General features: G+C 57.6%; 53 protein-coding genes and 1 pseudogene (1 of these 54 running past the window's edge). 23 read left to right on the top strand and 31 right to left on the bottom strand.

Annotated elements, in window-relative coordinates; all coding sequences use genetic code 11:
- A pseudogene (locus EM858_RS16975) lies at positions 1-196 on the top strand (IS66 family transposase) (it extends 1,390 nt beyond the left edge of the window).
- A gap of 203 nt (positions 197-399) precedes the next feature.
- Here EM858_RS16975 and EM858_RS16970 read toward each other — a convergent pair.
- The 7 genes from EM858_RS16970 to EM858_RS27410 form a co-directional block, all read right to left on the bottom strand.
- The gene (locus tag EM858_RS16970; protein ID WP_245483020.1) at positions 400-1,551 is read right to left on the bottom strand and encodes an ABC transporter substrate-binding protein; all 1,152 of its coding nucleotides are present in this window, start codon (positions 1,549-1,551) and stop codon (positions 400-402) included.
- A gap of 237 nt (positions 1,552-1,788) precedes the next feature.
- Positions 1,789-4,305 carry a HAMP domain-containing methyl-accepting chemotaxis protein gene (locus EM858_RS16965; RefSeq protein WP_127757355.1) on the bottom strand — a complete coding sequence of 839 codons (2,517 nt, stop codon included), beginning with the start codon at positions 4,303-4,305 and terminating at the stop codon, positions 1,789-1,791.
- Between the two features lie 183 nt (positions 4,306-4,488).
- The gene (locus tag EM858_RS16960) at positions 4,489-5,217 is read right to left on the bottom strand and encodes an SDR family oxidoreductase (protein ID WP_245483005.1); all 729 of its coding nucleotides are present in this window, start codon (positions 5,215-5,217) and stop codon (positions 4,489-4,491) included.
- Positions 5,218-5,985: 768 nt separating this feature from the next.
- Positions 5,986-6,207, bottom strand: a complete 222-nt coding sequence (locus EM858_RS27640; RefSeq protein WP_280960147.1) for a short-chain fatty acyl-CoA regulator family protein — start codon at positions 6,205-6,207, stop codon at positions 5,986-5,988.
- 116 nt (positions 6,208-6,323) lie between these two features.
- Positions 6,324-6,413, bottom strand: coding sequence for a short-chain fatty acyl-CoA regulator family protein (locus EM858_RS27635; protein WP_280960150.1), 90 nt, complete (start codon positions 6,411-6,413; stop codon positions 6,324-6,326).
- 80 nt (positions 6,414-6,493) lie between these two features.
- Positions 6,494-6,739, bottom strand: coding sequence for an ImmA/IrrE family metallo-endopeptidase (locus EM858_RS27415; protein WP_245483019.1), 246 nt, complete (start codon positions 6,737-6,739; stop codon positions 6,494-6,496).
- Positions 6,646-7,074 (bottom strand): hypothetical protein, encoded by a 429-nt coding sequence (locus tag EM858_RS27410; RefSeq protein WP_245483004.1) that lies wholly within the window; start codon positions 7,072-7,074, stop codon positions 6,646-6,648. Before EM858_RS27410 ends, EM858_RS27415 begins: the two co-directional genes overlap by 94 nt.
- A gap of 371 nt (positions 7,075-7,445) precedes the next feature.
- On the opposite strand from EM858_RS27410, the gene EM858_RS16950 reads away from it, so the two are divergent.
- Positions 7,446-8,102 carry a nucleotidyltransferase family protein gene (locus tag EM858_RS16950; protein ID WP_127757354.1) on the top strand — a complete coding sequence of 219 codons (657 nt, stop codon included), beginning with the start codon at positions 7,446-7,448 and terminating at the stop codon, positions 8,100-8,102.
- Positions 8,103-8,216: 114 nt separating this feature from the next.
- On the opposite strand, the gene EM858_RS16945 is transcribed toward EM858_RS16950, so the two are convergent.
- The 9 genes from EM858_RS16945 to EM858_RS16905 all read right to left on the bottom strand — a co-directional run bounded on the left by EM858_RS16945 (position 8,217) and on the right by EM858_RS16905 (position 17,352).
- Positions 8,217-9,173, bottom strand: coding sequence for an XdhC family protein (locus EM858_RS16945; protein ID WP_127757353.1), 957 nt, complete (start codon positions 9,171-9,173; stop codon positions 8,217-8,219).
- Between the two features lie 48 nt (positions 9,174-9,221).
- Positions 9,222-9,806 carry an adenylate kinase gene (locus tag EM858_RS16940; protein WP_127757352.1) on the bottom strand — a complete coding sequence of 195 codons (585 nt, stop codon included), beginning with the start codon at positions 9,804-9,806 and terminating at the stop codon, positions 9,222-9,224.
- Positions 9,803-11,266 (bottom strand): NAD-dependent succinate-semialdehyde dehydrogenase, encoded by a 1,464-nt coding sequence (locus EM858_RS16935; protein WP_127757456.1) that lies wholly within the window; start codon positions 11,264-11,266, stop codon positions 9,803-9,805. The genes EM858_RS16940 and EM858_RS16935 overlap by 4 nt, the downstream gene beginning before the upstream one ends.
- 19 nt (positions 11,267-11,285) lie before the next feature.
- Entirely contained in the window at positions 11,286-11,732 is a 447-nt protein-coding gene (locus EM858_RS16930; protein ID WP_127757351.1) for a thioesterase family protein, read from the bottom strand.
- Positions 11,732-12,892 carry an iron-containing alcohol dehydrogenase gene (locus tag EM858_RS16925; RefSeq protein ID WP_127757350.1) on the bottom strand — a complete coding sequence of 387 codons (1,161 nt, stop codon included), beginning with the start codon at positions 12,890-12,892 and terminating at the stop codon, positions 11,732-11,734. The genes EM858_RS16930 and EM858_RS16925 overlap by 1 nt, the downstream gene beginning before the upstream one ends.
- 24 nt (positions 12,893-12,916) lie before the next feature.
- On the bottom strand, positions 12,917-14,446 hold the full coding sequence (locus EM858_RS16920) for a class I adenylate-forming enzyme family protein (protein ID WP_127757349.1): 1,530 nt from the start codon (positions 14,444-14,446) through the stop codon (positions 12,917-12,919).
- Between the two features lie 23 nt (positions 14,447-14,469).
- Entirely contained in the window at positions 14,470-15,225 is a 756-nt protein-coding gene (locus EM858_RS16915; RefSeq protein ID WP_127757348.1) for an SDR family oxidoreductase, read from the bottom strand.
- 66 nt (positions 15,226-15,291) lie between these two features.
- Entirely contained in the window at positions 15,292-16,059 is a 768-nt protein-coding gene (locus EM858_RS16910; RefSeq protein WP_127757347.1) for an enoyl-CoA hydratase-related protein, read from the bottom strand.
- An 84-nt stretch (positions 16,060-16,143) separates the two neighbouring features.
- Complete coding sequence (locus EM858_RS16905; protein WP_127757455.1) at positions 16,144-17,352, bottom strand: ABC transporter substrate-binding protein; 1,209 nt, start codon at positions 17,350-17,352, stop codon at positions 16,144-16,146.
- A 268-nt stretch (positions 17,353-17,620) separates the two neighbouring features.
- Here EM858_RS16905 and EM858_RS16900 point away from each other — a divergent pair, with 268 nt between their 5' ends.
- Genes EM858_RS16900 through EM858_RS16885 form a run of 4 tightly spaced genes read left to right on the top strand, consistent with a single transcriptional unit; the run spans position 17,621 to position 20,974 of the window.
- On the top strand, positions 17,621-18,379 hold the full coding sequence (locus EM858_RS16900; protein ID WP_127757346.1) for an ABC transporter ATP-binding protein: 759 nt from the start codon (positions 17,621-17,623) through the stop codon (positions 18,377-18,379).
- Entirely contained in the window at positions 18,372-19,076 is a 705-nt protein-coding gene (locus EM858_RS16895) for an ABC transporter ATP-binding protein (RefSeq protein WP_164865461.1), read from the top strand. Before EM858_RS16900 ends, EM858_RS16895 begins: the two co-directional genes overlap by 8 nt.
- 34 nt (positions 19,077-19,110) lie before the next feature.
- Positions 19,111-19,998 carry a branched-chain amino acid ABC transporter permease gene (locus tag EM858_RS16890; RefSeq protein ID WP_127757344.1) on the top strand — a complete coding sequence of 296 codons (888 nt, stop codon included), beginning with the start codon at positions 19,111-19,113 and terminating at the stop codon, positions 19,996-19,998.
- Between the two features lies 1 nt (position 19,999).
- The gene (locus EM858_RS16885) at positions 20,000-20,974 is read left to right on the top strand and encodes a branched-chain amino acid ABC transporter permease (protein WP_127757343.1); all 975 of its coding nucleotides are present in this window, start codon (positions 20,000-20,002) and stop codon (positions 20,972-20,974) included.
- 73 nt (positions 20,975-21,047) lie between these two features.
- On the opposite strand, the gene EM858_RS27690 is transcribed toward EM858_RS16885, so the two are convergent.
- Positions 21,048-21,830, bottom strand: coding sequence for a carbon monoxide dehydrogenase subunit G (locus EM858_RS27690; protein ID WP_127757342.1), 783 nt, complete (start codon positions 21,828-21,830; stop codon positions 21,048-21,050).
- Positions 21,831-22,027: 197 nt separating this feature from the next.
- Here EM858_RS27690 and EM858_RS16875 point away from each other — a divergent pair, with 197 nt between their 5' ends.
- From EM858_RS16875 to EM858_RS16860, 4 genes are read left to right on the top strand one after another with little or no spacing between them, the layout of a single operon-like run.
- On the top strand, positions 22,028-22,915 hold the full coding sequence (locus EM858_RS16875) for a xanthine dehydrogenase family protein subunit M (RefSeq protein WP_127757341.1): 888 nt from the start codon (positions 22,028-22,030) through the stop codon (positions 22,913-22,915).
- A complete protein-coding gene (locus tag EM858_RS16870) occupies positions 22,908-23,387 on the top strand; it encodes a (2Fe-2S)-binding protein (RefSeq protein ID WP_127757340.1) in 480 nt (159 codons plus the stop codon). The genes EM858_RS16875 and EM858_RS16870 overlap by 8 nt, the downstream gene beginning before the upstream one ends.
- A complete protein-coding gene (locus EM858_RS16865) occupies positions 23,384-24,145 on the top strand; it encodes an N-acyl homoserine lactonase family protein (protein ID WP_127757339.1) in 762 nt (253 codons plus the stop codon). The genes EM858_RS16870 and EM858_RS16865 overlap by 4 nt, the downstream gene beginning before the upstream one ends.
- Positions 24,142-26,541, top strand: a complete 2,400-nt coding sequence (locus EM858_RS16860) for a xanthine dehydrogenase family protein molybdopterin-binding subunit (protein ID WP_127757338.1) — start codon at positions 24,142-24,144, stop codon at positions 26,539-26,541. The genes EM858_RS16865 and EM858_RS16860 overlap by 4 nt, the downstream gene beginning before the upstream one ends.
- A gap of 16 nt (positions 26,542-26,557) precedes the next feature.
- On the opposite strand, the gene EM858_RS16855 is transcribed toward EM858_RS16860, so the two are convergent.
- From EM858_RS16855 to tkt, 7 genes are all read right to left on the bottom strand, one after another.
- Positions 26,558-27,541, bottom strand: a complete 984-nt coding sequence (locus tag EM858_RS16855) for a helix-turn-helix domain-containing protein (protein WP_245483003.1) — start codon at positions 27,539-27,541, stop codon at positions 26,558-26,560.
- Positions 27,542-28,139: 598 nt separating this feature from the next.
- On the bottom strand, positions 28,140-28,610 hold the full coding sequence (locus EM858_RS16850; protein ID WP_127757337.1) for an RpiB/LacA/LacB family sugar-phosphate isomerase: 471 nt from the start codon (positions 28,608-28,610) through the stop codon (positions 28,140-28,142).
- Entirely contained in the window at positions 28,607-29,404 is a 798-nt protein-coding gene (locus EM858_RS16845; RefSeq protein ID WP_127757336.1) for a triose-phosphate isomerase, read from the bottom strand. The genes EM858_RS16850 and EM858_RS16845 overlap by 4 nt, the downstream gene beginning before the upstream one ends.
- Positions 29,401-30,174: a DeoR/GlpR family DNA-binding transcription regulator gene (locus tag EM858_RS16840; RefSeq protein ID WP_127757335.1), complete on the bottom strand. Its 774-nt coding sequence runs from the start codon at positions 30,172-30,174 to the stop codon at positions 29,401-29,403. The genes EM858_RS16845 and EM858_RS16840 overlap by 4 nt, the downstream gene beginning before the upstream one ends.
- 20 nt (positions 30,175-30,194) lie before the next feature.
- Positions 30,195-31,259: a class II fructose-bisphosphate aldolase gene (fba, locus tag EM858_RS16835; RefSeq protein ID WP_127757334.1), complete on the bottom strand. Its 1,065-nt coding sequence runs from the start codon at positions 31,257-31,259 to the stop codon at positions 30,195-30,197.
- A gap of 9 nt (positions 31,260-31,268) precedes the next feature.
- On the bottom strand, positions 31,269-32,288 hold the full coding sequence (locus EM858_RS16830) for a class 1 fructose-bisphosphatase (protein ID WP_127757333.1): 1,020 nt from the start codon (positions 32,286-32,288) through the stop codon (positions 31,269-31,271).
- A complete protein-coding gene (tkt, locus tag EM858_RS16825) occupies positions 32,285-34,276 on the bottom strand; it encodes a transketolase (RefSeq protein ID WP_127757332.1) in 1,992 nt (663 codons plus the stop codon). The genes EM858_RS16830 and tkt overlap by 4 nt, the downstream gene beginning before the upstream one ends.
- Before the next feature lie 188 nt (positions 34,277-34,464).
- Between tkt and EM858_RS16820 the strand changes: the two genes are divergently transcribed.
- On the top strand, positions 34,465-35,445 hold the full coding sequence (locus EM858_RS16820) for an aldo/keto reductase (RefSeq protein ID WP_127757331.1): 981 nt from the start codon (positions 34,465-34,467) through the stop codon (positions 35,443-35,445).
- Positions 35,446-35,963: 518 nt separating this feature from the next.
- On the opposite strand, the gene EM858_RS16815 is transcribed toward EM858_RS16820, so the two are convergent.
- Positions 35,964-36,923: an L-threonylcarbamoyladenylate synthase gene (locus EM858_RS16815; protein ID WP_127757330.1), complete on the bottom strand. Its 960-nt coding sequence runs from the start codon at positions 36,921-36,923 to the stop codon at positions 35,964-35,966.
- 118 nt (positions 36,924-37,041) lie between these two features.
- Between EM858_RS16815 and EM858_RS16810 the strand changes: the two genes are divergently transcribed.
- The 8 genes from EM858_RS16810 to oiaX all read left to right on the top strand — a co-directional run bounded on the left by EM858_RS16810 (position 37,042) and on the right by oiaX (position 45,488).
- Complete coding sequence (locus tag EM858_RS16810) at positions 37,042-38,571, top strand: sugar ABC transporter ATP-binding protein (RefSeq protein ID WP_127757329.1); 1,530 nt, start codon at positions 37,042-37,044, stop codon at positions 38,569-38,571.
- A 171-nt stretch (positions 38,572-38,742) separates the two neighbouring features.
- Complete coding sequence (locus EM858_RS16805) at positions 38,743-39,654, top strand: ABC transporter permease (RefSeq protein WP_245483018.1); 912 nt, start codon at positions 38,743-38,745, stop codon at positions 39,652-39,654.
- A 41-nt stretch (positions 39,655-39,695) separates the two neighbouring features.
- Entirely contained in the window at positions 39,696-40,676 is a 981-nt protein-coding gene (locus EM858_RS16800; RefSeq protein ID WP_127757327.1) for a substrate-binding domain-containing protein, read from the top strand.
- Positions 40,677-40,736: 60 nt separating this feature from the next.
- Positions 40,737-41,798, top strand: a complete 1,062-nt coding sequence (locus tag EM858_RS16795; protein ID WP_127757326.1) for an aldo/keto reductase — start codon at positions 40,737-40,739, stop codon at positions 41,796-41,798.
- Between the two features lie 14 nt (positions 41,799-41,812).
- Positions 41,813-42,850, top strand: coding sequence for an aldo/keto reductase (locus tag EM858_RS16790; protein ID WP_127757325.1), 1,038 nt, complete (start codon positions 41,813-41,815; stop codon positions 42,848-42,850).
- 2 nt (positions 42,851-42,852) lie between these two features.
- Positions 42,853-43,353, top strand: a complete 501-nt coding sequence (locus EM858_RS16785; protein WP_127757324.1) for a hypothetical protein — start codon at positions 42,853-42,855, stop codon at positions 43,351-43,353.
- Positions 43,325-44,194: an N-acyl homoserine lactonase family protein gene (locus EM858_RS16780; protein WP_127757323.1), complete on the top strand. Its 870-nt coding sequence runs from the start codon at positions 43,325-43,327 to the stop codon at positions 44,192-44,194. Before EM858_RS16785 ends, EM858_RS16780 begins: the two co-directional genes overlap by 29 nt.
- A 25-nt stretch (positions 44,195-44,219) precedes the next feature.
- Positions 44,220-45,488, top strand: a complete 1,269-nt coding sequence (gene oiaX / locus EM858_RS16775) for a 3-oxo-isoapionate-4-phosphate decarboxylase OiaX (RefSeq protein ID WP_280960146.1) — start codon at positions 44,220-44,222, stop codon at positions 45,486-45,488.
- A 43-nt stretch (positions 45,489-45,531) separates the two neighbouring features.
- Here the strand turns inward: oiaX and EM858_RS16770 are convergent, their stop codons facing one another.
- Both EM858_RS16770 and EM858_RS16765 read right to left on the bottom strand, forming a co-directional pair.
- On the bottom strand, positions 45,532-46,242 hold the full coding sequence (locus EM858_RS16770) for a FadR/GntR family transcriptional regulator (RefSeq protein WP_245483000.1): 711 nt from the start codon (positions 46,240-46,242) through the stop codon (positions 45,532-45,534).
- A 151-nt stretch (positions 46,243-46,393) separates the two neighbouring features.
- The gene (locus EM858_RS16765) at positions 46,394-47,185 is read right to left on the bottom strand and encodes an SDR family NAD(P)-dependent oxidoreductase (protein WP_127757320.1); all 792 of its coding nucleotides are present in this window, start codon (positions 47,183-47,185) and stop codon (positions 46,394-46,396) included.
- 142 nt (positions 47,186-47,327) lie between these two features.
- On the opposite strand from EM858_RS16765, the gene EM858_RS16760 reads away from it, so the two are divergent.
- The 3 genes from EM858_RS16760 (at position 47,328) to EM858_RS16750 (ending at position 50,992) form a co-directional block, all read left to right on the top strand.
- Positions 47,328-48,665 carry a four-carbon acid sugar kinase family protein gene (locus EM858_RS16760; RefSeq protein WP_127757319.1) on the top strand — a complete coding sequence of 446 codons (1,338 nt, stop codon included), beginning with the start codon at positions 47,328-47,330 and terminating at the stop codon, positions 48,663-48,665.
- A 12-nt stretch (positions 48,666-48,677) separates the two neighbouring features.
- Complete coding sequence (locus EM858_RS16755; RefSeq protein WP_127757318.1) at positions 48,678-49,556, top strand: 3-keto-5-aminohexanoate cleavage protein; 879 nt, start codon at positions 48,678-48,680, stop codon at positions 49,554-49,556.
- Between the two features lie 107 nt (positions 49,557-49,663).
- The gene (locus tag EM858_RS16750; protein WP_127757317.1) at positions 49,664-50,992 is read left to right on the top strand and encodes an MFS transporter; all 1,329 of its coding nucleotides are present in this window, start codon (positions 49,664-49,666) and stop codon (positions 50,990-50,992) included.
- A 940-nt stretch (positions 50,993-51,932) separates the two neighbouring features.
- Here the strand turns inward: EM858_RS16750 and EM858_RS16745 are convergent.
- The 3 genes from EM858_RS16745 to EM858_RS16735 form a co-directional block, all read right to left on the bottom strand.
- Positions 51,933-53,048, bottom strand: a complete 1,116-nt coding sequence (locus EM858_RS16745; RefSeq protein WP_127757316.1) for a metallophosphoesterase — start codon at positions 53,046-53,048, stop codon at positions 51,933-51,935.
- A 73-nt stretch (positions 53,049-53,121) separates the two neighbouring features.
- A complete protein-coding gene (locus EM858_RS16740; RefSeq protein ID WP_127757315.1) occupies positions 53,122-54,372 on the bottom strand; it encodes an NAD(P)-dependent alcohol dehydrogenase in 1,251 nt (416 codons plus the stop codon).
- A 157-nt stretch (positions 54,373-54,529) separates the two neighbouring features.
- Complete coding sequence (locus EM858_RS16735; RefSeq protein ID WP_205649552.1) at positions 54,530-55,435, bottom strand: LysR family transcriptional regulator; 906 nt, start codon at positions 55,433-55,435, stop codon at positions 54,530-54,532.
- A 165-nt stretch (positions 55,436-55,600) separates the two neighbouring features.
- Between EM858_RS16735 and EM858_RS16730 the strand changes: the two genes are divergently transcribed.
- On the top strand, positions 55,601-56,776 hold the full coding sequence (locus EM858_RS16730; RefSeq protein ID WP_205649551.1) for an MFS transporter: 1,176 nt from the start codon (positions 55,601-55,603) through the stop codon (positions 56,774-56,776).
- A 639-nt stretch (positions 56,777-57,415) separates the two neighbouring features.
- On the opposite strand, the gene EM858_RS16725 is transcribed toward EM858_RS16730, so the two are convergent.
- Positions 57,416-57,671, bottom strand: a 256-nt coding sequence (locus EM858_RS16725) for an integrase core domain-containing protein (protein WP_164865458.1), incomplete at its 5' end; no start/stop codon positions are given.

The following is a 57,671-nucleotide window of genomic DNA, read 5'->3' as shown; positions in this document are numbered from 1 at the left end:
GTGGCTGTTCAGCGATACCGCTGACGGAGCCAGGGCCAGCGCTGTGATCTACAGTCTGATGCTGACATGCCGCGCCTGTGGCGTTGACCCACTCACCTGGCTGCGCCACGTGCTTACTGAGTTGCCTCAGCGCGAGGAACCGGCCGACATTAGCGACCTGCTGCCGTCAAACTTCTCCAAAACCTCCGCCGACTGATAGAGCCGATATCGCTTCGCAAAAACAGACGGTTCGGGGATGCCGCCTCCGTCAACGTGCATGGAAAATCGCGCTTACGTTGCTCCGTTGGAACCGTATCGTTTCTGAAATCCCTTCCGACGCGACCAGCGGCATTCCCCACGTCGTCAACCCCGCCGTAGGTCGGGCGGGGTAGCGTTTCACCGACTATACAGCATGCAAGATCAGTTGGTTGGTTTCCAAGAAAGCGGATCTGCTGGATTGTCGAAATATTTAGCGGCAGCGTCAGCAGTCCACCAGGCTGCATCCTTCGGTTCGAGCCAGTCTTCACTATTAGGATCGCAATCAGCTGGTATATCCACTTTTACATCATCAATCGTGTAAGGAATCGCCGGTCGCAGTATGGACTGTATCTTCGGACCTTGGCCCTCCAGAGTGCGCATCATCACGTCCCATACGAAACGAGCCTCGGAGCGCGGCGGCCAGAAGTGGAAGCTCCTGCTCACGAATTCTGGATTCTTACGCCAGTAGCATGATGCCGAAGCCTCTCCGCCAAGCACGATCGGCACTATCTCGCGCCCAGATTGGCGGACGGCGTCGATCACGCCAGATTCGGCTCCCGACTGAACAATAATACCATCAATTCGGCCCGGGTTAGCGGCAAGGAATTTCTGCACTTCAGATTGTGCTACGCTGTCTGTCCATTTCCCGTCAACCTGTCCGACGACGTTGATCTCTGGATAGTACTCCAAAGCTTTTGTGGCGCCGACTTGGAAGCTGTCTGAGGAGGCGAAGCCACTGATTCCGGACACAAGCAGCACATTGCCGCTGCCTTCGATCTCTTCAGCCAACCACTTTGACGCCTCAAAACCGCCTTGCATGTTATTCTCTGTCGCATTGATTGCGAATGGCGACGTCACATAACCGGAGTATGAGATGACAGGCACGCCTTTCGAATAGGCGTATTCTATTGTCGGGTTGAGCGCTGTAAGGTTGGAGCAGCATATGATTATGGCGTCGACGCCATCATCTACCATCTGCCGCATTTGGCTCATCTGGGCGCTATCATCGAGATTGGACTGCGTAACGACGATCTCGGATACCAGCCCAGCCTTCTTGAAAGTCGGCAGAAGCTTGTTTGTAAATTCATCAAGGACGTTCGCACGCCATGTGTTATCAGCGTAGCTTGAGGCGTAACCAATTTTCCACGGTGGCGCTCGCTTTGCTCTGAAATTCCGAAACACAGACTCTCCCGCGGGCAACCGAGGGTCCAATAACTCGTAGGTCTTCCGCTCCTCCCGCGGCAGTTCGCTGAGCCCGCCAGCCTTCGCCGCTAGCGGGATGGTCAGGGTTGCGGCGAGAAAAAATCCAATAATTAACTCACGTACGCGCACGGATAGACACCTTTCAAAGTCTGAGCACTGGAAGATAGTTTCGTTGTCTTAAGGTTAGCCCGGGCCGTGCTGAATCCTGCGCGACGGAGAACGACAAAGAACTACCAGGAGGGGGACCGGCGCATCGAAGCGAAATCGTGCGCTGGGGCATGTGACTTTCATTCGATCGAGGGCGGCATGGCCCGCCATCGGAATGCTTCGAACTTGACTACGCCTGCCTTAAGCAGCGAGACCTACCCGATGAGCCGGCCTGTCATCTGATAGCTTGAACCCAGCAAGCCGTTCGCTGAGTTCGACAGTCTGATCAGAAAGCGTCTTTGTTGCAGCGTTTGTCTGCTCAGCCATGGCTGCATTCTGTTGCGTCCCCTGTTCAAGAACATTGACGTTGTTATTGATCTCGGCCAGCGAAGTCGCTTGTTCGCGGCTGGAACTCACGATTTGGTCGATGCGATCAGAAATCTGCAGGATGGATGCCGCTATACTGTGCAGAGCCTCCCCGGTCTTGCCGACGTAATCGGAGCCGACGGCCACCTCTGACGAAGATTCTGAAATCAACTGCCGAATCTCAAGCGCTGCGGCTGACGACCTTTGGGCAAGCTCGCGTACTTCTTGTGCAACGACCGCGAACCCTTTTCCAGCATCGCCGGCACGCGCTGCTTCAACCCCGGCATTCAGAGCAAGCAAGTTCGTCTGGAATGCAATCGTGTCGATCAATCCTATGATCTGACCGATCTTGTAAGATGCATCCTGAATTCGCCCCATGGCGCTTATAGCATCAGTCACAACAATGGCCGCGCCCGCTGCATGTTCCTTGACTGCGGAAACAAACGCTTGTGTCTCACAGGCATTCTCCGAGGAATTCCTCACCGTCGCAGTCACCTGCTCAACGGCTGCGGCGGTTTCTTCGAGAGAAGCGGCTTGTCGTTCAGTCCGGCGTGACAAATCATCGGAGGCTTTGAAAAGTTCGTTGGTTCCCCATTTGATTTGCTGTGTGTTTTCGTCGATATGGGACACGGTATCTCTGAGGACGGACAGTGAGTGGTTGAAGTCACGCCGCAGTTGCTCGAGATTGGGATGGAAGTGGCGGTCGATGGTCTGCGAGATGTCTCCCCTCGCCAATCGAGACAGTGCCTCCCCGAGTGTTTGCACAGCGCTGGACACTTCTTTCTCAAGCTGAGCGCGTTCATACTCACGATCCGTCCGCTCCTGATCAGCCGTTTTCCGGTCGTTTTGCGCACGTGCTTCAACTTCGAGCTTGGAGACCGCATTTCCGCGAAAAACTTCAAGCGCTCGAGCCATATCGCCGATTTCGTCTTTCCGCTGGCAGCCAACGATGTCTGACTGAAGATCGCCGGTTGCTAGCCCCTGCATGCGCCTTGCGATCCGTGCGATTGGCGTGCGCAATGTCGCCATCAGGCCGGCTCCAGCCAAGAGGGCGACCAAGACACCCGAGACGGTAGCAGCTGCGGACAACAGTCGGGCGAAATCGCTTTCCCGGTGAGCGTCATGTTCCTGTGTCGACGCGAACGACACGAGATTTTTCCATATCGACTGGACGGTTTTGTCCGCCTCTGCGTACTGCGCCTGCCGACCTTCCGCGATCTTGACCAACTTCTCGGTATTCTGTTCGATGGCATCCCCCTGTGAGTACAGGATCTTCTCCATTTTGAGGAAGTCTGCCAATGAACCAGCCACGCCACCAACCGCTACGGTGTCACGCGTCAGTTTCGTAAGTTGCTCAACGAGCCGCTGATGGTTTTCCGTGCTGGCCGCCCGCAAAAGGTTGTTTATCTCAATCTCAATCGAATCGGCATCCTGGCCTACCGATGCCACTGCCGCAACGAGCGTCTCCGATTCCGCCAATGGCTTATCCAAGGCTCTAACTGCATGGGTTCCCTCGATCATATGCTGTATGGCGTCATTTCGCAGTCGCGGCGCAAACGCACTAAGGTCCATCCCAAGGCTGTGAAGGAAAGCGCTATCCAGCCCGGAAGTAGCGACGACCCTGGAGATTGCCTGTTCCAGGTTTGCGACGGCTTGTCCGTCATTGCCCGTTGCAACGACGCGCTTGACAGTTTTCATCGCCTTCTTGATCATGAGCGCCTGTTGCAGTGCCTCGGGGGTTTGTATCGCGCTGGCCGGCAGGTTCACTAAATTTTCCGACAACCGCTGCATGATTGCCGCCGTGTCGATCGAGCGGGTAGCCTCTCTGAGCATCGTTTTGCCAGAGTTCTCCTGGTTGCGGACCTGCGCACGGACTTTAACCGCGGCCAGCTTCAGATCGGCCGCGACCTGCTTGATCTCTGTCAAGCTCGCGGCAACGTCACGACGAATGGACAGCTCATCGTTGTGCAGGGACCACATGCGGTCCATGCTGTCAGAAATAGCAGACATCGCGGACCCACTGCTTTCAAGAGCACGAGTGTCACTACCGACGTCAGCGGCGGCCTTCTGAAGCGACAGCATCTTGGCGCCCTGCCCGCTTAGACTTGCCAGGGCCTCATCACGGTTCTCCGTCGAACTCTGCGCCAGAAACCGGTTCATGCTCTCAGAGACTTCCCGAAATCCGCTCAAAGTCTCAAGAACTTCGCTCGATAGGCGTAGGCGAGATTGCAACAATCCGGTCGCCTGCAGGCTCACGACGCCGACGGCTGCCAGTATCATGACCAGCGGCACCAGTACTAATAGGACTTTCGCTCTGATGCTGAAAGCGGATAGCAAGCGATCGACGAACATAAAACCTCCAGATGACTAAAGCGGGCACTGCCACCCGTTTCTGGAGTTTTAGTTATTCGAACTAAACGAAGAGGAAGAATGTTCGAATGCGGAGATGCTAAATGCTTTACATCTTGTTAGGATTTCCACGTCGAATTGACGCACCAGCTATCAACCTTAGCGCAATGTTAATATAGTCGCGGATTATCCGCGGAAAGGACTATCGTCGGGATTCAGGTCGATGTCCAAGACGTTCCCCGTGAGCTTTCCAGACAGCTCCGGACTTGCGAGGAATTGGACAGCTTGAATAAGTGTCCTAAGCGTCTCACTTTGGACGCAGGGTGTAGAACGCGCATTTCTGGTATGAACGGCGTTTATTCGAAGCCCCGAGTCGAAATACTTCTTTGCCATCGCACTCGTCGTGGTTCGTAGGGCAGCTTGGAGCACGGCCCCGCGGTCTGCTTCTAGCAGCGACTTCTCGTCAAACCACGCGATGTTGACGACGGCGAGCTCTTCTCCCTGGAGACGGGAGCCGAAAGCGCTTGTCACCCTTACTAGATTGGAGACGGCTTCAAGCCCAAGATCCGTAGCGGAAAGCGGATCGGCGTATTCACGACGACGGAAGGCTATGTTGACAAGAATATCGACCCTGCTCCAGCGTAGGTAGACCTGATCGACCATTGAATTGACATACACGTCCCTATTCAAATTGACCTTAACCGGAAACAAATTCGTGCCCGAGACTGCGGTTAACGAACTGAAGTCTGAAGGATCGAGATCGCCTACCGCGACACGGTGGCCAGTTTCGAGAAAAGACTGCGCGAGACAGAAACCGACCGGGTTTGACGCGCCCACCAACACGCATACTTTGCCAGCATCAGAGCCGGCGGCGGTCTGCCCTCGTTCGATAAACCGGTCCGTTGGCGTCGACACGCGTGCATTGTGTGTCTGCGATACTGGTTTCACGCGGGAAACGGCCCATGTGGGAAATTGTGAGATCCAGAACCTCGATCATATTTCAACAGGCAATCCAAACACCTATCTCCAAATCACGTTGTCTCACCCCTCCCCTACCCCAGGCAGCCACGAAGACGTGAAAAGATGATCGACGGAACCCATCGGCTTTTTCGACGTCCGGCGTCACCCCGGTTTTTGGCGCCCGCGTCGGCTTGGTCTTGCAGCGCCACAGTTGGAACTTCCATCGAGGCGCCCATGGGCGTCCCTGAGGAACGGCACCTTCGGGACAGTTCTGCGCTTATACACGCGGCTCGCTGGTGCGTATGACATTCGGATGGCCCAGCGCGCGCTCAACCAGATAAATGCAACGCGCGTTTTGAAAGTCTGGCGATCTTCCCCACGTGGAACAGGCCGCGATAGGAATTAAACAGATTATCAGACAATCTGTCAAACTACTATTGTGTCAATAGGCCAAATTCTTTGTAGAAGTTGGCGCGCGACCTTGGCGTCATGTCGATGTGGGAACTTCCGGTTATGCGAATGAAGCATGCGCTCGGAGCCGAAGCGCCACGGAATATGACGTTCCACCGAGAGTGACTCGCTAGGACGTCCAGTCTAGTATAAGGATTTATGATTTAGAATCAATCTATTCGCGGAAATCAGAAATTCAATTATGGAACAGCTGTGGTAGAATGGTGGTCAACACCAGACCGACCTGACCAAGCCAAAGCCGTCGCAGCACGGCTAGTGGGAAAACCCGAATGGCGCATCCGTGCGACGATAGTAATCCGGCAGAATCCGTCGGCCGATCGGCGGCTCCGATCGGTGTCTGCAATCATCGCGCTGACAGAGGCGACAGGTAATTCCAATTGGTGTCGGCGTGACGGGCTGACGATAATAGACGGGGCGCTCGGCATGCTTTACTTCACAAACCAATGCCACGGCCCGATCTACCTTCGGGAGCACAAAGGTCCTCCTCCAGAGCTGACCGTTCTAGCGATTGAGAAAAACTGCTGGCCGTCTGGCAGCTAGAGCCACTGCTTCACTACTGTTCTCGGCGTTGAAAAGACCTGGTGCAAGCTTCACACCGGGCATCCGCCGCCGTGCCGGGCAAACGGGAAATTGGCGCTGTCGAGACGTTTGGAAACATTGCCTGCAGCAACTACCCGGATAAAGAAGAACGGGATGCGTCCTGGCCGGGCTTTTGCAGCGTTGTCAGCCGATGAGCAGTCTGTTCGAAACTGGTTCCGAATTAACGGGCGATCGCCTCAACGTCGTAGCGGCGCGCCTCGACCGCTTTGGCAAAAGGCTTGTAGGGCATGACCACCCCCGCGGCGAAATAACCAGCAAGCGCCCGGCGGGCCAAACGTCGCGCGCTTTCCGTTGCGAAACTGCCCTCCTGAACTAGTTTGCGAATCTCCTCATCGAATTCGACGTAGGCGAGTTGCTGCGCGAGCTGGAAATTCTGGCTTGCCGTGTCCAGGCAATCGTCGAGCAGTACTTCGCGCCGGTGCCGGTCGAGCCTGACATGATCTCCACTGGAATTCGTCGGACACGAAGCGTGTGCCGCTGCATGAAATAACTCGGAAGACCGCCTAAGGTGTCCACCGCGCCTGCCAGCTTTTCGGGGGCCGCGTCGAGGCCAGGGAAACAGTTTCGCCTTGCGGCCAGAAACCGCCGCACGTCCGCAACGAGATCTGACCCCTCGTCACTCCCTCGGCCGATCGCGACCTGCCGCTGATCGGTAAGGGCGAACTGCTCCTCCTTGTAGGCTGTGTAGAACCGGAGCATGGCTTCGGCGAAGCCTGGAAAGCTGCTCTCAGACAACTCCATCAGTTCTCATGTTTGGATGCTCCCTTTCGATGCTTTTTTTACCGCTGGAGCGAGCCGGAGGGCGCTTGCGAATATCGCCCTTGATACTCTGGAGCAGGCGCTTCATGATCTCGAAATTCTGCCTCGCCTCATTCGATATGGTCTCCGGTGCGCCGGTCGCAAGTTTTTCGGCAGACGCGCCAACCCTTTTTTCCATCAGGGCAGCAGAAACCAATGTTTTCCAGTCCCGCAACGATTTGACAGCGGCCTAGAACTGCGGCAATTGTTTGGTACTTAAGTGATTTTGGCGAGTTACCAACGTAGCCCGTTGTGTCAAACCGATGCCCTTGGCGCCATTGGGATGCACGGATGGGTTTCAGTAGGAAGGCCCAATGCCCGACGTAGGCGATCATAGTCAGCCGCCCAACGGACGTTCCTTCTCTCCCCTCATATTCGTTGTCTTGCTCGCGGCAGGACGATCCAATCGGATGGGAATGATCGGGGCATCCAAGTTACTCGCAGAATTCGACGGTATTGCTCTCGTACGACGTTCCGCCCAAGTCGCGCTCGGTTCGACCACCGACACCGTGGTCGTGATAACAGGCCATCGCCGACTTGAGATTGAAGCGGCCCTCGGCGGCCTTGAGGTTGAGTGTGTAGAAAACCCGCTATACGAGTCGGGAATGGCAACCTCGCTTGCTACCGGGGTCTCCCACTGCAGAGCTCAAGGAGCGGACGCCATCCTGGTTATGCTCGCCGATATGCCGGGATTGACAAGCGGCAATCTGGATCAACTTATTGCTGCCTTCCGCTCCACCGATGGTGACGTTGTGGTTCGCGCAATGGGGGACGGTAAGCAGGGAAATCCCGTAATACTCCCAAAAACGTTATTCGAAGCCGTGGAGCAGTTGGAGGGCGACGTGGGAGCTCGACAAGTTATCGAAGCGTCCGGCCTTCCGGTCGTTTATGTAGAAATCGGCCAAGCGGCGCTCCTGGACGTAGATACACCTGAAGCAGTACGCGCAGCAGGTGGAACACTGAACGCGTAACTTTATAGCTCTGTCAGGTGGTCGCGACGGCGACCAACCCGAAACCTATTCAATGACGCACGTTATTTCGAACACATACTCAAACCATGCATGGCCGGGGCCGGGCAACGAATGCTATCCGAAATCGGGCGCCTGTTGACCGCAAGACCTGGCCGCAGCGATATCGGCGACAACGGAAAGCGCTATAGACGAAGCATCCCTTGCTTTGTCGAAAATGCCGATCGGCGCCTTGATCCTCGCAATATCCGTATCTTCAAAGCCATGCTCGCGAAGCAAAGCGATCCGTTTCTCGTGGGTTCGTCTGCTCCCGAGAGCCCCGATGTAGAACGGGTTTGAGCGCAACGCGGCCTGAAGTAATGGCAATTCCCGGTCGAGGTCGTGGAATAACAGCGCGACAGCGGAAAACTGGTCAATCCTCGAAGCGAACGCGCTGCTATCAACGGCCAGATCGATCTGGTCGACTTCGTAACCAGCCGCCCTCGCCACCGCGGCGGTGATCGTCAACTCGACGGATCGGCCACACAGCAGAACACGAATGCGCGGTTGATAATGTGTAGTAAACGTTCCGTCGAACCACCCAGCTTGGCTCCGACTACCCTCTTCGCCGAACTCCATTGATTCCGATCCGGGCGTGTACCGAAGCGTGGCGGGGCGCCGGGAGGCCAGATTTGATAGCACCTCGCCCAACGGGTCTGCCTTCTTGAGGATGTGAATTGAAAGGGTGATCCCTCCCCCGCATGGGAGCACGATATCGAAGAAAGGCGAACCTTCTCCAAGCCGCAAAAAACGATCATGCCCCTTACGCAAAGCCTGGATAGCTTCCGCTGCCACCGCCGCCTCGGTACAGCCGCCGGAAACGAAGCCGCAGTAGCGGCCGTCTCCCCGCACTGCCATCTGCGCTCCGATCGCGCGCGCCGCGCCGCCACGAACCTCAACCAGAGTTACCAAGGCAACGGGAATGCCCGCACGAAAAGAGTCGTACGCGTAACGGAGGATTTCGACCGGTTCGTCCGTCGCGAGCGCAACCGTCGGCAAAACCACTTCGTCCTCACCAAAATCATGCAGGCTCATTCGTGACCTCCCGTTAACACAGGTCAGAAGTTCTGGACCTGACTTCGATCACCGTCTCAATAAACTGCTGATTTCAGCGGCGACCTCGTCAATGCCGGCTGCAGCGTCAATACGACGAAGCAACTGGCGATGATCATAGAACGGCGTCAGCGCCGCTGTTGCGCGAGCAAATTCTTCGACCCTTTTTTTCAACACGTTCACATTATCATCAGTCCGCGTTGAGGTCCCGGTGGCCCGCGACTGTTCGGCTCTCTTCGCAATTCGCTCCTCGAGAAAGCCGATCGGGATATCGAATATGATGACGTGATCGAGCGGGCTGTTCAAACTATAGAGTAGACGCTCGAGCGCCTCGGCCTGCCCGACCGTTCTCGGAAAACCGTCCAGGATAAAGCCCTGGTCCGGTCTTTTATCGGACAAACGTTCCTCAACGAGGCCGATTACAACTTCATCCGGGACGAGTGCCCCGCTGTCGACAGCCGCCCTGGCCTCGCGGCCGAGCAACGTCTCTGCCCTGATCGCCTCGCGCAGCAGGTCGCCAGTAGAGATATGAATGAGCCCATATTCCCGCACGAGACGCTCGGCCTGCGTTCCTTTCCCCGCTCCGGGTGGGCCAATGAGGACCAGATTGATCATCGCGAAACCCCCATGCACATATATTTGATCTCGAGGTAATCATCCATGCCGTACTTCGATCCCTCGCGACCATTGCCGCTTTCCTTTACGCCGCCGAAGGGAGCGACCTCGGTCGAGATAAGACCCTCGTTGATGCCGACGATGCCGTATTCGAGCGCCTCGGCAACACGCCAGACACGCGCGATGTCGTGGCCGTAAAAATAGGCCGCCAGCCCAAACTGCGTGTTGTTGGCGAGCCGGATGGCTTCGTCCTCTGTGTCGAAGCGGAAGACTGGCGCAACAGGCCCGAATATCTCTTCAGCGAAGATCTGAGCATCGGGAGACGCGTCGGCAACGACGGTCGGCTCGTAAAAGCTGTGGCCGAGGGCGTGCCGGTGACCTCCTGTCAGAATGCGTCCGCCGCGGCTGATGGCGTCCGATACCAGCTCCTCGACTTTCGCGACCGCCTTGTCGTCGATCAGAGGACCGATCTGGACGCCATCATCAAAACCGTTCCCGACCTTGAGAACGGAGACGACTTCGGCCAGCCGCTTCACGAAAGCGTCGTGGATCCCGGACTGGACAAGGAAACGGTTGGCGCAAACGCAGGTCTGTCCGGCATTCCTGTATTTTGAGGCGATCGCGCCTTTGACCGCCGCCTCGACATCGGCATCGTCAAAGACGATGAACGGCGCGTTGCCACCAAGCTCCATCGACGTCCGCTTCACTGTCTGCGCGCATTGCGCCATCAGGACCTTGCCAATTTCCGTCGAGCCGGTGAAGCTGAGCTTGCGCACGATCGGGTTGGATGTCAGTTCCTCGCCGATCTCGCTCGCCGACCCTGTCACGCAGGAGAGCACGCCCTTCGGCACGCCGGCGCGCTCGGCCAACACACAAAGAGCCAGCGCTGACAGCGGTGTCTGGCTGGCTGGTTTTATGACCGTGGTGCAGCCCGCGGCGAGCGCCGGCCCTACCTTTCGGGTGATCATAGCGGCCGGGAAATTCCACGGCGTGATTGCGGCGCACACGCCGATCGGTTGCTTGATGACGACGATCCGTTTGTCGGACGTGGGCGCAGGAATGGTGTCGCCATAGACCCGCTTCGCCTCTTCGCCGAACCATTCGATATACGACGCTGCGTAGGCGATCTCGCCTTTTGCTTCGGCAAGCGGCTTGCCCTGTTCCGCCGTCATGATGGCGGCCAGATCGTCCTGGTTATCGATCAGGAGATCAAACCATTTCCGCAGGATGGCCGCACGCTGCTTTCCAGAAAGCGCCTTCCATCCCGCCTGCGCCTCCTGGGCGCTTTCAATCGCCCGGCGCGTTTCACTGGCACCCATCCGCGGGACCGTCGCAACGACGGAGCCGTTGGCAGGGTTGGTGACGTCAATCACCCGGTTATCGTCCGCATCACGCCATTCGCCGCCGATGAAGCACTTGTCGCGCAGGAGCGACCGATCCTTGAGAGTGAGAACTGCCATGGGTGTTTCCTTGTCTTTTTTAATCAGGTTGAATGACAAGCGGCTCCAGCAGCCGTCTTGCCTTGGCGCCAAAGGGAATGGGCCGACGCGATAGCCGATCAACGTTTACGTGAATGAAGAAGCCTTCGGCAGCCGCCACGTCCTCGTCATTGCGGAACAGTCCGATCTCGTAACGCACAGAGGAACTGCCAAGCTTCGCAACACGGATGCCCGCCGTCACGCGATCCGGGAAGGACATTTCGGCATGGTAGCGGCAGCCCGTTTCAACCACCAGAAACACTTCTGCACCGCCCTTGATGTCGAGCACATCATGCTCGATCAGGTAGGCGTTCACCGCCGTATCGAACAGACTGTAATGCACGACGTTGTTCATATGACCGTAGGTGTCGTTGTCTGACCACCGCAGACCGATCTTCCGGAAAACCTTGTAGACAGCGCGGCTCGATGGGGTTGCACGTTCCGCCATTACCAGGCCGCCCTGTAGATCGATAGCGCGTCCGCTTCGTTCACTTCACGCGGATTGTTCACGAGGAGGCGCGTCTGCTTCATCGCGTCGCTCGCCATGCCTCCCAGATGCTCTTCACCGATGCCGACATCACGCAGACGTGACTGCAATCCAAGCTTCAAGGAAAGACCGGCAAGCTTCTTGATGAAAGCGGCGCAGCGTCCCTGTGCCCCCTGCTCCGCGGCAAGCTCCGGAAACGCATCCGCCGCGATTTCAGCGTACACGGAAGCCGCGTCCGGGGCATTAAACCGCAGGACATGGGGCAAAACGAGGGCGTTGGACAGGCCATGCGGGATATGGAACGTACCGCCGATCGGGTAGGCCAGCGCGTGGACGGCAGCAACCGGAGAGTTGGCAAAGGCCTGGCCAGCCAGCATCGATCCGAGAAGCATGGCGCCGCGGGCGTTGAGGTCCTTCCCGTCGAAAACAGCTTTCTCGATGTTTGCACCCAGAAGCTGGAGTGCCTGCTTCGCCAATATCTTCGAAAGTGGGTTGTTGTTCGCGCTTTTCGACGCATAGGCTTCGATCGCGTGCACCATGGCGTCGATGCCGGTGGCCGCGGTGATATGGGCGGGAAGGCCGACGGTCAGGCCCGCGTCAAGAATGGCGATATCGGGCAGGATAATCGGCGACGACACGCCGCGCTTCTCGTCGCCGCCGACGGTGATGATCGAGACGGAAGTGACTTCCGACCCGGTTCCGGCGGTAGTCGGCACGAGCACCAGCGGCAAGCGGGGGCCCTTGGCATTGCCGACGCCCCACGCTCCGTCGATATCTTCACCAGAGCCGCACAGTAGTGCCACGACCTTGGCGACATCGAGAGACGACCCGCCACCGAAGCCTATGATCCCGGTCGCGCCTGCCGTCTTGGCCGCACCCACCGCCGCCATCACGGTGGCAAGCGACGGATCGGCCTCGACGCTGTCGAATACGGTTGCCTCGATCCCCGAGGTGGCAAGCGAGGCGAGCGCCGGATCGCACAGTCCGAGTTTCCGCAACCCCGGATCGGTCACGAAGAGGATGCGCTGTCCGAGCTTCGCCTTGACGATATCGCCGATCTCAGCTGCAGCGCCTGGCCGGAAAACGATCTGCGCGGTCGTGTTGAAGATGAACGGGTTCATTGCAATTCTCCTTAGTCATGTCCTTCAGGCGACGGGCAGGCTCTCGCGCAGCTTCACGCGCAATATCTTGCCCGATCCCGTCCGGGGTATCTCCTGGACGACATAGATGCGGTCGGGTACCTTGTAGGCGGACAGCCGCTCCTTGCAGTGACTGAGAAGCGCCGCCTGGTCGAAGGCATCGGCGTCCCTGAGAACGATGCAGGCGACCGGAACCTCGCCCAGCATCGTGTGCGGCATGCCGATGACGGCGCAATCCAACACCGCGTGGTCGAGCAAGATCGTTTCCTCGACCTCGGCCGGTGCTATATTCTGTCCGCCGCGAATAATCAGTTCCTTCAGGCGGCCGGTGATCGTCAGGAAGCCGTTGGGATCGGACCTGGCGAGATCGCCAGTGCGGTACCAGCCATCGACAATCGCCTTCTGCGTCTCCTGGGGCTTGTTGTGATAACCCTGCATCAGGTTCGGCCCCTTGCAGATCAATTCGCCTTCCACACCGGCCGGAACGTCGAGGCCGGTCTTCGGATCGACAAGCCGGACCGCCAGCCCCGGAACAGGCAGACCGCAGGAACCGGGCAGACGCCAACGGCCGGGCCAATTCATGGTCACCATGGTCGACGTCTCGGTAATCCCGTAACCGTCGAGCAGGGAAACGCCGAAAAACTGCTCAAAGTCGTTGTTCAGCGTACCAGGCAGGATGGCGCCGGCCGACACGCAGAGCCGCACCGATGACAGCAGCTTCTCGCCGCTCGCCTGGCAGGCGGAGAGAAAATAGTGGAAGACGGTCGGAACGCCGGGCATGAACGTGAAGCGGCCTGTCCGGAGGAGTTCTGTCGCCTGCGTCGTGGAGAATTTCTCCATGATGTATTCGCTGGCGCCGGTCGCGATGATCGACAGCACTGCGATGTTCAGCGCGTAGGAATGGTATAGGGGCAGCGTATTGAGGACAACATCGTTCTCGTTCATGCCCGCAATCGGCGCCCAGCAGGCGGCGGTAACCCAGAGCATCGACCGTGTCGAAAGAAGTACGCCCTTCGGCTGGCCGGTCGTTCCCGACGTATAGACAATGTAGGCGGCACGATCGACATCCGCATCGTCTTCGAAACCGGCTGGTCGCATCTGCGTCACTGTTTCAAATCCTGAGGCGGGATCAGCCTCAACCAACGTGACAGGGCGATCGAGGCGCGACAGCACCGCGTCGACCATCGATCGCTTTTCGGCGAGGCTAACGATCACCGTGCATCCGGCATCAGTGATGCGATAGGCAAGCTCGGCTTCGGTGGATTCAATGCTGACCGGGACTGAGATACCGCCGGCGCGCACGACGGCAAGGCAGGCGACCACCCAGTTGACCGAGTTCGGCAGCAAGATCGCGACGGCCTCCCCCTTCTGGAATTCCGATGCAACAATCTGCGAGGCAAGAGCCTCCGTCTCCTTGTTGAGTTCAGGATAGGTAACCGCCCGTCTCCGATCTTCGAAGGCGATCTTTTCCGGGTACAGGCGGGCATTCCGTCGAAGGATCTCTCCGACGGGCGCGATCAGATCAAAGTGTATCATGTTGGCTCCTCCCAATCCTCCGGTTAGACCATGCAAAAGCCGCCGTTGACACTGATCACCTGACCCGTCACCCAAGACGATGCGCCAGCGGCAAGGAACGTTACCATGGGCGCCACGTCATCCGGCTTGCCGATGCGGCGCAGCGGATAGGCCTTGACGATCTTCTCCCGGTTCTTCTCGAGGAATTCCGGATCGGAGTGGGAGGTCTCGATAAGACCGAGCGAGACCGTGTTGACGGTAATGTTGTTGCGGCCGAATTCACGAGCGAGCGACTTGCCGAGCGCGATCGTGCCGCCACGCGCTGCCGCCGCCAGAGCAAGGTTGGCTTCGCCGATGCGGGAGCTATCACCGACGAGATTGATGATCCTGCCCGAGTTCTGGGCGATCATCAAAGGTGCCACCTCGTGGCAGCAATTGATCGCGCCATAGAGGCACACATCGATCTGCTTTTTCCATTCGTCCGGCGTCGAATCCACAAAGCGCTGGTATTTGACGTAGCCGGCATTGTTGACGAGAATGTCAACCGTTCCGAAGTCCGACTTGATCGCGGCGACCATCGTCTTGACCTGAGCATTATCGCTGATATCGGCCTGATACGCCTTCGCCTTGCCGCCGCCTGCCTCGATTAATTGCACGACCGCTTGGGCCTCGTCTTTCGACCGGGCGTAGTTTACCGCAACGATGGCGCCTTCGGCCGCAAGAGCACGCGCGATATCGCCGCCGACATCGCGGCCGCCGCCCGTGACGAGCGCTACCTTGCCCTTGAGATTGGTCTCCATTGAATGTCTCCTTGGGGTGGGATGCTGCCTGTGCAGCGGATTGAGGGGTTGGTTGAAACCTGGCCGTCAGCGGCCCATAAATCGTGGCGACCGCTTTTCGGCGAAGGCTTTGCGTCCTTCGGCGTAGTCCTCGCTGGAACTCGCCTGGTCGATCAGCCCTTCAGCTTCGGTGCGGTCGAGATCACCCCGGGCACAGCCATTGAGGATGAACTTCGCGCCCTTGATCGTCAGGGGCGCATTCGCGACCATCGCATTGGCGCGCTCCGAGGCTGCCGCCGTGGCATCATCCGCCAGCTCGTCGATGAAGCCGTTGCCAAGCGCCTGAGCGGCGGTAAAACGGTTAGCCGAATAGAGAATTCGCTTCGCCTCCGTGACACCAACGAGCGAGAACAGCTTGCGTGTCGCAGAGACGCCATAGATGATCGACAACCGGGCCGCCGGAATGCCGAACACAGCGCTTTCTTCCGCAATCCGGAAATCGCAAGACATGGCCAAATGTGCTGCACCACCGAGGCAATATCCACGCAACACCGCGATAGTGGGTTTCGAAACGTCGTAAATGGCATCGCCCGCAGCGTCGACGGCGACTTCGTAACGCGTACTTTCCTCAGCGCCGTCCCTTACCGCATCGAACTCGCTGATGTCGGCGCCGGCGGAGAAGTCCGCGCCCGCCCCGGTCAGCAGAATGGCGCGGACATCCGCATCCTTGTCGAATGCGCGGAACCGCTCGGCAAGCTCGCACCACATCGCATAGGTCACGGCATTGCGCTGGTTGGGCCTGTTCAGTGTAACGATGGCGACACCATCCGTTTTCTCGACCTTAATGTCAGTCATGCCTGCTCGTCTCTTCCTGCCGACCGCGACCGCGTTCAGCGTTTAGGGTGCGCCCGGCGCGGGAGAGCCGGGCGCTTCTCTGGATCACTTCTTAACCAGCGGGCACTGGCTTTCGGAGAGAGGACGGAAGGCCTGGTCGCCTGGAATGGTGGTGACAAGCTTCAGAAGGTCCCATTCGCCCTTCGATTCAGCGGGCGTCTTGACCTGGTAGACATACATGTCATGCACCATGCGACCGTCCTCGCGGATTTTGCCGTCCTTGGCGAAGAAGTCATTGACGGGTGTTTCCTTCATCTTCGCCATGACCTGCTTCGTGTCAGTCGTGCCGGCGGCCTTCACAGCCTGCAAGTAATGCATCGTCGAGGAGTAGTCGCCCGCGTCGCCCATATGCGGCGGACGCCCTACCCGCGCCTCGAACTTTTTGGCGAATGCCCGGGTCTCTTCGTCGCGATCCCAGTAGAAGGCGTTGGTCAGGATCATGCCCTGCGCGGTATCAAGTCCCAGCGAATGGACGTCAGTATCCCAGACGAGCAGGCCGGCAACGGTTTTGCCCGAGGACGCGAGACCGAACTCGGCGGCGGATTTGACCGCGTTGACAAAAGTCGTTCCGGACCCTGCCATCGCAACGACATCGGCGGGCGACGCCTGCGCCTGCAGCATGAAGGCGCTATGGTCGGAGGTCTCGATGGGGTAGCGGACAGCACCGGAAACAGTGCCCCCGTTCGTTTTGACAATCTGGCTCGCATCCGCTTCCAGCGCATGGCCGAAGGCATAGTCGGCAGTCAGGAAGTACCAGTTCTTCTTGCCTTCCCGGATCAGTTCGTTAGCCGTGCCATTTGCCAGCGCATAGGTATCGTACGAGTAATGGATGCTGTTTGGCGTGCAGCCGTCGTTCGTTAAACGTGACGAACCGGAGCCGTTGACGATCGCGATCTTGTCCTCGTCCTTGGCAACCTGTGTGACAGCCAGCGCGATTCCGGAATTGATCAGGTTGTTGATCATCGTCACGCCTTGCGACTCGTACCACTCGCGGGCGGTGGAGACGGCGACCTCCGGCTTGTTCTGGTGGTCTGCTACGACCACTTCCAGCGGACGGTCGAGGACCTTGCCGCCGAAATCCTCAACGGCCATCTTCACCGCAGCGATCGCCCCCTCGCCTGCCTCATGCGAGAACTGACCGCTGACATCGGTCAGGACGCCGATCCGGATCGGCCCCGAATCCTGGGCTTGGGCACTCATCCCCATAGCGGTGAAAGCGGCCGTACACGACAGCAAAATTCGCAGATGCTTCATCAATTCATCCTCCCAGATGCGGCACCGAAACTCCTCCTCAAGCGCCGACGTTAAACTTGCGCTATCATACTTATGGCCGATTGTGAGCCAACGTTATAATGCGCTGCACCAAGATGCCTAAATAAGATAAGCAGAGTTTTTACCGTCATGCAAGCTTGCATTATTAGACTTTGTGTGTTTTTCTAAAACTGCCTTTTGTGAGGAGAGGCACGTGGCGATCATCACCCGACGCCACCGGAGGAGAAAATCGAGCCGGTAGGGAGGACTCGTGCCGGAGAACGTACCCATCATCGAGGCGCGCAACTTGACGCGCTCGTTTGGCGGCTTCATCGCCGTCAACAATGTCGACATCCAGATTCGACCCGGAACGATCCACGCCCTGATCGGCCCTAACGGCGCCGGGAAGAGCACGCTGTTCAATCTGCTGACCAAGTTTCTTTCACCGAGTTCCGGCCAGATTTTCTTCAAGGGTCGCGACATCACGCAAATGGCGCCGGCCGACATCGCGCGGCTCGGCCTCGTGCGATCGTTTCAGATCTCGTCGGTCTTCCCGCACCTGAGCGCACAGGAAAACGTGCGAGTGGCGCTGCAGGCCCGCGAGCGAGAAACCTTTTCATTCTGGAAGTCCAACCAGTGTCTGAAACGCTTCGACGAGGAGGCGATGGCGCTCCTTGAAAGCGTCGGCCTTGCGGAAAAGGCGCAAACAAAAGCCAGCGAGCTTTCGTACGGACGCAAGCGTGCGCTGGAACTGGCGACCACACTGGCGCTCGAGCCGGACGTGCTTTTGCTCGACGAGCCTATGGCCGGGATGGGCACAGAAGACATCGGCAGGACGGCAGCACTGATCCGCCGCGTCGGCACGGGTCGCACTGTGCTGATGGTCGAGCACAATCTTGGCGTCGTCGCCGATCTTTCCGACACGATCACAGTGCTGCGCCGCGGGGAGGTCATTGCCGAGGGCGCCTATGCCGACGTCTCCACGAACAGCGAGGTTCGCAAGGCCTATATGGGAGGAGCCCATGTCTGAAACACTTCTAGACGTCACCAATCTTCAGGCCTGGTATGGCGAAAGCCACGTCCTTCACGGCGTGGAATTCAACGTCAGGAAGGGCGAGGTCGTCACCCTGATCGGCCGCAACGGCGCCGGCAAGACCACCACCCTGCGCAGCTTGATCGGCGTCGTCAGCAAACGGGCCGGCAGCAGCACCTATAAAGGCGTCGATCTCTTGCGAACGCCGGCGCACAGGGTCGCCCGGCTCGGCATCGGCTATGTTCCGGAGGAGCGCGGCATCTTCTCGACGCTGAACGTCCTTGAAAATCTGATGTTTCCACCCGCCTGGCAATCGGGCGGAATGAGCGTCGAGGAAATCTACAGCCTCTTCCCCAACCTTAAGGGCCGCGACACCACGCCCGGCACGCGGCTTTCCGGCGGCGAACAGCAGATGTTGGCGATTGGCCGTATCCTGCGCACCGGCGCCGATTTCATCCTGCTCGACGAGCCGACCGAAGGCATCGCACCCGTCATCGTTGAGGAGATCGGAGCGGCGCTCCGCATCCTCAAGGATCGCGGCATGACCATCATTCTCGTCGAACAGAACCTGCGCTTTGCAGCCTCCGTCGCCGACCGGCACTTCGTCCTCGACCAGGGAAAGGTCGTTGACGAGATTTCCAATGATGCGCTCGACGCCAACATGGACCGGCTGAACCGGTATCTGGGGGTATGATTGCCATGCGTACGCTTCAACAGGTCAAAATCAGATGACAGATTTTCTCGGGGTGCCGATACCCGTTCTCCTCGGCCAATTGCTGCTCGGACTAATCAACGGCTCATTCTATGCGCTCCTCAGCCTCGGGCTGGCGATCATCTTCGGCATGCTTAGCGTCATCAATTTCGCGCATGGCGCTTTTTACATGTTGGGCGGCTTCGTCGCCTGGTACCTGCTGTCGACACTTGGTCTTGGGTATTGGGGAACGCTCCTCGCGGCCCCCGTACTGGTCGGGTTCGCCGGCGCTGTGGTTGAAAAGCTGTTTCTGAAACGGCTTTATCGCATGGACCATCTCTATAGTCTCCTCTTGACATTCGGCATTGCACTGATGCTGGAAGGGCTGTTCCGACACGTCTTTGGCGCAGCAGGAAAGCCCTATCCGGTTCCCGCGGCGCTGACGGGCGGCATCAATCTCGGCTTCATGTTTCTGCCCATGTACCGCGCGTGGGTGATCGTGATCTCACTCATTATCTGCCTGCTCACCTGGATGGCGATCGAGAAGACCAAGCTGGGCGCGTATCTGCGGGCAGCGACCGAAAACCCCTCCCTGGTTCAGGCTTTCGGCATCAACGTGCCGCTCATGCTGACGCTGACTTATGCATTCTGCGTCGGGCTCGCTGGCTTTGCCGGCGCGCTTGCAGCACCTCTCTATCAGGTCAGTCCCGGCATGGGCTCGAGCATCATCATCACCGTCTTCGCGGTCGTCGTCATCGGCGGAATGGGGTCGATCGGCGGTGCGATCGTCACCGCGCTCGGTCTTGGTGTCATCGAAGGCCTCACCAAGACATTCTATCCGGCAGCCTCCTCGATTGCGGTCTTCGTCGTGATGGTGCTCGTGATCCTCATCCGGCCAGCCGGCCTGTTCAGCCGGGAGGCATGACATGAAAAGCGCAACCCTTTCCAACGCGGCTGCCACCTCCGGTCATAGCCAATTGATCGGACGCATCCTGCTGCTCGCCGTTGTGGCGATCATGCTGATCGCGCCGCTGGCAGTCTATCCGCTCTTCCTGATCAAGATCCTTTGCTTTGTGCTGTTCGCCGCGGCCTTCAACCTTGTGCTCGGCTACGCGGGTCTGCTGTCCTTCGGACACGCCGCCTTCTTCGGCGGCGGCGCCTATATCGCGGCCCAGGCCGCGAAGGTGTGGCAGTGGCCATTCGAACTGTCGGTATTGGCAGGGACGCTGTTTGCGACCTTGCTGGGGCTGGCCTTTGGAGCGCTCGCCATCCGCCGTCACGGCATCTACTTCGCCATGATTACGCTGGCACTTGCTCAGATGGTCTATTTCATGGCGGTCCAGATGCCCTTCACGGGCGGTGAGGACGGCATCCAGGCCGTGCCCCGCGGCTACCTTTTCGGCATGATCGACCTCAGGAATATCACTGCAATGTACTACACCGTGCTCGGCGGCACGGTCATCGGCCTCTTCATCATCTGGCGCGCGGTTAACTCCCCTTTCGGGCATACGCTGTCCGCCATTCGCGAGAACGAAACGCGCGTCACCTCACTCGGCCTGAAGCCGGAACGTTACAAGCTGATCGCATTCACGCTCTCAGCAGCACTCTCGGGCTTCGCCGGGTCGCTCAAGGCGATCTCCTTCCAGCTCGCCTCGTTGGTCGACGTTACATGGCACATGTCTGGGGAAGTCATTCTGATGACCCTTCTTGGGGGCATGGGAACACTGATCGGCCCAATCGTCGGCGCGACCATCGTCGTCGGGCTCGAACATTTTCTGTCGACCAGTGGGCTGCCGATCACGTTCATTATCGGCCTGTTCTTCGTGGTCTGCGTGATGATGTTTAGACGGGGGGTGTTCGGCGAACTGAAACTTCTCCTTGATCGACGCAAGAACAACTAGGGAGTCTTTCTGTGCAAGTTAAAATAAAAAGGCCGGAGCCCTCGCTCCGGCCTTTTTGCTGGAATGGGAAAGCCTAGTTCGAGATTCGCCCGAACAGGTAGCCGATGGCAGCCGCCATGATCAGTTGCGCGATGCTGGCAAGGTCGGGCGAGATGCGAGCGGGCGCATCCGCCGGTGCAAGGCTCGGCAACAGCCCACCATAGACCGCCCACAGGGCGACAAGGACGGAAGCAAAGACCACGAGCGCAAGCACCGGCCAAGAGACGCTGGAACCAGCAGCCACCCCGGCCTTCGCGGAAGGCTGGGCCACTGCCATTGTCGACGCCTCCCGCCGCGACGAAACGGCCCTTGCTTGTACCGGCGCGGGCCCCGCCCCCGCCGGCTGAACCGCCCCGGCTGCTTCCTGCGGGTTCTGGCGCGCCTGAATTTCCCCGGCAAATCGCTTGAAGAACTGGCCGGCCATTTGTTTCGCGGTCACGTCGATCAACCGGCCACCGAGTTGTGAAAGCTTGCCGCCGATCTGCGCGTCCACCGTATAGTCGAGCACGGTCCCGCCACCCGTCGCAGAAAGTTTGACGACAGCAATCCCCTTGGCAAAGCCTGCCACGCCACCCTGCCCTTCGCCGGTGATCTTGTAGCCATTCGGAGGATCCAGATCCGACAGTGTTACCGCCCCCTGGAACCGCGCCTTGACCGGCCCGACCTTCATGACCGCGACGGCCGCCATCTCTGTATCCGAAGATTTCGTCAGCTCCTGACAGCCGGGAATACAGACCTTGAGCACGTCAGGATCGTTGAGCGCGGCCCAGACTTCTTCCTTAGTCGCCGGGATCAATTGTTGGCCAGACATTTCCATGGATAATCCTCCTCACGTGTCATTAGAACGGAAACGCTCCGCTCCGCTCGATCTGCCTGCTTGACATTCTCCCTTTAAGTCTAATAATGCAAGTCAAATTTGGTATAGGCATCATCGATGGGAAATGATGTCGGAGGAGCAGTTATGGCACGATCTTCAGTCAGTGCGACGGCCGCACCGGCGGCACGGGCAAAACCATGAAGCCCGCACAGTTCGACTACAGCGCACCGGCAACGGTCGAAGAAGCGGCATCAATGCTCGCCGCATCGGCCGGTGACGGCAAGATCATCGCCGGCGGGCAGAGCCTGATGCCGATGATCAACTTCAGACTGGTGAAGCCCTCCATCCTTATCGATATTAACCGTATCGCTGGTTTGGATAAGATAGAGTTCGACGGCAGCCGGCTGAAGATCGGGGCGACCGTCCGTCATCGCATGACAGCCACCGATGCGCTCGTCGCCCGGCACCTGCCGGTCGTTCACGACGCTATGCATCACGTCGCACACATGACTGTGCGCAACCGTGGCACGTTTTGCGGCAGCGTCGCCCATGCGGACCCCGCAGCAGAAATGCCGATGATGACCCGCTTTCTCGACGGTACGATCATCGCCTTTTCCGAGCGTGGCGAGCGCCGCATCCCTGCCGCCGACTTCTTTGCCGGTTCGCTCGTAAATGCGCTTGACGAGGACGAACTCGTCACCGCGGTGGAAATCGACGCCATGCCAGAGGACGCCGGCTGGGGTTTCGAGGAATTTGCCCGCCGCCACGGCGACTTTGCGCTTGCCTGCTTCGCAACAACCTTTTGCGTCGAAAACGGTGCAGCAACCGGCGTTCGCGTTGGCATGATGGGCGTCGGTGAAACCCCGCTGCGCCTGCCGGAAATCGAAGAGATCGTCGAGGGCACCAACCTGTCGGAACCCGTTCTCGATACGGTGGCAGAGAGATTGGCAAACATCCTGACCCCCAATTCCGATATCCACGCGTCAGCGGATTATCGCAGGCATCTTTCCGGCGTATTGGCGAAGCGGGCATTACGCACAGCTTGGAACCGCGCCAATGGGAGGGAGATACGACGCCATGGCTGAAAAGCAGATCACTTTCAACGTCAACGGCCTATCCTACACGCGCGCAGTCGAACCCCGCATGCTCCTCAGCGATCTCCTGCGCCATGAGCTCGGCCTGACAGGAACCCATGTCGGCTGCGAGCACGGTGTCTGCGGCGCGTGCACCGTCCTCCTCGACGGGCGTAGCGCCCGCTCTTGCCTCACGCTCGCAGTGCAGGCCGAGGGCATGGTGATCGAGACCATTGAGGGGCAGGGCAGCATCGACCGGCTCGGTCGGGTTCAGGAGGCGTTTCGCCAGCATCATGGCCTGCAATGCGGCTTCTGCACGCCGGGCTTCATCATGGCGATCACCGATCTTCTCCGCCATCACCCGCTGGAAAGCGACGAGGAGATCCGGGAAGCGCTCTCCGGAAATATCTGTCGCTGCACGGGCTATGAGCACATCGTCAATGCCGTCCGCGAGCTCGCACGTGAAAGAGGACCCCTGACATGAAGATGCATTTTCTCGAAGGCGGCCGGCTGCGGATGCGCCGCTCGATCTTTGTAGCCGGAGCTGCAAAGGAAGAAACCATCGAACTGCCCGTCCACGCCACTCTGATGCGCCATACCCGGGGCAATGTGCTCTTCGACAGCGGATGCAATCCGGATGCGGCGATCGATGCCCAGGCACGTTGGGGCGGCCTGAGCAAGGTCATGACGCCAGTCTTTTCACCGGAGCAGACCGTCGTCCGCCAGCTCGAAGCCATCGGCCTGCAGCCCGACGACATCGACGTCGTCATTTGCTCCCATCTTCATCCCGACCATTGCGGATGCAATTCCTATTTCCGCAAGGCGACCATTCTGTGCCACGAAGCTGAGGCGGCGGCAGCCAGGGCCGAGGGTGCCGAAAACCTCGGCTACCTGCCCAGGGAATGGGATCAGCCCCAAGGCTTCCAGACGTTTGATACAGACCATGACGTGTTCGGCGACGGCCGTATCGTCGTCATGCCCATGCCTGGGCATACAACCGGCATGAGCGTGGCGCGCATAGAACTGGAAAAGGACGGCAACTTCATTCTCGCGTCGGATGCCGCCCCCCTCCAGGCCAATATAGACACCGGCATCGCGCCGAAGAACACTTGGAACATGGATCTGGCGGCTGCCTCGCTCGCGCGGCTCAAGGCCTTGCGCGACAGCGGCGACACGATCATCTCAGGCCATGACGACGTCCAGTGGCAGAGCCTGAGAAAAGGCCGGGAGTTCTATGAATGAAACACTCTGACCATTCCGTCGAGCTTCGTCCCAAGCTGGTTGGCAAGCGCGTCAAGCGCACGGAGGATCCTCGGCTTCTCACCGGAGTTGGGCAATATGTCGACGACATGGTGCTTCCCGGTATTCTTCATGTCGCGCTGCGCCGTTCCGACCAACCTCATGCGAAAATCCTCAACATCGATATCGGCGACGCCTTCTCGGTCCCGGGCGTCATCGCGATCTATGATGCAAGCGATCTCGAGGGAGAGATAAAGCCCGCCATTCCGACCTCACGCATGCCGGGCTATTACGCCACGCCGATCTGGCCGCTGGCACGGGGCAAGGTCCGCTACGTCGGCGAACCGGTCGTCGCTATAGTGGCGGAAAGCCGTTATGCCGCCGAGGACGCGCTGGAACACATTACTATCGAATACGAACCCCTCCCCTTCGCGATCCGGCAGGTCGATGCGGTCAAGGACGACGCGCCACTCCTGCATGAAGAGGCCGGCACGAATACGATCATCCGCCGCGAATTCAAACGCGGCGATGTCGACGAAGCCTTCAAGGAAGCGGCGGTGACCGTCAGGGGCCGGTTCCGGATGACCCGCAAGACCGCGGTCGCCATGGAAAACCGGTCCTATCTCGCCGAATGGGACAGCCGAAAACAATCGCTCACGCTCTACACCTCGTCCAATATACCTGGCGTTATCCGTGATGTGCTCTCCGGCTGTCTCGATCTTCCCGGAACCCGGATGCGCGTCGTCGCGCCAGATGTGGGCGGCAGCTTCGGCGGCAAGGGTTCTCTTTACGGAGAGGAAATTCTCGTCTGCGCACTGGCGCGGAAGCTGAAACGGCCCGTCAAATACATCAGCGACCGCCTCGAAGATCTTTCCGCCACCAGCCAGGCGTTCGACGAACTGATTGAGGCGGAATTGGCGGTTACAAAGGACGGCATGCTGATCGGCCTGCGTGCCGATGTCATCGGCGATGTCGGCGCCTACTCGATCTATCCGTGGACGGCAGCGCTCGAAACGGTGCAGGTCGTCAGCTTCCTGCCCGGCCCTTACCGGATGGAGCATTACCGCGGCCGTATTCGCGGCGTGCTCACCCCGAAGCCCCCCACCGGCCCCTATCGCGGCGTCGGCCGCCCCTCTTCAACGTTCGCCATGGAACGCCTGATCGAGATGGCGGCGCGCAAGCTCGGCATGGACTCGGTCGAATTTCGGCGAAAGAACCTTGTGAGGGATGACGAATTTCCCTATCGCACTGCCTCCGGTATCATCTGGGACAAGTCGGCCTTTCAGGAGTGTCTCGAAGGCGCCTGCAGGCATGTCGATTATCCATTGCTGGTTCGCGAGCGTGACGAGGCAAGAAAGACCGGCCGCTGGGTCGGCATCGGGCTTGCGAGCTATGCGGAACTCACCGGCATCGGATCGCGGATTTCGGTCGCTCCGGGCATGCCGATCAATACCGGGACCGAGACTTCCAAGATCGAGATCGACGCGACCGGCGCAATCACCGCCGCCTTCGGTATTTCGTCCCATGGCCAGGGGCTGGAAACGACGCTGGCGCAAGTCATCGTCGACGAACTCGGCTGCAAGTTGGAGGACATTGAGGTCAAGCACGGTGACAGCGCTCTTGTCCCAATGGCCAGCGGCACCTATGCCAGTCGCTCGGCCGTGCTCGGCGGTGGCGCGGCCACGCTTGCCGCCCGCGTCGTCAAGGCCAAGGTGCTGCGCGCCGCAGCCTATCTGATGGAGCAAAGCGTCGAGGAGCTAGACATTCACGATGGCATCATCAGCAGCCGAAACTCCAATTTGTCGATGACGTTGAAAGAGGTCGCCTCCGCCGTCTATACCCAGATGGGACGCATTCCACGCGACCAGCGCGAGGACCTGGCGGCATCGGAGACCTATGACCCCTATCTCGGAACTGCCTGCTCGTCGACGCATCTTGCCATGGTAGAGGTAGATTCAGAGACCTACGGTGTGAAGATCCTCCGCTATGTGGTGGCGGAGGATTGCGGCAAGATCATCAACCCGATGATTGTGGACGGACAGGTTCATGGCGCGGTGGCGCAGGGTATAGGCGCAGCTCTGCTCGAAGAGATCGTCCATGACGATCAGGGACAGGCGGTGGCGGCCAGCCTCGCCGATTACCTGGTCCCGGTGGCGAGCAGCGTGCCTGAAATCGGCATCGTCCATATCGAGGCCGATCTGCCCAATAATGTCGGTGGATTCCGCGGCATGGGAGAAGGCGGCACGATCGGCGCGCCGGCGGCAATCGCAAATGCTGTGTCCGACGCACTGGCTCATCTCGGTGTGTCGGTGGAGACACTCCCGGTCACGCCCGAACGGATCTTCCAGATGTTGCGCGAGAGACGCCAGGCATCCGCAGAAGCGACAGATGCCGCGTAATTCGATGATCGACCGGCTATAGGTCGAACTGATATCGGAGCAGATAGTCGGTATCCTTGGCCGCGATCGGCTTGCGGCATTCGGAACACACGACGATCGCCGAAAAATCCTGGCCACAGGTCTTGTGACGCAGTCGCATGGGCGGCTTTCCGTCTGCCAGCCAGCGATCTCCCCAGGCCATCATCACCAGCATCGGCTTGTAGAGATCAAGACCCATTTCGGTAAACCGATATTCGAACCGCTCGCCGGAATTGTATGGGACCTTTCGAAACACGCCAGCCTGCACGAGGCGAGCTAGACGATCGGACAGGATATTCGTCGCGATCCCGAGATTTTCCCGCATTTCTTCGAAGCGCCGCACACCGTTCCAACCTTCGCGGAGGATCAGAAAACTCCAGCGGTCGCCAATGATGCCCAGCGTGCGTGCCACCGAGCACGGTCGAACTCTCTCCAGAAGGGTTGGATCGGAGCTTCGTCTCGATGTAGGGCGATTTTCAACCGGAGCATAGCCTGCGCCAGGCCCGTCCCTCGGTGCCACCTCTTTGGCGGTGAATGGCTCAAGACATTCACCGCAGACGGTAACTGGATGGCAATTACATCCGCAGCTCTTGTGGATGAGTTGAAGCGGCGGCTCGCTGGAACCGGCCAGCCATTTATCGCCAAACTCCATTAGAGAAAGCATAGTTGGGAAAAGATCTTTGCCGCGCACCGTCAAAAAATACTGCTGACCCGGTTCATTTGGTCGTTTCCCGGTACTGAGAATCTCATTTGCAACGAGAGCAGATAATCTGGAAGAAAGGGTCTGCCGCGGAATTCCCAAACGCTGCTGAAACTTATCGAACCTGCGCACGCCAAAATAGGCTTCCCGAAGGATCAGGAAGTTCCAGGTGTCCAGAACGATCTCCATGGTGCGGCGCACAGATGATTGCTTCTGCATAGACAGAGGCTTATCCGAAAAAGCTGGGGGGATGTTTTCAATCTTCGTCGTCACGTCGTTCACGGATTGGAACCTGTCGCAAATAAGGTTACGTTGCGAACAAATATAGACAGCAAAGTCTGACAATGAAAGTTAATCCATGCTTCGGCTGTGGACAATACACCCTCGCCGGCGGCACAGACGATCCCGGTCTCCAAATAGAATGGGCAGACACCTGTTCCTCACGTATTGTCTTGCGAGAGCACCGCTGCGGCGATCGTCGCTTCGAACAGGGCGCCGGCAAAACGAGTGGGAGCCTGCCGAAGGCAGGGCCTACCGTTCCAAGGGGGCAGGTTTACGGCAACCGTGCGGTTATCACGAGGCGAGTTCACCCTCGCAGCCAAATGCGGGTCACAATCGTCCGGATTTTATGCATTCGTCGGAACATTTATATCCTGTCTATGTGAACTTGCCAGGCCGCTTCCCAGTCCATCGCAGAAACATCTGTGCGCATAAAAGAGTGCAGAAACTATATCTACACCGCAAAAATACCAGCACTCCCAGTTCGCTTTTAAACGTTCAAAGTTCGTTCCGCGAGCTCAATCAGCGGTCAACCACGGCTGGATACCTTAATACTTTGCTGCGTCCTGTTTCACCCTCATCTTGACGCCGGACTACCCGGTCAGATGTTTCCTGGCGCTGGTAGGTGATATTTGGCATCCAGCTGGTTGATCGCGTCGACATTGCCGACTGATCGCCCCCGCTGATCAAAATCCTGGCTCAGAAATGCTTCTGCGACTGCCTTGGCAAGTTCCGCACCGATAACTCGCGCACCCATAGTGATGATCTGAGCATTGTTGGACAAAGCGGCGCGTTCTGCGGAGTATGTATCATGGGTCAGTGCTGCGCGAATGCCAGGAACCTTGTTGGCGGATATGCACACGCCGATACCTGTTCCACAGATAAGAATTGCCTTGTTATAGGTGCCATCGATCACTGCGGAAGCGACCCGTTCGGAGAGATTGGCATAAAATGGATCGGGGCCAGAACCGGTCTGGGAAACCTCGTACACATCAAACCTGTTTTTAAGGTGTTCGGCGAGGATTTTGGCGAGACCTTCACCCGCGCTATCTCCTGCGATTGCGATCTTCATACCGTTTCTCCTTCGATTTTGCCGCTTATGATCGCGGTGCACTTGGTGATGATGTTGACGTATCCTTCGGCGTCCCACGCGGATCGCCCGATGAACAGCCCATCGATGTGCGGGCTGGCAATCAGCTCTTCGCAGTTGCCGGGATTAACCGAGCCACCGTACAGGCAAGGGATGCGAGCACCCAGTTCGGCCTCGGTGACAGCAATGATTTCCGCTTGTCGAGCGTCGGCGTAATCTGCTGTCGCTGGCGTTCCGCCTTCACCGATCGCCCAGACCGGCTCATAGGCAAACAGAATCCGCGACCGCCTCTGTTCGCCGGAAAGTTTGGAGAGCGCACCGGAAACTTGTTTTTTCAACACGTCCGATGCGCGGCCGCTGGAGCGTTCAACCAGGGTCTCACCGACGCAGATCAGGGGGACAAGGCCATGGCGGACCGCGGCTTCGACTTTCAAACCGACAGTCTCATCGGTCTCGCCAAAATGTTCCCGACGCTCCGAATGCCCGAGCTCGACAATATCAAGGTTGCAGTCGACAAGCATCGACGCTGAAATCTCGCCCGTCCAGGCGCCCTGCTCCGCCCAATGCATGTTCTGGGCGCCAACCATGATGTCCGTTCCGGACAGCAGCGCCTTGACCTGTCTCACCGCTGTGAAGGGCGGGATGACGAAGCGCTGGATGTGCTGGGGTGGCGTCCGAGAGAAATCTTTCAGTTTTGCTGCGAAGCTTAGAGCTTCATCCAGCGTCTTGTTCATTTTCCAACTTGTGCCAATCCAAAATCGAGGCTTACCGCTCAAGTTTGCTCCTCCGTTGCGATGGTGAGTTTGACGCGCGCATGCTCGAAGGTTTCGAGAACAGACCGCTCAGGTGTTTCATCCGTGATGACATTGTCGAAAGCGGCAAGCTCGGCCATGACGTGAAGTGCCGTGTGGCCGAACCGGTCGTGATTGACGAGCAGACATGATCTTTGCGATGACGCCATCATAGCCTTCTTTGCTCGGACAACGTTGTCATCCATGTGGTAGGCAAGGTTACCGCTTACAGCCGGCGTTGAAATAAAGGCGATGTCTGCGCGCAATTGAGAAAGTGCTGCCTCGGTGACCACGCCGAGATAAGCATTGAATTTTGCGGAATAGGCACCACCAAGGGAGATGAGTGTTATGCCGTTTTCGCCGCGCAGCCTGTCCAGGATCGCGACATTGTTGGTGATCAGCGTCAGCGGGCGTTTTTCCGGCAGCATTTCACCGAGAACGGCGGCCATCGACCCGTCATTGACCATGACCGTCATTCCGGGTTCAACGAGCTCCAGCGCGCGTCTCGCCATCGCGAGTTTTGCACGGTGTCCTTGGCGTTCGCGGATTCGAAAGTCGCTCTCGAACTGCGTCCCCGCGTCGACGGTTGCACCACCACGGACTTTGCGCAGCACGCCTTCCTTTTCGAGATCGTCGAGATCGCGATGAATGGTCATTTTCGACACGCCGAAGCGCTCTGCAAGACTGTCGAGGTCCACTTCGTGGTTCTCGACAAGGAGGTCGACGATCTGCTGCCTGCGCTCTTCCCGTTTCATGTTTACACGTCCTCTGTTGATCAGGTTAGCCTGGCAACGAGCTCTCCTGCTCGATACCGCTCCGCCATGTCCGCAAGAGAAATCGGTTTGATCCTGTCGGCATGACCTGCGCTACCAAACGCTTCGAAACGGTCGCGACACAACTTGGAAAGTGCGCCCATTGCGGGCTTCAACAATTTTCTGACGTCAAACTCAGAGGGGTTCTCCATCAGCACCCGCCTTATTTGGCCAGTCATCGCCATACGACAGTCTGTATCGATGTTGATCTTGCGGACGCCGTGGCGAATGCCGCGTTGTATCTCGGCAACCGGAACACCCCAGGTCGGTTTGATCTGCCCACCGAATCTGTTGATGATTTCCTGCAGGTCTTCCGTGACCGACGACGAGCCGTGCATCACCAGATGCGTGTTGGGGAGCCTTTGATGGATCGCCTCGATCACGTTCATGGCAAGGACATCACCATCAGGATGACGGGAAAACTTGTATGCTCCATGGCTGGTGCCCATCGCCACCGCCAGCGCGTCGACGTTGGTCGCGGCGACGAATTTCTGAGCTTCTTCCGGATCCGTCAGCAACTGATCATGATCGAGCTTGACATCGCCACCGTGGCCGTCCTCCGCTTCACCCATTCCCGTTTCGAGCGAGCCGAGCACACCGAGCTCACCCTCCACCGAAACGCCGCCCGCATGCGCCATGTCTACAACGCGTCTCGTCACGTCAACATTGTACTGCCAGCTCGCAGGCGTTTTGCCATCGGCTTCGATGGAACCGTCCATCATGACCGATGTGAAGCCGTTCTGGATCGCGGTGAGGCAGCTCGCCGGTTCGTTGCCGTGGTCAAGATGGATACAGACCGGGATTTGCGGGTATATTTCCGTGACCGCGTCCATCATATGGCGCAACATGATGTCGTTGACATAGGATCTGGCACCGCGGCTTGCCTGCATTATGACGGGCGAACTCACCTGGGCGGCAGCCTCCATGATGCCGAGCGCCTGCTCCATGTTGTTGATATTGAAGGCAGGAACGCCATAGCCGTACTCAGCTGCGTGATCGAGAAGCTGCCGAAGAGTGATGCGGGCCATATCTTTATCTCACGCGTAGATGGGATTGCTGCAATATTGCGACAGCACATCGACTTCCGCCGCCGATCCGAAGATCAGAGGCGTGCGGCCGTGGTGGGAAGTGGGCAGCTTGTCGAGAATTTCGGTCGTGCCATCGGTGGCTTTGCCATCGGCGGCTTGCATCAGGAACGCGACAGGGTTCGCCTCGTAAACGTGGCGCAACCGGCCATTCTCATAGCCAGGCCGATCGTCGCCGGCATAAAAAAACAGACCGCCCTTCAGGATGATCCTGTGGAGGTCACCTACCGCCGCTCCGATCCAGCGCATGTTGAAATCGCGTTGCCGGGTCCCTTCCTCGCCGCTCAGACAGTCATCAACATAAGAGCGCACTGCCGGTCGCATGTGGCGGTAGACCGACGCATTGTAGGCGAGGCTGGAGGTTTCCCTTTCGATCTTGACCCGCTCGCGCACAACGACGAACTTGCCCGTCTCATCCGACAAGGTGGCAAGGACCAGCCCGTCGCCAACGGTGAAACCCAAATCTACCGAATTGCCGAACGAAACGTAGCCAGCCGCCACCTGTTCCCGCCCGCACTTGAGAAAAGGATCCTCGCCTTTCTGAAAGGGGATAATCGAAAACAGAGTGCCGACCGGAGCGCCTGTCCCGACGTTGCCCGAACCGTCAAGCGGATCTATCGCAACGCCGAGCCCCTGGTCTTCGAAAAAGGATGGTTGCTCAGCCTCTTCCGAAAGGACCTGTGCGGCACCGGCCGCTTTCAACAGATTGAGGAAGAGCTCGTGGGACGCAACGTCGATAGCCTTTTGCACGTCGCCGTCGGTGTTGGATCCGACAAGTTCACCCAGGTCACCGGCGATTGCTCCTGCTGCAAGTGTCGCCGCCAGGGTCTTGGCACCGTCCAGAACCGCTTCGACAAGGGCTGCGACACGAAGCCGCTGGGTGTTTTGGCCGGCCCATGCAACGAGATAGTCCGCGACCGACTGGCGCTTCGAATCGGCCTTGTTGTTGAGAAGCTGCAGAGGCGCACTCATCGTGCCACTCCAGCTCGCTCTTTTGCCAGTGAGACGATTGCCTCCTGTGTTATACCGAACTTTTCATAGAGCGTCTCGGCAGGGGCCGAAGCGCCAAATCCGGTCATTCCGATCACGTCCTCTTCACTGTCCACGTAACGTGTCCAGCCAAACTTTGATAAAGCCTCGATCGCGATGCGCGGCGCGTTTCCGAGGACTGATTTCCGGTAATGGCGTGGTTGCGCCTCGAACAGATCCCAGCATGGCATCGACACGACGGCGGTGCTGAGGCCTGCGGCTTCAAGTTCTTCGGCCGCCTTGACGGCCAGTGCCACCTCCGTGCCGGTAGCAAGCAGCGTCACCGCACGCTCACCGCTTGCCTGCCTGATAACGTAAGCTCCCAGAGCAGAGCGGTTGATTTTGTCCCGTTCGGAACGCAGCTGCGGGACGTTCTGACGCGAAAGCGCCAACACCGACGGCGTCGCCTGGTCCCTCAATGCAATGTCCCAGCACTCGAGTGTCTCGATTGTATCTGCGGGCCGGAACACATGCAGGTTCGGCATCGCTCGAAGGCTTGCTACATGCTCTACGGGCTGATGCGTTGGACCGTCTTCGCCAAGCCCGATGGAATCATGGGTCAGAACGTAAATCGAACGCACTCCCATCAGAGCAGATACACGGATCGCATTGCGGCAATAATCGGAAAAGACAAGGAAAGTGCCGCCGTACGGGATAAGTCCACCATGAACGGCAATGCCGTTCATCGCTGCGGCCATCGCGAATTCGCGTACGCCATAGCTTATATAACGGCCGGTCGTACTTGCCGTGAAGTCGCTGTCGACCGCAGGCACACGGGTGAGATTGGAATGCGTCAGATCGGCGGATCCGCCGACCATTTCGGGAAGGGCGGCCGTCAGGGCGTCTAGCGCGATCTGGCTAGCCTTTCTGGTCGCAACGTTTTGAGGCGCGTCAAAGAGCGACGTCTTCGCCCTTTCGAAGGCTTCATCGTAACCGGATGGCAAACTTCCTTCCATACGTCTCTTGAATTCGTCTCGGACGTCACCCTTTGATGCTTCGACACGCTTTTCCCAGGCCAGACGATCATTCTCACCCCGGCTTCCGATTGCACGCCACGCGGAAAGCGTAGTCTCCGGAACCTCGAACGGCTTGCTCGTCCACCCGTAAACAGATTTCGTAGCGGCAGCGTCCGTTGCGCCCAAAGGCGCTCCGTGGGCTGAGTTTTTGCCTGCCTTCGTTGGCGAACCATATCCGATGATCGTCTTCATCGCGATCAGCGATGGTTTCGACGTCTCCAGTCTCGCCTCCCGGATAGCCGCGTCGATCTGCTCATGATTGTGTCCATCGATCCGGGTGACATGCCACCCGTAGGCAACAAATCGCGCCGCCACATCTTCGGTGAAGGAGACCGAAGTCGCACCATCAATCGTGATGGAGTTGTCGTCATAAAGGACGATAAGTTTGCCCAGCCCGAGGTGTCCGGCAAGCGATGCCGCCTCCTGTCCAACCCCTTCCATGAGACATCCGTCACCACAGAAAACGTACGTATTGTGATCGACCAGTTCTGCTCCGAACTCGTCCTGCAGCCGTCGTTCGGCGATCGCCATCCCCACAGCGCCGCCAATCCCCTGTCCGAGCGGACCGGTCGTGATCTCGACCCCTGCCGTATGTCCGTACTCAGGGTGCCCCGGCGTTTTGGAGCCCCACTGACGGAATTGCTTGATCTCTTCAATCGACACGTCGTCGTACCCGGCCAGATAGAGAGCGGAGTACAGCAACATCGAACCATGACCGTTGGACAGAACGAACCGGTCGCGGTCAGCCCAGTCCGGTTTGCTTGCGTCGAACTTCAGATGGTTGGCAAACAGCACTGCAGCGGCGTCGGCCATGCCCATCGGCATGCCGGGATGGCCGGAATTTGCGGTCTCAACCGCATCGATCGAAAGAGCGCGGATGGCGTTGGCCAGTTCCTGCAAGTCAGGCTTCGTCATGAATTATCTCCCATCGACATAACGATGACTCAAAAATCGGGATATCACAACAAAAAAATACAAAATCACATATAGTATGTTAATTTGGACCATTTTTAACAGTTCGGCCGGGCTCAACGCCTTTTCCGATAGAACCCTACATGTGATTGTGTTAGACATTATACATCATACCTATTTGGAGGAGCACGATGGAATATGTGAGACTGGGCCGCACCGGACTGAAGGTTTCCCGCCTGGCACTCGGGTGCATGAGCTATGGCATTCCCGATCGGGGAAACCACGCGTGGACGCTTCGCGAGGAGGAAGCGCGACCGCTTTTCAAAGCTGCCGTCGAAGCTGGGATCAATTTTCTCGACACAGCGAATGTATATTCGGACGGGACGAGTGAGGAAATCGTCGGCAGGCTACTCAAGGAGTTTGCCAAGCGCGACGAGATCGTGCTTGCGACGAAGGTGTACGGGAGAATGAACCCCGGCGCCAACGGGATGGGGTTATCGCGAAAAGCGATCCTGAGCGAGGTGGACAACAGTCTCCACCGTCTTGGAACTGACTATATCGATCTCTACCAGACGCATTTCTGGGACACATATACGCCGATCGAGGAAACTCTTGAAGCACTCAACGATGTCGTAAAGGCAGGCAAGGTGCGTTATATCGGCGCAAGCAACATGTATGCTTGGCAGTTTGCCACTGCGATCCAGATATCGAAGCAGAATGGCTGGGCGAAGTTTTCTTCGATGCAGTCCCACCTCAATCTCATCTACCGGGAAGAAGAGCGGGAGATGCTTCCACTATGCCAGACGGAAGGGATTGGCGTGATGACGTTCAGTCCCCTTGCTAGAGGACTGCTCACAAAGGACGTCAACGCACCGAGCAAGCGTTCTGAGACTGACAATGTGACCGGACGTTTCTATGAAAAGGCGTTCCAAGCCGACCAGGAGGTGATCCGGGAGGTTGCAGCCATTGCTCAGGAACGTGACCTGCCGCGGGCGCAGGTTGCACTGGCATGGGTGCTACAGAAAGACGGCGTGACAAGCCCGATCATTGGAGCAACGAAACCGGGGCATCTGAGTGATGCTGTTTCGAGCCTGGATGTTCGACTGACGCCGGAGGAGATTGCCAGACTTGAGCAACATTATGTTGCACACGATGTCGTAGGCTTGAACTGAATACAGGCAGAGGGGGTGCACGACATCCCTTCTTCCCTTTGGCGTCTGGCACTCATGCGGTCCGAATCCTGTCGGGACAAGAGCGTCCGCGCTTGCAATGAACCGGGTGCAAAGGGTTATTGTGATCAGAATGAGCTTATGAAGGAGAGGTCAAAGTGCTGGCGGGCAGTCTCCTTGATTTCAACGTGCTGGACGAGGTGATCGAGGCATTCCAGGCAATGTATGTCACGTAAAGTCTCGGGAAAGGCAAATTTCATATCACAAGCCTTGAGGCGGTCGTACAGGATGCTTTCGAGACGAGACGTCTGTTCGGCTATCGAGACGGGCCGGCAGCGGTTTTCCTTCTACGCCAGACATGTTGCCGGCGTTAGCCGATTTCATCTGTCTGTCAACGACGACGTCAAAACCGCTCTCATGGGACCACCACGACAAGGGCGCACCCTCTAGCGGCATCCTGCAGATCTGGCCCTCCAGAAGCGAGACGCGTGGGACCTCGCGGCATGACGAGAAGTTTGGCCTCAGCCGCGGGGGGCTGCGGCTCTACGCAAACGGTCATTAATCGCCACACCAAGACCCACGACGGGAATGGGCGCGATCGCGATCACCCCTGCCCCGGTTGCATCGGCCAGTTTGAGCATCGTATAGAGATTGGATGCAGCCTCGTTGAGGTCCGCAGAAGGGCTGAGATTGAAAACTCTGTCCGTCCTGCATCCACCACTATGTGATCCGAACGCGATGAACGCCTCGTCATCGGCAAAGCTCGAAGCATTGAGGCGGACGGCTGCACGCGGAGCGTAGTGGGACGCCAGCATGCCCGGAGCAACAATCGCCTCTTGCTGGCCGACGCCTTCGACCTCAAATCCAAGCAGAGTCTCGATAGCCTCGAGTGATAAGCCGCCTGGTCGGAGGAGCTTCGCGCCTCCATCAACCATCATGAGAATGGTCGATTCGATGCCGATGGTTGTCTTTCCACCGTCAAAGACCTTCTCGACAGCCGTGCCGAAGTCGTCTTCCACATGGCGTGCTTGGGTCGCACTGACCTTTCCGGATATATTTGCGCTTGGCGCAGCCACGGGACGCCCGAGCGCAGCAATCACGTCGCGTGAAAACCCCTCCGGAACCCGAATTGCAACGGTGCCAAGGCCGGCGGTGGTCACGTCGGGCAAGCGGCTTTGCGGAACCTTCCTCAACACCATAGTAAGAGGACCTGGCCAGAACGCCCTGGCGAGACGTTCACTTTGGGGATCGAGAATAGCGTAGTTTCTGACCATTTCCAGATCCGCGCAATGACAGATGAGAGGGTTGTGTGCCGGTCGGCCCTTGAGCTCGAAAATGCGCCGCACGGCAGCTTCATTCGTTGCGTCGGCTGCCAGACCATAAACGGTCTCCGTCGGGAGACCGATGACTTCTCCGTAATCGAGAGATCGCCGGGCCAGACTGACGGCGTGGTCGCGGTCCGTATTTATGTCAATTTTCATGGGAAACCTTGTCAAAAACACGAGCCTCAATACCGCGAAAAAAATCTCTTGTCAAAATAGGTATGACCTTATACCTTCTAATCGAGCCGACTGGGGGGTCGGCGCACTGGGAGGTGAGATGAACAAAGGTCAATTGACATCCACACTGCGTCCTAAATCCGAGGCGCGTAGCCATTACCTCTTTGAGGCCACCGGCGTCGCCAAGGCTTTCCATGGTGTTCCTGCGCTGCGATCCGGACAGCTGGTTCTGAAGCCCGGAACGGTCCACGCCTTGTGTGGCGGCAACGGCGCCGGAAAGTCGACCTTCTTAAACATCGCCATGGGGCTGCTGCGCAGAGACAGCGGCGACATCAGGGTCAAGGGCGTTCCCGTCGATTTCAAATCCGCGAATGAAGCGCTGGTACACGGGATCGCCATCATTACACAGGAACTCGCGCCAGTTCGGGAGATGACGGTTGCGGAGAACATCTATCTTGGACGCGAGCCGAAAAGGTTCGGCGCATTCGTTGATTTCAAGGCGCTCGAACAACAGGCGCAGGCACTTCTCGACGATATAGGTTTCCCGCTGAATGCCTCATCGCGGATGTCCGCGCTCAGCCTCGCCGAGACACAGCTCGTCGAAATAGCAAAAGCCCTCAGCTTCGAGGCCGACATCGTCATCATGGATGAACCCACGTCGGCAATCGGTGAGCACGAAGCGCATATTCTTTTCGAGGCGATTCGTCGGCTCACACGACGCGGATCTGCTGTGATCTATGTTTCGCACAAGCTTTCGGAGATTTTCGAGATCGCCGACGAGTACACGGTCTTCCGGGATGGCGCATATGTCGCAAGCGGCCGGATCGGCGACATCACCCGAAAGGAGCTTGTCATGCATATCGTCGGCCGCGAAGTCAAGCTCGTCGAAAAAGAGCGCCCCAATGCTGGCGCACCGATCTTGCTTGAAGTGAAAAACCTTTCCCGGGGCACGAGTTTCCGAGATGTGTCGATCTCGGTGGCGGCCGGAGAGATCGTCGGCATTTACGGCTTGCTGGGTTCGGGACGGACAGAGTTCCTTGAAGCCGTCTACGGAATGGAAAAATCCACATCCGGTGAGGTCATCCTCGACGGGAAGTCGGTCCCGAAAGGACAGCCAGGGCAGTCGATCAAAATGGGAATGGCGATGGTCTCGGAAGATCGCAAGGACAGCGGTCTCGTTCTGTCGTCGTCGATTGCGCACAACATCACGCTGTCTGCATTGACGCTGATGGCGGTGAGCGGCTTCATCAGCCAGAAAAAAGAGCGTCAGGTCGTTCAGGAGATGATCCGCAGCCAAAGGATCAAGACAAGTTCTTCCGATCTCTCTGTCGAAAATCTGAGCGGCGGTAATCAGCAGAAGGTGGTTTTTGCGCGTTGCCTCACGACCAGCCCCAAACTGCTGATCTGCGATGAACCGACACGCGGAATCGACGAAGGCTCCAAACAGGAGATCTATGCCTTTCTGCGCGATTTCGCTGCCAAGGGTCACGGCGTACTTGTGGTGTCATCGGAGGCCCCGGAGGTGCTCCAGGTGAGCGACCGTATCGCGATCTTCAAGAGCGGGAGGCTGATCGACGTCGTGGACGGCCACACTACGACTCAGCAGGGAATAATGGAACTGGCAAGTTAAGCGGCGTGGCGTCGAGGTTGCGCGAACAACCGTCCGCCTTACCCCACGAACGAACTTCAGGCGACATCCATATCGGCTTTTTTAGGATTGAGTGCAATGAACAACAACAGCACCGACGTCGCGATTGCGTCAACAGCGGCCCGCAGGAAAAGCGAGATCACGAAGGAGTATATGAAATCCTTCAGTATCGTTCTTGTATTTCTGATCATCTGTGCCCTGTTCACATCGCTAAACCAATATTTTTTGACCTGGGGCAACTGGCTTAATCTCCTGCGCCAATCAAGTATCAACGGTATTCTCGCTATCGGGGTCACCTTCGTCATTCTGACCAAGGGCATCGACCTGTCCGTTGGATCGATCATGGCGCTGTCGGGCATGCTTGCAGCAAGCCTGGTCACGACCGGGAACGAACAATTTCTACTTTGGGCCATTCTGGCGGCGCTTGGCGCTGGCGCGGCAGTCGGCCTGATCAACGGCATCCTTGTCTCGCAGATCAATGTTCCACCGTTTGTCGCTACACTCGGCATGCTCAGCATGGCACGCGGACTGACACTGATTTTCTCGGATGGAAGGCCCATTGCAAACCTCTCCGCTCCAATGAAGTGGATCGGCAGTGCCAATGTCATGGGCATGCCTGTCCCCGTTCTGATTTTCTTCGCAGTTTTTATCGTTGGCTGGGTCACGCTCTCGAAGACCACCTTTGGCCGCTATGTCTATGCGGTCGGCGGCAACGAAAAGGCAGCCCGTACCAGCGGTATTTCCACACGAACGATCACCGCAGCCACGTACGTCATTTCCGGCGTTCTTGCCGGACTTGCCGGACTTGTCCTTACTGCAAGAACGACCGCGGCTCTGCCCCAAGCTGGTATCGGTTACGAACTTGATGCAATCGCGGCGGTCGTCATAGGCGGCACAAGCCTGTCGGGAGGACGTGGAACGCTCGTCGGAACACTCTTCGGCGCACTCATCATAGGCACTATCAACAACGGAATGGATCTGATGGGAGTGTCTTCTTACTACCAACAATTACTCAAGGGAGCCATCATCGTTATTGCCGTAATTGCAGATCAGATACGAAAATAATCAACCGCATCGAATTCAACATATAAGTGGAGGAGAAACTTATGAAGAGACGTGGATTTATTGCGGCAATCGCCGCATCGACGGTACTGCTTTCCGTCGGTATCGCATCCGCCCAGGACAAAATTCGTATCGCCGCATTGTCGTTCGGCGAGTCCGGCGAATACATGAAAGCCTGGTCAACGGAGATACAGAGCCATCCTGCCGTCAAGGATGGCAAGGTCGAGATCACCGTATTCGACGGCAAATACGATCCGCTCGTTCAGTCGAACCAAATCGACACTGCCATCACCCAGCAGTTCAATGCCATCATCATGGCGCCTTTCGATCTCGAAGCCTCGGCGCCAGCAATCGACAGGGCCGTCGAAGCAAAGATTCCGGTGATTGTCTCAGCCCTGAAAACTGCCTCCAAAAACTATACGGCATCGATCATCGTTGACGACCGCGAGGGCGGCAAGATCATTGCAGAAGAAATGGCGAAGCGCCTTCCCAACGGTGGCAATCTTGTGCTGATGGAGGGGCCGATCGGTCAGTCTGCCCAGATTGAACGCCGGGCAGGTGTGGATGCCGGTCTGGCCGCTCATCCGAGCCTCAAGCTCATGATGGACAAGAGCGGCAACTGGAGCCGCGCGGAAGGTCAGGCTCTGATGGAGAACTGGATCTCGGCCTATCCAAACCAGATCAACGGTGTTCTTGCAGAAAATGACGAAATGGCCCTCGGCGCCATCGAAGCGATGAAAGCCGCCAAGATCGATCTGGAAAAGGTTCCGGTTATTGCAATCGACGGCATTCCTGACGCTAAGCGTGCGGTGGACGGTGGCGAGATGGCCGTTACTCTCTACAAATACGCCCGGGCCGAGGGTCAAGGCGCCGTCGACCTGGCACTTCGTCAGGTGATTGGCTCTGATTTCAAGCCACAGTCCGAAGTCTGGAGCGGTCTGATGGAATGGAAGGACGGCGCGCAGAAAGACTACACCGTTCCGTGGCTTATTCTCGATAAGAGCAACGTCAAGAAATACATGTGATCGAAACGCTTGCGAGCCCGGACCGTCCGGGCTCGCGCTCCCCTGAAAATGAGGTGAATTATGACTGTGCTTGAAGAACGCAAAATCGGTAAGACCGGTGTAACGCTGACATCGCTTGGACTTGGGACCTCGCCGCTCGGGGGATGCGGGGTCAGCGTGTCGTTCGAGGAATTCGAAAACGTCGTTATGGCGGCATACAATCTCGGCGTACGCTACTTCGACACCGCACCGCTTTACGGGTTAGGCAAGTCGGAGCACAGCCTCGGCCACGTTCTGCGTACCAACGGCATCATCAACGACGTTACGTTCAGCACCAAAGCCGGCCGAATTTTGAAGCCTATGAGCCGGGCGAAACGGGCAGAGAGCCTCTACGGCATCAACTGGGTCGATCCCCTGCCCTATGTTGACGAATACGACTACAGCTATGACGGCATCATGCGATCCTTCGACGACAGCCAGCAGCGCATGGGTGTCGATGGCATCGACATCCTCTACCTGCATGACGTCAGCGGCGTCTGGCACAGAGACAATTATGACACCTACCTGACCCAGCTGCGCAAAAGCGGTTACCGCGCATGCGACGAACTGCGCAGCAGCGGCGCCGTGAAGGCGATCGGTCTTGGCGTCAACGAGACGGCATCGGTTCTGCAGGTCGCCAGCGAATTTGACCTCGATTGCTCGCTGGTCGCCGGTCGTTACACCTTGCTCAATCATCAACCCCTGATCGACTTCTTCCCAGAGGCGCAGCGCCGCGGCATCGCCATCATCGCCGGCGGTGTCTACAATTCCGGCGTCCTTGCCGAGGGAAGCAAGGGTGACGCCGCCGTCCGGACATATGACTACCAAACCGCAGGTCCGGAAATCTTGGCGCGGGTCGAGGCTCTCGAAGCCGTATGCCAAGAGTTCGGCGTGTCGCTTTCGACGGCAGCAACCCAGTTCGTCTATGCCCACCCGGTGGTGACGGCCGTGGTTCAGGGCGCACTAAGCACGAACCATGTCGAAGCAAACGTCGCCGCGATATCGCAGGTCGTTCCGGCCGGTTTCTGGGCAGCACTGAAAGATAGGAACTTGATTCCGGAAAAGGCGCCGGTTCCGGCAAGCGTCGATAATTTTGTCTATTGAAAGGGAGAAACGAGATGGCTCTTGAATTTCGCTCACTCGGCAAAACCGACGTAAGGGTCTCGTCACTTGGCCTTGGTACCGTTCCACTCTCAGGTTTCAACAGCGACGTGAGTTACGACACATTCGAAGAGACGGTTACGCAGGCATTCGAGGCCGGCATCCGATATTTTGACTGTGCACCCATGTACGGTTTTGGAAAGGCCGAGCAATATCTGGGGCATGCGCTGCGTGTCAGGAAGCTCCGTCAGCACGTTGTGGTCAGCACCAAAGCCGGACGTGTCCTGAAGCCGGCAAGCAAGACCGAGCCGCTCGATACCGTGTATGGCATCAACTGGATCGATCCACTGCCCTTTCTCGACACGTACGACTATACCTATGATGGCATCATGCGATCATTTGAAGACAGCCAGCACAGGTTAGGCCTCGACTATATCGACGTTCTTCTCGTGCATGATGTCGGCAAGGCGTGGCATGGAGATCAAAGTGAGTTTTACTGGGATCAACTGAGGGCATCCGGTTACAGGGCGCTGGACGAGTTGCGCTCGACTGGCGCTGTGTCTGCCGTCGGTCTGGGCGTAAACGAAACCGAATCCGTTGTCGGCGTCGCCCGGGAATTCCAGATCGATTGCGCACTGATCGCCGGCCGGTACACCCTGTTAAACCACGCGCCATTGCATTCGGATTTCGAGGAATTGCTGAGACGCAATGTCTCGGTTATTGCTGGGGGCATTTTCAACTCCGGCATCCTGGCGACCGGAACAAACGCCACCGGCGTCACTTACGACTACGGCAAGGTTCCGGCGCCGATCATCGAGCGTGTACGGGCGATCGAAACGGTCTGCAACGAGTATTCAGTCAGCCTTCCGGCCGCAGCCATGCAGTTTGTCTATGCGCACCCTGCTGTCTCAACGCTGGTGATGGGCGCAAAGAGTGCCGCCGAAGTTCGGCAGAACGTGCAGGCTATCGGCGAGGTCATCCCTGCCGCTTTCTGGGAGGCGCTGAAGAGTGAAGCGCTTCTTCCTGGCTCTGCACCATTGCCAGGGTTCAAATGATTATGCCCTACGACAGGGTGCAACGCGCCTATGTTTGCGATGAAGCGTTGGATCTCGACGTCTATTTGACGGAAATATCCCGGCTTGTGAGCATCGTCAGGCGCTATGGCGAGACGCTTGCGCTGCTGTCGTTCGCATTGATGGCGTTTCGATCGCAATCGAAACGCTTTTCATTCGCGGAACTTTTGGAATCCGCGACAGCAATCAGCAGTGCATGCAGGTCTGAGCTGAGCGAGCTCAAGGAGCTGGTCACGACGAAACACATTCGCGGCCATGTATCAAACATAGCGCGTCCCCTCGCCGAGGCACGAGCCAGGTTTCATCGCCTCGATTCATCCGCCGAAAAAGAGATACTGGCCCTTCTGGAACGGGCGGCAAGTGAATTGCGGCTGTCATCGTTGCTTTTGCAAAGGCCGACATTCGACACAAGCGCCTGCTGCGCACCTGCGTTTTTCTCATCAAAGGAACCTCCACGTGGACGAATACTCGATCTGGGTACTTGAATACGCCCTCAGCCCCGTTCACCCCGTCAGCGGTGTCTATTACGGCGAGCATAACAAGGGGACGATGAAGCTGCCGTTTTCATATGTGCTGATAAAAGGCCGGGATGGCGTTGCCCTCGTCGATGTCGGTTATGATCCAACGGATTTTGGGGGGGAGATCGCTCAGTCGATCGGGGTCACAAACTGGACGTCGCCTGAAACCGTGTTGGCACAGTGCGGAGTGAGACCTGACGAGGTTACCCACATTTTTCTCACTCACGCCCATTTCGATCACATCGGCGGTCTGAGATACTTTCCTGCGGCTAGAATCTTCATTCAGCAAAAGGAGTTGGATTCCTGGACCTCGTTGCTCTCGAAAGGCCCACGGTTCCGGTCACTGCTGACTGGCCTTAACCCCGCTGACGTCATCTATCTCGTTAAGGCCAACATAGAAGGTCGTCTGGAACTGATCGATGGTTTCAGGGAGAATGTTTTGCCAAACATCGATCTCCATCCGGCCCACGATACGCACACTGCGGGCTCACAGTATGTCGTTGTCAGGGGACCCGGTGGGTCTGACCCGAAATTCGTGCTGTCAGGCGACGTCATTTATACCCACAAGAACCTGCTAGGCGACGATCCCGATAGACCATATTTTATTCCGCCCGGCCTTGCGAATGGCAGCCAGACCAGACTCGTCGAGACCGCGGCAGAGATGCTGCACCACGTTGACGACGATCATCGCCGTGTCATCCCGGTCCATGATGAGAAACTCTCAGATATTTATCCCTCAAGATTGGCTGAATACGGTTTGAAGATCATCGAAATCAACCTGAGCCGGCACGAACAGTCCCGGATCTGAAACTAGAAGAAAATGTGAGGCCACCTTGTATCACCAGTCGCACGTCGTGATGACCTATCTCATTGAAACTGCGGGAGATCCTGCAGACATGGCTACAAAAATCGCCAGCGACCAGTCGACCGGCACGTTTGTCGATCTGCCGGGTGAAACGCCTGAGTTGAAAGCAAGGGTCGCGGCCCGTGTGATCGCGCTTCGCGAACTCGATCCGGCCGACGTCCCGTCCATCCCTCAGGCGACCCCGAAGGCGGGCCAGAAATTCAGGCGGGCTGAAGCCGACATTGCCTACCCTATCGAAGCGATCGGAGATGACCTTGCCGCGTTGATGACGATTACCATCGGCGGCGTTTTTTCGATAAGAGGATTTACCGGGATACGTGTTCTTCGCATGACATTGCCCGATGCCATAACGCATGCCTATCCTGGTCCGCAGTTCGGCATTGAGGGCACAAGGAAGCTCACCAATGTATGGGATCGACCGCTGATCGGAACGATCATAAAACCCGCACTTGGCCTGCGCCCTCCCGAGACGGCGGAACTGGCCGGCGAGTTGATAGGCTCCGGCGTCGACTTCATCAAGGACGATGAAAAGTTGTGCGGGCCAACTTACTCCTCACTGGCTGAGCGGGTTGAAGCGATCATGCCCAGAATCAAGGATCATGAACAAAAAACCGGCAAAAAGGTCATGTACGCGTTCAATATCTCGCATATTGATCCGGACATGATGATGCGCAACCACGATGTCGTCGTGAATGGGGGCGGAAACGCGGCAGTGATCAACATCAATTCTATAGGCCAGGGCGCGTTCTTGTACCTGCGGAAACGCTCGCAACTGGCTCTGCATGCCCATCGCAATGGATGGGACATCCTGACCCGTCACCCTGGCCTCGGGATGAACTTTTCCGTCTATCAGCAATATTGGCGGCTCCTCGGCGTCGACCAGTTCCAGATCAACGGCATCGGGTCGAAATATTGGGAACCGGACGATTCCTTCGTGCGATCATTCCATGATCTGTCACAGCAGGTGGGACATACGGATGAACAGCCCATGCCTGTCGTTTGCTCCGGTCAGTGGGGCGGACAGGCACCTGAAACATTCGCACAGACAGGAAAGACGCTCGATCTACTTTATCTGTGCGGTGGAGGTGTCGTGAGCCACCCGTCAGGGCCGGCAGCAGGGGTCCGTGCGGTTCAGCAAGCGTGGCAGGCGGCAAGGGATGGCATCCCGCTTAACGAATATGCCCGAGAGCATAGCGAGCTTGCGGAAGCGATCAAGAAATTCTCACCCAAGAAATAACATCGGGTTTTCAAACATGACGACAATAAAAGAGGGAACCTGATCAGGTTCCCTTTTTTTCATCTTCGAGAGACTTGAGAAAGTGCGTCATGTTCGCGTTGACGCTGGTTCGACTCTCGTTGCCAACATCCCTGTTCAATATCGCCTGATACATTTGTTCGTGCAATGCAACGGCCTGGACACGCCCACTGACATCAAGTGACTTCTTCACCCATGGAGCGACCATATCGAGCACGAATTCTGCGACTGTGATGATGAGCTTGTTGCCGGTGGCCGCGTAGATCGCGCGGTGAAAATCGAGATCCGCCTTCAACATTTCATCGAGATCCGCGTTCTTGGCGCTGGTCAGCTTCTTCAGACGCTCAATGCATTCCCGCATGGCCGCAAGATCTCCATCGCTGCGACGAACCGCTGCCAGTTCGGTACAGTTGCGATCAAATATATCTCGAAGTTCCATCAACATTTCAGGCGTCGAGTCTTCCAGATATAGCTGAAACAGCTGCAGAGGCAACGCCGACATACCCCGTTCCTCGCGAACATAGCTGCCGTGGCCGTGACGAATGTCTATTAGCCCGGCGATGGATAGGGTCTTCATAGCCTCGCGGATTGGGGTTCGGCTGATACCCAACTGATCTGCAAGATCTTTTTCATTTGGGAGCTTGTCGCCGGCTTTGAGATTACCGTTGGCAATCTCGCCGGTGATGTAATCCAATGCAAATTCAAGGCGAGTCTGCGGTTTTTTGGATACTGCCAACTTAGCCATCCTTTTCAAAATCGCTCAATCCCGGAAAACGGAACCGAGGCGGCGTAGGTTCTAATACCTCACACCACCCCGAACGAACAAGAGCCCGCGATTTATGACCCGCCACCGGGAACTGAACCTGCGCCCAGCGCCCGACGTAGCGTCATTTTTCGTCAGCCAGTTTCGTGGACGTCTTTGCGTCGAAGGGGAAAAGCAGTCCCGCCGCCAAAAAACCTCCATCGACATTGAGGGTATGTCCAGTGATGTACCGCGCCTCATCACTTGCGAGGAACACGGCCGCGTTAGCGATTTCTTCCGGCTCACCGTATCGACGCTGAGGCACAAGGCGGTGATAGGCATCACGGGTTTCCAGCGTGTGCATCGTACGGGAAACCTCTGTCAGGATTGGGCCAGGCGCAATTGCATTCACATTGATACCGAGGTCCGCAAGCTCTACTGCCATCACCTTGTTGAGCAACTCGACGCCGGCCTTGGAGGCACCGTATGCCGAGCGCCCAACTCCACCTTTCTGTCCAGACAGCGATGCAATATTGACGATCGAACCGGTCTTCCTCTCTGCCATCTTGCGGGCAACCGCCTGCGATACCATGAAGGTACCGGTGAGATTGATGCGGACGACACGTTCGAATTCTTCGCGCGTGCTTTCGAGGAATAGCGTTGTTGCGCCAACGCCTGCATTGTTGACCAGAATGTCAATCTTGCCAAACCGTGCAACGGCAAAGTCGACCATGGCATTGACTTCGCTGTCATTCGAAATGTCGGCGCGGACCGCTACCGCGGACGGCCCGATCTCCTGAGCGGTCAGCTCTGCCGCCTCTTCATCACGGTCGCATACGACGACTTCGGCACCTTCCCGGGCAAATGCGACAGCGATCGCCTTGCCAATGCCTCGTGCAGCGCCAGTAACGAGCGCGGTTTTTCCATATAGTCGCATCTTGAGCCTCCCAAAAAAATTCCGACCACACAAAAGGTATGAGGTATGATCTTGACCTAGATATGATCCATCCCTATTAGTGATGTCAAGGGCTAACCATGCGCAAGTCGCAGATCGGGTTGCCACCAGGAGGAGAACTGGTATGAAAAACAAGAGGCCACTCATTGGCTTTTACGGCGACGATTTTACCGGCTCGTCGGAAAATCTGGCGCAGTTCCATCGCAGCGGCTTGAAAGCCCGGCTGTTCCTTAAGATTCCATCGCGCGAGGTGTTGGCCGAAGCGGCCGGCGAACTCGACATGATCGGTTTTGCCGGAACAGCTCGATCCCTCGATCGGGAACGGATAGGTCTTGAAGTCGATCCGGCTTTCAGAACGCTCCGCGAGGCCGGCTGCAGTTTCCTCCAGTACAAGATTTGCTCGACGTTCGATTCCGCCCCTGATGTCGGCAATTTCGGAATTGTTGCCGAAAAGCTGAAGAGCGAGTTCGGTGAGCTCGATGTCGCCGTATTGGCCGCGACCCCGGACTTCGGTCGATATACGGCTTTCGGCAACCATTTTGCAAAATTTGGCAGCGACGCCTTTCGTCTGGACCGGCATCCAAGCATGTCGAACCATCCGCGAACACCGATGCGGGAAGCAGATCTGAAAGCACACCTTGCGACGCTATGTTCGCTTCGGTTCAGCAACGTATTCCTGCCGGAGATCCGCCTCAACAGTTCTGTTCGTTCAAGGATCGAAGAGCTTTTCAAGAATGGTGAAGGCATTGTCTTTGACGGTGTCGAGAACTCCGATCTCGACAATGTCGTGCGCGCTTTGTGGGACCGCAAGACAGGCAAGCCGACACTGGCGATTGCTGCGCAAGGTTTTGCACAGGCTCTCGGCCAATACCTCGCCTCGCAAGCAAGTGCCTCGGAACTTCGACCGGTTCAGACCGAAATTCCTGCCGTATCCAACCTGCTGGTGCTTTCCGGTAGTTGCGCGATCCAGACAGGCAGACAGATCGATGCCGCAGTCGCATCCGGCTGGGCGGCAATCGGACTGGACCCGACCGAGCTCAAAACGGATAGGCAGATCTCGTCCACGCTCGATGAACTCAAGCCGGCGGTCCTCGAAAAGCTTGCAAATGGTCAGCCGACAATCGTCTACACAGCACTCGGCAACGTTATGGACCGCAACAGCTTCGAGGACGTCGCACCCGAGGGCATCGGCAAGATCTACGCGCAACTGATGAACGCAGCGCGAACAGAGACCAAATTGCCCCGTGTCGTTCTGGCGGGTGGCGACAGCTCCAGCTACTCGGTACGGTTCAGCGACGCGGAATCGCTGACGATCAAAGTCTTCGATGAGGCACAACACAGTCATCTCTGCGAACTGAGCGGACAATCGAGCGGGTTGGATGGGCTGGAGCTGCTGCTGAAAGGCGGTCAGGTCGGACATGATGATTACTTCCTTCGCGTGTTGCACGGCACCGAAGGTTGAGGAGTTAAAGGCATGAAGAAGCTTATACTTGAAGCACGCATCAACGAATATGCGATGCGCGATCATAATCCCAATGTTCCTTGGACGGCCGATGAGATTGCCGAAACCGCAGCGCGCGTTCGACAAGAAGGTGCCTCGATCCTGCATTTCCATGCGAGGACTGTGGACGGGCAACCGCTCAACACCCTTGCGTCCTACGATGAAATCATCCGTAAGGTCCGTGCGAAATCCGACATCCTCATCCTTCCCACATTGGGGTTTATTTCGAACGACGCCGACGCCAAAAAACGTATCGACAACGTCGTAGCGCTGGCGCGCGATCCTGCGACCAAACCTGATATTGCGCCGATCGATACGGGAAGTGCAAACCTGGAAATCTTCAACAAGGAACTGGGACATGCCGAGTTCGCGGGTCGGATTTACGAAAACACGACGGAATCGCTGATCCACTACGCAAGGCAGCTGAAACAAGCCGGCGTCAAGCCGAAGATGGTGAGCTGGTCGGTAGGGTTCACACGCCGGGCGCTGATGCTGATGGACATGGGTCTCATCGAAGAGCCGGGTTACATGCTTTTTCACATGACCGACGGACGGGTTATTACAGGCCATCCCGGAACGGTCGCCGGACTGGAAGCTCACCTCATGTTTCTGCCCAGGGACAGGCAGATCGAGTGGACAGCGAATGTGCTTGGCGGCAACCTGATTGCACTCGCCGACACGATCGCTCGGCGGGGCGGACATATGGCGATGGGTATCGGTGACTATCCATACCCTGAACTGGACTATCCGACAAACGAGGTTCTCATCCGTGAAACGGTTCGGACCATTCGTTCCGCGGGGCGTGAACCAGCCACGCCGGATGAGGTCCGCGAGATGCTGAAGCTTTCTTGACGCGCTAATTCATGCAATCTGCTCGGACTGGGAGGAGCCCACCACCGAACGACCAGAAATCAAAGCCTGACAAACACTAGAACCGTTAATTCGGTAAGGGAGGAACTATGTCTTACGTCAGCGCCAGCTCGGCGAGTGGGTCTGCGGTCCACTTCGACGAAAGTGTCATGCGAAGGGTCACCTTTGCCAGTATTTTTGGAACGGCCCTCGAGGCTTACGACCTCTACTTGTTCGGAACGGCTGCGGCGCTGATTTTTGCCCCGTTGTTTTTCCCTTCGGCCGATCCGAGTGTTTCGATCCTGCTGTCCTTGACCACATTCGCGATCTCTTTCGTCGCCCGACCGGTCGGCTCGATCGTTCTTGGCCATTACGGTGATCGCATCGGAAGAAAGAAACTGTTGTTCCTGACGCTTGTGGCCATGGGGCTGAGCACCGCGGCGATCGGTTTCCTGCCAACCTATGCAAGCGCCGGTTTTGTTGCACCATTGTTGTTGTGCGCCTTTCGCTTTATCCAGGGTTTTGCCTATGCGGGTGAATATTCCGGCGCGGTCATCATGCTGCTGGAACATGCACCCAAGGAAAAGCGCGGCTTTTACGCAGGGCTGAACAATATTGGCCCGGTTTTCGGATTTATCATGTCGTCCGGTTTCTTCCTCGGGATGAGCACGCTCATGGACGATGGCGATTTCCTCGCATGGGGCTGGCGTATTCCATTCCTGGCGAGCCTGCTGCTTCTGGCAGTCGGTATTTATGTTCGCGCTCGCGTTCCCGAATCTCCCGTCTTCGAGAAGGCGAAGGCGGATGGTTTCAAGCAAACCGGAAAAAGGCTTCCGATCTCGGCCTTGTTCAAGGAACACACAAAGGTGCTGCTGCTGGCCTGCGGCGCAAACACCTGCCACTTTGCGACGTTCTATATCTTCACGGTGTTCAGCCTAAGTTACGCGACGAAGACGCTCGGACTTCCGCGCGCCGAGATTCTGTTCATTTCGATGTTGGCCGTGGCGACACACCTCATGGCCATTCCCTACGCGGCCGCTCGTTCTGACCGAATCGGACGCAAGAAAGCCTTGATCCAGGGCTTCCTGTTTATCGCCGTGTCCCTCTATCCCTTCTGGTATCTCTTCAATACCGCATCGTTCTTTCCGATGCTGTTGGGCTCGTCGCTTCTGATGGTCGCTTATTCGGCTGTCTACGGTGTCATACCATCATTTACCTCTGAACTCTTTCCGGCGGAGGTACGTTTTTCGGGATCGGCGATTGCCTATAACATCGGCGGCATTCTGGGTGGCGGCTTTGCACCACTGATCGCGGCAACCTTGGTGGCGCATTTTGGTTCGGTCTATCCCACCGCGCTACTTATCGCCGGCCTTGCCATGATGTCACTGGTGTCTGTCGTGTTCCTGCCGAACACGAACGCACGAGACCTCCACGACTGAGCGTCTCAATCGGCACCTGGGGCGGGCTCGAACACCGAGCCCGCTTTTTTTCGTCCAGACAAACAGAGACACTTTTAAAGACCATGCGGGTTAAGGCGTGCCCGCGGGGTGTGTGCATCGAACTGGGAAAACCACCAGCAGGACGGCGGCAAACGCGCCTGCGAGAAAGACTACGCCAGCCACAGCCCAGGCAACATAGTCAAGACTGGCAAGATCGATCGTGGCGCCGCCAATGCCGATCCAACTCCAATCCCGACGTTTGCGCCAGTAATTGCGAGCGACGCGGCAAATGCGGCGGCGGCGGGCGCAGTTCCCATCATCCGGACATGGCAGATTACGACCAGCGCCGATTGCGCAATGCCTCAGACACACAGCGCCACAAGCGATCGACGCGGTGCGCCCAGGGCCGCCCATAAGGCAAAGTGCGCCAGCAAGCAGAAGCGCAAAAACGGAGTGCTGCAAGCGCATTTTGACGCCGCGAATATCAGCATGATGGCGACGAACGGTCGTCTGCGGTTCCAACTTGCCAAGGTGGCTGTCAGAACCGGGCCGAACACCACCACGGTTACCGCAAAGAGCAGAACAAGGTGCCCCGCGACGAGATCGAGACGTCGAGGGCTCGAGCAATCTCGGGTAGAATACCGACGATCATGAATTCCGTTGTCAGGACAGCAAAACCCGCTGCGGACAATGGGTAGCTTCGTGATATGATCAGGAACTGTGATGAAAAGTGAAAAATCATCGCAACCCGCGAACTGGCCGAAACCCAGCGCAGGACGCGATGGAACAGGGCCGTTCAGAGACGGCCGAAGCCCGAAAGCGGGAAAACATGAACGCCGAACCGACAGGGCATTGTGCCCGTCTGTCGGGCCCTCGCCCAACAGGTCGACATCCGGCCTAGAGATGTCTCCTTTGCTCGCCGATCCATCGTTATTTGAGCTTATACGGATCTGAGGCGAATGACCGTTAGCTCGGAAGGCACACCCAGCCGCAATGCAAAACCGATCCACAGTGCGGTGCCGTTGCTGACGTACAGTGCCATTTTGCCGACCTGGTACCGGCCCGAAACGAAGCCGTTGTTGAATTTTGCGATGAGCTGGTTGAAGCCAAAGATCATTCCGCCGTGCGTGTGTCCCGACAGTTGAACGTCAACACCGAGGTCAGCCGCATCACGCGCATAGCGCGGCTGATGATCCAGCAGCACGACGACGTTTTCGGGCGGAGCACCCGCAATGGCTCTCTTTACGTTCGGGCCCTCCTGTCCGAACTCGGTCGCACTAAGATCGGTGACGCCCGCCAGCGTTATGCTCGCTCCATCTTTGACGATGAGCGTATGTTCGTTTTCAAGACCACGCATTCCCAGGCGCTTGAAATGCTCCATCCAGTCTCGGTGTCCAAAGTAATATTCATGATTGCCCGGCACCACCCAGACGCCATCGGGTGAAGCGAGCGCTGACAGCGGCTGGATATCCTCACGACGCGCCTCGATGGTTCCATCAATCAGGTCACCGGTGACCACGATCAGATCAGCACCAGCGGCGTTCGTCGCGTTGACGACGTCACGCGTCCAGTCAGCCTGAAACAGGCGGCTGAGATGGAGGTCGGTAAGCTGGACAATGCGATATCCATCGAAGGAAGCGGGAAGACCCGCAACCCGCAGCTCGATTTCCTTGAGGTCAGGTATGCGAAGCGCCTGGGAAACACCAAAGGCAGCCACCGTGAGCGCGATCGCGATGGCGATGGGACGGACAGGGCCCGCCATGCGCACCCGGCGCTGCTTGATTGCGCAGATCAACAACAGCAGACAATCGACAACCAACTGTATGACGGCGAGTATGAGGATCGCGCCAAATGCAACATTGACGGATATCATCGCAACCCGAGGGATCTCGGGCGAAAACATTGTCCCGGTCAGAACTTTGGTAATCAGGTGATGTTGGGAGACCAGCAAAAGAGCGATCGCCACCGGCGTTTTGACCGGCGGGGCAATCGGCAGCGGCCAGATTGTCCGAAAAATCACGACGATCCAGGAAACAAGCGGTGCAATATGAAACAAGATACTCATTCCAGAATGGCGCCGGTCGGAACGCATCGTGCATCGGGCCGACCGGTTTTTGTTTCTGTGCCGATTATGCGACGGTCATGTCGACGACATAGCGGTAGCGCGCCTTCTTCGCGACCACGTCCCTCCACGCCTCGTTGATTTTAGCGAGGGGAACCTTTTCAAATTCGGGAGCGATGCCATGCTGGTCACAAAAGTCGATGACTTCCTGTGTTTCGCGAATGCTCCCGATCATCGAACCTGCGAAGGAGTTGCGGGTCGCGATGGTGGTGAACGGGCCGAGCTTGTTCGGTTCCTTGCGGATATCGCCAATACCAACCAGGCAAAGGGTTGCATCGCGCTTCAAGGTCGACATCAGTGGGTCAAGGTCGTGATGATATGAGGCCGTGTCTAGTATGAAGTCGAAATGCCGGCGATAGGCCTTGATCTTCTCCGCATCGTTGTTGACGACAACGTCTACGGCGCCGAAACGCCTGGCGTCGGCAGCCTTTTCCGGGCTGGTGGTAAAGACAACCACTTCGGCGCCGATCGCCTTGGCGATCATCACGCCGATGTGACCGAGGCCGCCCAGCCCCACGATGGCGATCTTCGATCCTCTTCGGATATTCCAGTGGCGTAGCGGTGAATAGACGGTCACAGCCGAGCACATGATCGGTCCCGCCGCCGCCAGGTCGACGCCATCGGGAATACTGATGACGTAGTTTCGGTCAACAACGACGGAGTTCGAATAGCCGCCCTGGGTGGTGCCTGAGGGCTCGACGCTCTCGTCGACTTTGCTGCCATAGGTCATCGTCGGGCCATTTTCGCAAAACTGCTCAAATCCCGCGTCGCATTCCGGGCATGTGCGGCACGAGTTAACCATGCAGCCGACGCCAACGCGATCGCCCACCTTGAAGTTTGAAACAGCGCTACCGACAGCGGCCACGACACCGGCGATCTCGTGGCCGACAACTTGCGGAACGCGTTGAGATCCCCAGTCGCCACGTGCTGTGTGAATATCCGAATGGCATACCCCGCAATATTTGATGTCTATCGCGACGTCATTCGGGCCGACGGGCCGCCGTTCGAATTTGAATGGCTTGAGGTCGGCGTTCTCGGCAAAGAAGGCATAACCGTTTGCCGGGCTGCGCTCGCGAAACGCGTCGCCGGCGAGTTTGGCTTCATCGGCTCCCTGGGCCGCCGCAGCTCCGGTAAACAACGCGGCGGTCGCACCCACCGTTGCGCTACCAAGCGAAAGCTTCAGGAAGTTTCTGCGGCCGGTATTTCGCTGCTCCGCGACGTCCTTAGGGTTTTCGGCGAGAGTGTTGGGGTCAGACAAGTCATCGTCCTTTCGGTTATTTTTCACGACGTCGGTCGAACAACCTGACGCCGGCTAGACATACGAACCCATCGCGGAAATGGCAGTCGCGATGCCGTCAACATAGTGTGCAGCTCGGCTCATCATCAATTCACGCTCTCGAATGCGTGATCGGCTCTTATTGAGGCCCTCGCTGGATCAAGCGCACCAGCGCGCGAAGAGCCTCCGGGAGTTGCCGCCGGCTTGGATAATAGAGATGGAATCCCGGTCCCATGGACGACCACTTCGGCAGCACTTCGATCAAGCTACCCGAGGCAAGCTGTTGCTTAACGCGTCCTTCGAGGCAATATGCGATACCGGCGCCATTCTCCGCCAACTCGATGGACATCACCGTTTCGTTCGAGATCACGGCCCAGTCCGAGGTTACGATGATTTCGTTCTCGGCATTACCCAGTTCCCAATGGAAGATACGGCCGGTACCCATTCTGATTCCGATGCATTTGTGGTGTTTCAAATCGTCGGGACGGCTGAGCGTCGGCGCTTCAGCGAGATATTCCGGGGATGCCACCATGATCCAGCGAAGATCTGGCCCAAGGGGGAGAGCGATCATGTCGACCGGAACTCGACCTCCATAACGAATGCCGGCGTCGAACCCTTCGCGGACGATATCGACGACGGTATCCTGAGTTACCACCTCCAACCTGACTTCCGGATAACACGCTATGTAGTCGGCCATGATCGGAGCCAACAGCAATCGGGCGGCATCGCTTGGGACGTTCAGTCGCAATTGGCCCGCAGGGCGGTCACGGTAGAGGTTCAACGCTTCGAGCCCCCCTTCGATCGCCGCAAAGCCTGCCTGAATGCTTTGAAGCAGGTCGCGGCCAGCCGGTGTCAGCGTCACGCTTCTGTTGGTCCTGTTGAACAGGCGAACACCTTGACGTGCTTCGAGACCTCGCATGGCATGACTGAGCGCGGAGGGTGACAGGTCGAGATTGGCGGCGGCGCGTCGAAATCCTCCGGCTTCCGCCACCCTGCGGAACAGATTGAGGTCACCCAGGTCGGTACGGCTCAATTGCAATTTCATTGTTCACTCCATGCTCACGAAATGAAGGCGCGGCCTCGACAATAGTGCAGTCTGCCGGTTTTTTGGAGTGAGCATTCTTCAACATTCTGTGCAATTTTACTCAACTTCCTTAACCCGGCTCCAGTCGCTACCTAGGCCCCAACTTAACAAGCAGAAGGGATCGAGATGTCCTCCAACATCATGATCGCTCAGTTCGTTCTGGCACTAGGTGGAATGTTTCTGGGAACGGCCGAGTTTGCGGCCATGGGACTCTTGCCTGACATGGCTCGCACTTTTGAAGTCGATATCCCGTCGGCCGGCCACTTTGTCAGCGCTTATGCAATAGGAGTTGTGATCGGCGCACCGCTCCTCAGCGTCTTGACGGCGCGGATGGAAAAAAGGCGGTTGCTGATGTTTCTAGCGAGCCTGGTGATTATCGGCAACGGCACTTCGGCAATGGCCAACAGCTACGCTCTAGAAATGATAGCCCGCTTCATTTCGGGTCTGCCGCACGGAGCCTATTATGGAACGGCCGGAGTTGTTTCTGCCTCGCTGGTGCCAGCCTCCCAGCGAACTCGGGCGATCAGCCGGGTGATGCTCGGCCTTGCCGCCGCCAACGTGATTGGCGTGCCTGCGGCAACCTGGATGGGTCAAGCACTCGGCTGGCGTAGCGCCTTTGGTGCGGTTGCCCTTGGTGGCACAGCATTGCTCGTTCTCCTGCCGCTGACAGTGCCTAAGCGTCCGGTAGACCGGGCTGCCTCCCCACTTTGCGAGCTCTCCGCCTTCAGGTCACCGCAGGTCTGGTTCACACTTGCCACAGCCGCGATCGGTTTCGGCGGGATGTTTGCCGTCTACAGCTACATCACCCCAACGCTCGTCAATGTTACAGGTCAGCCCGATAGCATGGTGCCGTGGTATCTGGCTCTGTGGGGCGCCGGCATGGTTGTTGGCAACGTCGTTGGAGGTTGGCTGGCGGATCGATCGCTGACTGGCACGATAATCGGCTTCATGATCTGGGACGTCGTGTTCCTGACCGCATTCTACTGGACTGCCGAGACTCCCCTGCTGGCCGCCGGCACGCTATTTTTTATCGGAGTGGGATTCGCGCTCGTACCGGCTTTGCAGGCGCGCCTGATGGACGCGGCGCCCAAAGCCCAGTCGCTTGCTTCGGCAACAAACCACTCCGCCTTCAACTTTTCCAATGCCCTCGGCGCATGGACCGGGGGTATCACCATCGCCTTGGGTTACGGTTGGGAATCGACTGGCTTGGTCGCCGGCGCGTTGGCTCTGCTGGGACTGGTAATTTTTGTCGTATCGCTTTCATTTGAGAAAAATGTCGTAAATGAAGAGGTGACCGCATGAGCATGCGCATGAATTCAATTTTTCCGAGGGAAACGTTGCCCTCGTCACCGGTGCACAGTAAGGAATTGATGCCGAGTTCGCACGCCGACTGGCAGAACGTGGCCTTAGACTGGCATTGGTGGATCGAGACGCCGCCAAGCTGAATGCGCTGGCAAGCTCCATCGATGACGAAGTCATGATCGCGGTTGGTGATGTCACACATGCCGGATGTGAATTTGTGGGCAGCGCTCAGATTACAGACCCTCTTCGTACCGGAGATAATTGCATCGGGACGCTCTGCCGCAATTGACGTGCCCCCAATAAATTAGGCCATTATGGCAAGTTCCGCGCCGAGTGCCTGAACACCCACTGGTTCATGAGCGAAATCGGCAACAAGGTGCCGATCTCGCTGATGAAATCAGGAGGCGCAACCAGCCCGCCTCCCTGAATGAAGCCGGAAAAATCTAGTCTCAGCTGGTCCAGAAACCTGGGGCGGTTCAACCCCCGGAAATTCCAGCGCCCGCTGGCCCAAAATCGGGAAGCACTTCAATCGCGTGACCAGCGCCGGCGGCGTTCAACAGACGTGATGACTTCAATCGGATGCTTCGTCATAGGACTATCTGAACCGCTCCGGGTTTGCCGGAGGCCGTTTCGTTTAAGTTATGCGGCCATGGCTGGTTCGTCCAGCATGGCGTAATACCGGTCCTCGGCTTCGGCTGGCGGTATATTCCCGATAGGCTCCAGAAGCCGTCGATGATTGAACCAATCGACCCATTCCAAGGTGGCGAATTCCACCGCCTCGAAGCTGCGCCATGGTCCACGTCGATGAATGACTTCGGCCTTGTAGAGACCGTTGATCGTCTCAGCGAGGGCGTTGTCGTAACTGTCGCCGACGCTTCCGACAGACGGCTCGATG

The sequence above is a fragment of the Agrobacterium sp. CNPSo 2736 genome (assembly GCF_004005385.1).
Taxonomy (GTDB): Bacteria; Pseudomonadota; Alphaproteobacteria; order Rhizobiales; family Rhizobiaceae; genus Agrobacterium; species Agrobacterium leguminum.
Note: the sequence above shows the minus strand (reverse complement) of the source record. Positions and strands in the feature narration are given on the sequence as shown.

Bases quoted from the DNA above. Each gene is read 5' to 3' on its own strand.
- EM858_RS16965 (WP_127757355.1), bottom strand. From the start codon at position 4,305: ATGTTCGTCGATCGCTTGCTATCCGCTTTCAGCATCAGAGCGAAAGTC.
- EM858_RS27410 (WP_245483004.1), bottom strand. From the start codon at position 7,074: ATGGAGTTGTCTGAGAGCAGCTTTCCAGGCTTCGCCGAAGCCATGCTC.
- EM858_RS16950 (WP_127757354.1), top strand. From the start codon at position 7,446: ATGCCCGACGTAGGCGATCATAGTCAGCCGCCCAACGGACGTTCCTTC.
- EM858_RS16945 (WP_127757353.1), bottom strand. From the start codon at position 9,173: ATGAGCCTGCATGATTTTGGTGAGGACGAAGTGGTTTTGCCGACGGTT.
- EM858_RS16940 (WP_127757352.1), bottom strand. From the start codon at position 9,806: ATGATCAATCTGGTCCTCATTGGCCCACCCGGAGCGGGGAAAGGAACG.
- EM858_RS16935 (WP_127757456.1), bottom strand. From the start codon at position 11,266: ATGGCAGTTCTCACTCTCAAGGATCGGTCGCTCCTGCGCGACAAGTGC.
- EM858_RS16930 (WP_127757351.1), bottom strand. From the start codon at position 11,732: ATGGCGGAACGTGCAACCCCATCGAGCCGCGCTGTCTACAAGGTTTTC.
- EM858_RS16925 (WP_127757350.1), bottom strand. From the start codon at position 12,892: ATGAACCCGTTCATCTTCAACACGACCGCGCAGATCGTTTTCCGGCCA.
- EM858_RS16920 (WP_127757349.1), bottom strand. From the start codon at position 14,446: ATGATACACTTTGATCTGATCGCGCCCGTCGGAGAGATCCTTCGACGG.
- EM858_RS16915 (WP_127757348.1), bottom strand. From the start codon at position 15,225: ATGGAGACCAATCTCAAGGGCAAGGTAGCGCTCGTCACGGGCGGCGGC.
- EM858_RS16910 (WP_127757347.1), bottom strand. From the start codon at position 16,059: ATGACTGACATTAAGGTCGAGAAAACGGATGGTGTCGCCATCGTTACA.
- EM858_RS16905 (WP_127757455.1), bottom strand. From the start codon at position 17,352: ATGAAGCATCTGCGAATTTTGCTGTCGTGTACGGCCGCTTTCACCGCT.
- EM858_RS16895 (WP_164865461.1), top strand. From the start codon at position 18,372: ATGTCTGAAACACTTCTAGACGTCACCAATCTTCAGGCCTGGTATGGC.
- EM858_RS16890 (WP_127757344.1), top strand. From the start codon at position 19,111: ATGACAGATTTTCTCGGGGTGCCGATACCCGTTCTCCTCGGCCAATTG.
- EM858_RS16885 (WP_127757343.1), top strand. From the start codon at position 20,000: ATGAAAAGCGCAACCCTTTCCAACGCGGCTGCCACCTCCGGTCATAGC.
- EM858_RS27690 (WP_127757342.1), bottom strand. From the start codon at position 21,830: ATGGAAATGTCTGGCCAACAATTGATCCCGGCGACTAAGGAAGAAGTC.
- EM858_RS16875 (WP_127757341.1), top strand. From the start codon at position 22,028: ATGAAGCCCGCACAGTTCGACTACAGCGCACCGGCAACGGTCGAAGAA.
- EM858_RS16870 (WP_127757340.1), top strand. From the start codon at position 22,908: ATGGCTGAAAAGCAGATCACTTTCAACGTCAACGGCCTATCCTACACG.
- EM858_RS16865 (WP_127757339.1), top strand. From the start codon at position 23,384: ATGAAGATGCATTTTCTCGAAGGCGGCCGGCTGCGGATGCGCCGCTCG.
- EM858_RS16860 (WP_127757338.1), top strand. From the start codon at position 24,142: ATGAAACACTCTGACCATTCCGTCGAGCTTCGTCCCAAGCTGGTTGGC.
- EM858_RS16850 (WP_127757337.1), bottom strand. From the start codon at position 28,610: ATGAAGATCGCAATCGCAGGAGATAGCGCGGGTGAAGGTCTCGCCAAA.
- EM858_RS16840 (WP_127757335.1), bottom strand. From the start codon at position 30,174: ATGAAACGGGAAGAGCGCAGGCAGCAGATCGTCGACCTCCTTGTCGAG.
- fba (WP_127757334.1), bottom strand. From the start codon at position 31,259: ATGGCCCGCATCACTCTTCGGCAGCTTCTCGATCACGCAGCTGAGTAC.
- EM858_RS16830 (WP_127757333.1), bottom strand. From the start codon at position 32,288: ATGAGTGCGCCTCTGCAGCTTCTCAACAACAAGGCCGATTCGAAGCGC.
- tkt (WP_127757332.1), bottom strand. From the start codon at position 34,276: ATGACGAAGCCTGACTTGCAGGAACTGGCCAACGCCATCCGCGCTCTT.
- EM858_RS16820 (WP_127757331.1), top strand. From the start codon at position 34,465: ATGGAATATGTGAGACTGGGCCGCACCGGACTGAAGGTTTCCCGCCTG.
- EM858_RS16815 (WP_127757330.1), bottom strand. From the start codon at position 36,923: ATGAAAATTGACATAAATACGGACCGCGACCACGCCGTCAGTCTGGCC.
- EM858_RS16810 (WP_127757329.1), top strand. From the start codon at position 37,042: ATGAACAAAGGTCAATTGACATCCACACTGCGTCCTAAATCCGAGGCG.
- EM858_RS16805 (WP_245483018.1), top strand. From the start codon at position 38,743: ATGAAATCCTTCAGTATCGTTCTTGTATTTCTGATCATCTGTGCCCTG.
- EM858_RS16800 (WP_127757327.1), top strand. From the start codon at position 39,696: ATGAAGAGACGTGGATTTATTGCGGCAATCGCCGCATCGACGGTACTG.
- EM858_RS16795 (WP_127757326.1), top strand. From the start codon at position 40,737: ATGACTGTGCTTGAAGAACGCAAAATCGGTAAGACCGGTGTAACGCTG.
- EM858_RS16790 (WP_127757325.1), top strand. From the start codon at position 41,813: ATGGCTCTTGAATTTCGCTCACTCGGCAAAACCGACGTAAGGGTCTCG.
- EM858_RS16785 (WP_127757324.1), top strand. From the start codon at position 42,853: ATGCCCTACGACAGGGTGCAACGCGCCTATGTTTGCGATGAAGCGTTG.
- EM858_RS16765 (WP_127757320.1), bottom strand. From the start codon at position 47,185: ATGCGACTATATGGAAAAACCGCGCTCGTTACTGGCGCTGCACGAGGC.
- EM858_RS16760 (WP_127757319.1), top strand. From the start codon at position 47,328: ATGAAAAACAAGAGGCCACTCATTGGCTTTTACGGCGACGATTTTACC.
- EM858_RS16755 (WP_127757318.1), top strand. From the start codon at position 48,678: ATGAAGAAGCTTATACTTGAAGCACGCATCAACGAATATGCGATGCGC.
- EM858_RS16750 (WP_127757317.1), top strand. From the start codon at position 49,664: ATGTCTTACGTCAGCGCCAGCTCGGCGAGTGGGTCTGCGGTCCACTTC.
- EM858_RS16735 (WP_205649552.1), bottom strand. From the start codon at position 55,435: ATGAAATTGCAATTGAGCCGTACCGACCTGGGTGACCTCAATCTGTTC.
- EM858_RS16730 (WP_205649551.1), top strand. From the start codon at position 55,601: ATGTCCTCCAACATCATGATCGCTCAGTTCGTTCTGGCACTAGGTGGA.